Origin of the sequence: Williamsia limnetica (assembly GCF_003217475.1) — a bacterium.
Lineage (GTDB): Bacteria > Actinomycetota > Actinomycetes > Mycobacteriales > Mycobacteriaceae > Williamsia > Williamsia limnetica.
This window is the reverse complement of the sequence record NZ_QJSP01000023.1, coordinates 1-56414: the sequence shown is the minus strand read 5'-3', so window position 1 is coordinate 56414 and position 56414 is coordinate 1. Positions and strand designations below refer to the sequence as shown.

Genomic DNA, 56414 nt, shown 5'->3' with positions numbered 1-56414 from the left:
GCGGTGTGACCCGAGCCCAGGTTGTCGACCATCACCACAGCCTCGACCGTGGGGCAATGCTCCAGGGCGGCGACCAGTTCGTTCGCCATCGGGACCGTACGTCCGCGCCGGACGGTGCCATCGGCCACGATCACCGCCTTCACCTCGGCATCATTGAGTCGAGACGCGATGGCGGGCGCGGCGAAGCCGGAGAACAACGGCACCAGGATGGCACCGATACCGGCGATTGCATAGCAGGCCACGACGGCTTCGGGAATCATCGGCAGGTAGATGCCGACAGCGTCACCCGGTCCGATGCCGAGGGCGGTCAACCCTGTCGCGGCGTGTGCAACCTGTTCTGCCAGCTCGGCGTAGGTGAAGGTGCGGACCGTTCCGTCTTCCGATTCGTGGACAACGGCGGTCTGATCGGCACCGTCGGCCAACCAGCGAGTGATACACGCATCGACCACGTTGAACGTGCCACCGGGGAACCAGTCGGGGAACTCGAGCCCGTTGGACGAATCGAGTACACCCCGGTAGGGCGTCGCGAACGGCACCTCGAGATCGGCAACGACTGCGTCCCAGTACCACTCGATGTCTGCAGTCGACCGTGCGCGGAGTTCATCGATCGACTCGACTCCGTGACGACGCGCCAGGCGCAACACGTTTGCGTTGTCGATGTACTCCGCAGTGGGATTCCAGACGTAGGTGCTCATTGCACGCCTTCCTCAGCTCCTGGGCATGCCGAGCACGCGCTCGGCGACGATGTTTCGTTGAATGAAGGTCGATCCGCCGGCGATCGCCGTACCACGGGCCTGATACGCCAACCGGAGCCAGCGCTGCTGCACAGCGTCGCCCTCCCCCGGTCCATCGTCGGCGGACAGGCCGAATTGACCACCCATATCGCTCAACTCGAGACCGAAGTCGGCGATCTCTTCGACCAACGGGCAGAAGTAGAGTTTGCCGATCGAGGTGACGGGGCCGGGCGGTGCGCCGGCTGCGGCACCGGTGATGACGCGCTGACCGATGAGGTAGTGCGTCAGAGCCCGCCCGTACAGATCCGCCAATCGCTGCCTGATCACGGGATCCTCGGCCAGCGGTGCGCCGTCCTCGTTGTCCGCGGCCTTCACCATGTCCGCAAGATCGGCCACCGCACGCGTGGTGTTGACTCGACCGGTGGCGATACCCACGCGTTCGAATGCCAACGTGCCCATGGCAACACGCCAACCGCCGTCGACCTCGCCCACCACCGCATCGTCCGGGACGAACACGTCGTCGAGGAACACCTCGTTGAATTCGGCCTCACCCAGCATGTGCTCGAGGGGGCGGACGGTGACACCGTCGGCATCCATCGGCAACAGGAAGTAGGTGATTCCCTTGTGCCGGTCACCGCCGCCAGTTCGCGCCAAAAGAATTGCATGCGATGCTATTTGAGCTCTAGATGTCCAGATCTTCTGTCCCTGGACATTCCAGCCGCCATCGACTTTCGTGGCCTTGGTCCGCAACGAGGCCAGGTCAGATCCCGATTCCGGTTCGGAGAACAACTGGCACCAGATCTCTTCGCCGCGCAAAATCGGTTCGAGATACCGCCTCTTCTGGGCATCATCTCCGAACGCGACAATCGTCGGTCCGGCGAAGTCTTCACCGATGATGTTCAGGCGCTCCGGCGCCCCACCGCGATCGAGCTCTTCGTTGAAGATCGCCCGGATCTTGGCGTCTGCGCCCCCTCCGCCGTACTCCTTTGGCCAGGACAGGCCCGCAAATCCCGCGGCGAAGAGTTTCTGCTGCCAGTCGTTCCAGAACTCACGCTTGTCTTCCAGGCGCCCGGGTTCCGGCCACGCCAGCGTCGGCAAGACCTCTGACAGCCAACCGCGTACCTTTGCCCGGAACTGCGCCTCTTCCGTTGAGTCGCTCAGATCCATCGCAACCTCCCAAGTGATTTCGGCTCAACGCTACAATAGGTCAGACCAAAAAACCAGGAGGGTTCGCATGTTCGTTCACGAGGGTCACGACGCACCTTCACCAGGCACGGTCGTCGACCGAGTCGAGTTCGATGTCGAGCGCGGAAAGATCGGTGAGTTCGCCGTGGCCACCTACGCCGGCGACCAGATCCATCGCGATGTCGACGTGGCCACCGCCGCGGGATTCGACGACGTACTCGCCACGGCAACTCACGTCGTCGTCGCCGGGCACCACCGCAATCAAAGGGAGTTCGTCGCCGCACTCGGTCTTGCCATCGAACGCGTGGTCGTCGGATCAGTCGAGTGGGAGTACGCCAGGCCGTTGGTCGCGGGTGACCACCTGATCGGGACACGGCGCATCCTCGACAACACTGTGAGACAGGGGAAGCGGGGAGGTTCGATGCGCCTGGTCACCCTGCAGACCGATTGGCTCGATTCCAGCGATCAACTCGCCGTGACACAGCGAGAAGTCTTGATCGAGAGGGGGCTGTGATGACACGCCGACCCGTCGATCTGGAGGTCGGGCAGAGCCTCGACCCGCGAACGGTAGGTCCGATCACGCAGACGGACATAGTCCGTTTCGCGGGCGCCGGGGGTGACTTCAATCCGCTTCACCACGACGGTGCCTACGCCCGGGAGTCGGGATTACCGGGCGTGATCTCGATGGGTCAAATGCAGGCCGGGATGCTCGCGGCGTGGGTGTCGGACCTGTTCCACGTCGAGCACGTCCTCGCGTTTTCCGTCAGGTTCGCCGCTCCACTGCTCATCGGCGACATCCTCGTCCTCTCTGGAACGGTCGACAACATCGTCGGGGCCGGGCCGGAAGCAGTCGCGGACCTCGCACTTTCGGGCGCTCGCGCTGATCAGGCCATCATCACCGGGCGCGCCCGGGTTCGGATCACCACGGCGTCCAGAGCCTGACAGCGGTCACGTCGTGCGAGTGGTGACCGTGGCGAGCGCACACGTTTTGCCGTGCACGTTCTCCGCGGCCACTCGGACGAGTTGCAGCGTCCGGCCGGAATGCACGACCTCGGCTCGGAAGGTCACGGCCTCCCCTGCGTCACACGGCCGCAGGAATGCCACATCGATACTGGAAAGCTCCAAGCGGGGGCCGGCCTCGAGCGCCTGCATCGCGGCCATCTCGACAACGCAGACCAGCACCCCACCATGAACGCTTCCTTTTGTGTTGGCGATCATGTCCGACGGGGGCAACTCCAGTGTTCGACTGCGATCATCGTGGTGGGCCGACCCGGCGACACCGAGGATCTCCCGGAGGGGACGATCGTCTGTCGTCCCGGCCGGGATCACCGTGGACGGCCGGACAACGGGCCGATCGGTGGCCACAAGATGTGAGCGCTGAGTCGCAACGACGAGGACCTCCCCCTTTTCGTTCGTGACCCGGCCGGTCGTCCATCCACCGCCCACATCACGTCTGAGCAGCTCACCGCGAGCGCGCAGAGTGCTGCCATCGGTGGGCGGATCGGAGAGAAAGTCCAGATGCATACCGAGACTGACCGGCCATCGACCATCTTCAGCACCGGCCGCGACCACATACCCGGTGACATCGTCGAAGACGACCGCCAGGGCGGCGCGCCCGACACGGTCACCGTCTCGAAGCCACGGCCCACTGGCCATCTCGAGTTCGCCCGTGTGCGGTCCGAGGTCGAGCGCAGTGATCCCGAACAGAGTTTCCGCCCCGGCTGGAACGAACAGATCCTTCGTTGCTGTCATCCTGCTTACGCCGACGCCACGTGTCGACGCGATCCGGCCACCGACGCCGCGGCGGTTTTGCGCAGCACGTGCTTCTGGATCTTGCCGGTCGCGGTCATCGGCAACTGGTCGACTACCTCGACGCGTTCCGGTGTCTTCTGCACTGCTACACCACGTTCGGTGAGGTAGACACGCAATTGGTCGACATCTGGGGCCGAATGGCCGTCCCTGGCGACCACGAAGCAGCAGACCCTTTCCCCGAGACGCTCATCAGGCATCCCGACAACCGCGAGGGCTGAGAGATCGGGGTGCGCAGCCAACTTGTCTTCCACCTCGCGCACACTGATGTTCATGCCGCCGCGGATGATGATGTCCTTGGTCCGGCCGGTCACTCGTACGAACCCGTCCTCATCCATGACCCCGAGGTCGCCTGACCGCGAATATCCCTCATGCGTATAGAGTTCGGCGGTCTCGGCGGGCCTGTTGAGGTACTCGATCATGTGCGAGGGGCCATGGTAGGCGATGTCTCCCTCGCTGCCGCGTGGCAACTCGACACCATCGGGATCGACCACTTTGACCGCCGTCCCGGGCAGCGCGCTTCCGTCGGAGGTGATGGCACGCCTCGGTTCATCGGTGGTCGTACATGTTGTGGTGGTGAGATTTTCACTACGCCCATAGAGACTGAGAATACTCGCCGACGGGAGCTTGGCATTCGCGTTCTCGACCACCGCGGCCGGGATCGGTGATCCCGCACAGACCCAGGCACGTAGTGACGACAGATCGGCGGCCGGGTTCGCGTCCGACGCTGCCATCAGCATCTGCAGGAACGTGGTCGCGGTGACCGACATGGTGCAGCCGTACTGCTCGATGTCGGCAAGTGCCCTGCTGGGCTCCCAATCGGCCATGATGTGCGAGGCAGCGCCACTGAGGAGCGGTATGAGCACGCTCGTGACCAGCCCTGTCGTGTGCGTGATCGGCGACGGCCCGAACTGCACATCGCTCTCGTTGTGGTCGAATGCCAGCATCAGACCCCGTGCACCCGCGGCGTACGTGTTGAAGGTGTGCAGACAGCCCTTCGGACGCGATGTCGTCCCGGAGGTGTACACCACCACGAACGGATCATCCGGATGGGTCCGAACGTCGAGTAGATCGTCGATGTCGTCGAGATCGGCTGAAACCAAGAGTTTTTCGAAGATGTCGATCGACCGACCCGCTATCGACTCACGTTCGTCCCCCTCGGACCGGACCACAACGATGAACTCGAGTACGGGATTGTCGGCCCGGATGCCCTCGTACATCGACGCATAGTCGAACCCCTTGAAGCGCGTCGCTGTGATCGCCATCTTGATCTGCGCATCACGCACCACATGACCGACCTCGTCGGCCCGGTAGATCGGCATGATCGGCACCGTGACCGCCCCGATCCGGGCCAGAGCGGCCGCGGCGATCACAAATTCCGCCCAGTTCGGGAGCTGCACCGCCACTCGATCCCCGGATCGCAGACCTTTTTGACGCAGGCCGAGTGCGAGGCGTTGGGACTGCGCGAACAGTTCGTGATACGTCACCGACGAGACACCATCGGTGACGAAGACTTTGTCCGGGACTGCCGTCGCCCGACCCCTGATCAGGTCGGTGAAGTTCTCTTCTGTCCACTGGCCGGTCGTGTAGTAGTGATCGACCTCGCTGGTGGTGTACCGACCCAGATTGCGTGCGTTGGTCATCCGCTCATTCCCTTATTCGATTACGGCAATGCTCCAGTCCATATGTCTGAAGATTAGAATGGTCGGACCTATTAATCAACCATTCTCGCTATTTTCTGCACTCCGGCCGAAGTGGCACGCGGCGCCACCCGAGCACCCGACGACTCACCGACCAGTACGAATGGGGCGAACCTCCCCCGAAAGACGTAACCGGTAGGCCAGCAGGGGTAACTTTTTTGGTCTGACCCAATTAATGGTTCGGGTCTCGTATCGTGATGAGTGACGCTGTTCACATCAGCCAGACGGGGCCTGTCACCGGAGCCCGCGACTGCGAAGGAGAACCATGACCACCATCGATTACCGCGAACTCTTCATCGACGGCGCCTGGCAACGCCCGGCGACAAGTGACCTCATCGAGGTGAGGTCACCTACCTCGGAAGCAACCATCGGCTCGGTGCCGGCGGCGTCGACTGCCGACATAGACCGGGCGGTCGGCGCTGCGCGGCGTGCTTTCGACGACCCTAAAGGTTGGGCCACCTGGCATCCGAAGCAGCGCGCCGAGGTCCTCGAGCGATTTGCCACCGAGCTCGAGAACCGGGCGGGCGAAACCGCGCGCCGCGTCACCATTCAGAACGGAATGCCGATCTGGTTGGCCGAGCAGTTCGAGGGCGGTTTCCCCCCGATCCTGCTGCGCTACTTCGCCACGATGATGCTCGATGCGCCCGAGATCGACGAACGAGCCGGAATGCTCGGCGGCACCGCGCTGGTCACCCGTCAGCCCATCGGTGTCGTTGCGGCGGTGGTTCCCTGGAACGTTCCGCAGGCGATCTCGTTTCTGAAGTTGGCCCCCGCGCTCGCCGCCGGCTGCACCGTTGTCATCAAGCCGGCGGAGGAGACTGTCCTCGACGCCTTCCTGATGGCCGAGGCCTCTGCCGCCGCCGGACTACCTGCCGGGGTCCTTAACGTCGTTCCGGGTGGCCGGGAGATCGGCGCATACCTCGTCGAACATCCTGCCATCGACAAGGTGTCGTTCACCGGGTCCACTGCCGCCGGACGCACGATCGCCGAGACCTGCGGCCGACTCCTTCGACCGGTCACCCTCGAACTCGGCGGCAAATCGGCAGCGATTCTGCTCGATGACGTCGACCTCGATGCCTCGATGGAGTCCCTGTTCGCCGTGACGTTGCTGAACAACGGACAGATCTGCTGGCTGAACACCCGGGTGTTGGCTCCGCAATCGCGGTACGGAGAGGTCGTCGACGCCATCACCGCGCTGGCTTCGTCGCTAAAGGTGGGCGACCCGTTGGAGCCGACCACTCAAATCGGCCCACTCGTGTCGGCTCGACAGCGCGAACGGGTTGAAGGGTATATCGCCAAGGGCAAGAGCGAGGGCGCCCGTTTGACCACCGGCGGCAAGCGGCCCGCAGGCACCGATACGGGCTGGTTCGTCGAACCGACGGTGTTCGCCGACCTCGACAACAACGCGACGATCGCACGGGAAGAGATATTCGGGCCCGTCTTGACGGTCATCCCCTTCAGCGACGAGAACGACGCCCTCCGTATCGCGAACGACAGCGAATACGGTCTCGGCGGCTCTGTCTGGTCGGCGGACGTCAGCCGCGCCGCCGCGGTCGCCGCCCGAGTCAAGTCCGGAACCGTTGGTGTCAACCACTATACGAACGACCCGGTCGCGCCGTTCGGTGGCATCAAGAGCAGCGGGATGGGGCGCGAACTCGGCCCCGAGGGGCTGCATGCATTCCAGCATCTGCACACGGTCTATCTACCCCCGGCGGGTTGATCATCGCTGATAGAGTGTGGCGTGGGTCACATATGACTATGAAAGCGAACCGATACCGTGCCGAGGCTGAATCGAATGGATGAGTCGCTCTCCGGGCTCCGCGAGTTCGTGACCGATCTGCGAACCGCGGACCTCGATGATTTCGCCGACACCGTCGCCAGGGGCGTCTGTGAACAGCTGGGCTTCTCGAAGTCGATGTTCTCCTGGGTCAGAGGATCGACGTGGGCGCCCGACTGCGTCTACGTCACGCCCGGACTCGGCGACCCATTCGACCAGCTTGTCCGAGCGGTCGACGGGTCGCCGGTCCCGCTCTTGCGGGCGCCGCGCGAGGCCGACCTGGTTCGATACCGTCGGCCTTATCTGCTCGGTCGTAAGCATTTCCACGTCGAGGCTTATCGCCCACTCATCGACCTGTCCGACCCGGCCGGGTACGCGGCCGCGCCGATCGTCATGGGTGACCGGACAGTTGCGATACTCCACATCGATCACCACGACGACGGGGTCGACGAAGAGGATCTCGGCCTCTTGTCGATTGCCACCCGGCTCTGCGGATCCGCCTACTCCACTCTGGTCGCCCGCAGGCGACTCGACGATCAACGGTCTGCACTCGCGGAGATGTTCGATGCAGCGTTGGCGCCCTCCGCGAAGGGACATTCGTTCTTCGCCGGCGATGCCCAATCCACCGGCGTCGGGCCCGCCCCCGATCGCGACGAACACCGCAACCGGTCGCTCACCGAACGAGAAGACACGGTACTTCGACTCGTCGCGTCGGGCGCCTCCAACAAGGCGATCGCCGGGCAGTTGTTCATCACCGAGGCGACCGTCAAGTCCCATGTACGCCGGATCTTTCGCAAGCTGCGGATCGACACCCGGGCACAGGCCGCCGTCTATTACCGCGCGCAGTCCCCCGGCTCCGCAGTTCCGGCGTGAGCCAACGCGTCTCCGCCGCACGGGTGGCGGCGGCGATCGACGCACTGACATCATCGACAACGCTGGGCGGCCTGGCACAGGCGTTGTGCGAGCGGGCCGCCGAGGTCACGAACATCGACGAGGCTGTCCTGGTCGAGCGGTCCGGCGGTGTCGATCGCCAGATCTGCCGGCACCCCACGAATCAGAGTGCCTCCCCGATGAGCACGGGCGTCACGACCTCGGCCGAAGCACTGTTGTCGAGCCGGCAACTCACAGATCTCGTGACAACGGTCGAGATCTCGACGACCGGTCCCGATGTGCGCTTGTTGATTCCCGGATCACTTGACCCCGAGCAGCACGACGTTGTCCTCCTGCTCGCCGACGTCGCATCGATCGTCATCGACAGGTTGCGGGCAGAGACCGACCTCGCCGGCCAGTCAGCTCGGATGCAATCGCTGACAGACCGCATGCATGCTCTACAACAGACTTTGTCCGGACCGCTCGAGTCGAGTCCGGACTCGAACACCTCGGGTTTCGCATTGGCTGCGGGCCTTCTCACGGACCGAGAGCGGGACATTCTCGAAACACTGCTCAGCGGCGCGTCCAATGCGGAAATTGCCGTCGAGTACACCCTGTCGATCGAAACGGTCAAAACGCACGTGAAGCACATCCTGCGCAAGATGGGTGCCAGCAACCGAGCCGAACTGATCGCCCGGTCAGGCTGACGTCCGCCTGTCACACGTCGGAATCGAGGACTTCGACATGGATTTCGTCGGCGTCGCCGCCGACGATCAGCTGACACGACAACCGCGACTCCGGTGTCGCCCCTTCCAAGAACTCCACCAGTTCGGCCTCCTCGTCCGTCGGCGGATCGAACAGAGCATTCGCCGTCGAACTCAGTAGCACATGACATGTTGCGCAAGAACAGCTTCCGCCACATTCCGCGACGATTCCAGGAAGATTGTTGCGAACCGAACCGTCCATGACACTCTGTCCAACGGGTACCTCAACCGATTGCGAACTGCCGTCGGGCAGGTGATAGATCACTGTCGCCATGCTCGTTCCTTTCCACCGGCGGCCGCCGCGGCGGGCCGCTCGGATTACTGGTTGTCGAATGTTGGAGCGTCAGAACACCGAATATGGCCATGATGCACTCGATTTCACGTATCCGGTATCACCACCGCCCCAACATCCCTCTCGCGAACACAGATTCACACCGCAGGGTGATGTGAGTCACCACCGGCGGCGGTCACACTGGGCGGAAGCAGCCTCGCACTCGAACCCAGGAGACCTGACATGACCTCGACGGTGAAGTCCCCGGTGGACGCCATCCTTCCTGAAAGCATTGCCCGCCAAGTCGTTCTGCCTGAAGGGCACAGCGATGACGACAAACTCTTCGAGGCCTACCGGTGGTTACGCGAAAACAATCCTCTAGGGCTCGCCGTTGTCGACGGATACGATCCGGTGTACCTCGTCAGCAAGCACGCAGACATCATGGAGATCGAGAGACAACCGCACATCTTCACCAACGCCGGCGGTGACGACAAGGGCTTGTTCAATCCCATACTTGCCAACTCGGCCGGAGATGAGTTCACGAAGTCCATCAACAACGGCAGCCTACGGATTCTCGAGACCCTGACCTATCTCGATCCGCCCGAGCACACCGTGGTCAAGGACATCGCGGCAGACTGGTTCCGTCCGAACAACCTCAAGCAGTGGGAAGACCGGATCCGGCTCCTGGCAGCAGAATCGGTCGATCTCCTCCTCCACACCGACGGCCACATCGACTTCGTCAAAGATTTTGCGCTGCAATACCCACTGCACGTCATCATGAGCTTGCTGGGTGTTCCGGTCGAAGACGAGCCCCGAATGATGACGCTGACACAGGAGTTCTTCGGCACCGCCGATCCGGACTCCGCCCGAGTTGACGTCGAACCACTCACACCCGACGCCGCTGCCAAACAGTGGGTGGCCACCATCGGGGATTTCTACACCTACTTCGACAAGCTGCTCGTGGACCGTCGCACACACCCCACCGACGATCTTGCATCGGTCATCGCGGGGGCAAAGGACGAAAGCGGCGAGTACTTCGCGAAGGAAGTCGCGTACGGGTATTTCATCGCGATCGCGACCGCCGGCCACGACACGACCTCATCGACGATGGCGGGCGCCATCCACGCGCTGTCGCATGATCCGGAATTACTGCAGCGCATCAAGAGTGACCTGTCGCTGGTGCCCAACCTCATCAACGAGTCCCTTCGATGGGCCTCCCCGGTCAAGCACTTCCTGCGCACCGCCCTCGAGCCCTACACGCTCCGAGGACGGGAGATCAAACGCGGGGATCGCTTCATGCTGCTCTATCAGTCGGGCAACCGCGACACCGATGTCTTCACCGACCCCGACGTGTTCGACATCGACCGTCGCCCCAACAAGCACATCGCCTTCGGCTATGGGCCGCACATGTGCATAGGACAGCACCTGGCGAAGATCGAGCTCAGGATCATGTTCGAGACGCTGCTCCCCCATCTGGAGTCGATCGCGGTGACCGGTGGCCCTCGGTTCATCCAGACGAATTTCGTCGGTGGGCTCAAGAACTTGCCCGTGCAGCTGCAGTTCACCGGCAAATGACATCCACAGAAGAACCGGTGGTCATCGTGGGAGCCGGCCACGGTGGATCCTCTCTCTGCGCGATGCTCCGCCAGGTCGGCTATGCAGGCCAGGTCACGGTAATCGGAGGCGAACCCCACCTCCCGTATCACCGGCCGCCGCTGTCGAAGAAGTTCGCCGGACCGGAGGTCCGGCAGCTGATACGTCCACCAGAGTTCTATCCGGACAACGCGATCGACATCCGAACAGGTGTCCACGCAACCGTGGTTCATCGCCAGACCCGCGAAGTGGAGCTCGACGACGGCATCCGACTTCCATACGGTCACCTGATACTCGCCACCGGCGCACGGCCCCGTGCCCTGCCGGTCGAGGGCTGGGAGGCGGACAACGTATTGACCCTTCGAACTCTCGACGATGCACACATTCTCGGGAGAACGCTGACGGCCGGCGCTCGACTTGCCGTAATCGGCGGGGGTTATGTCGGAATGGAGGTCGCCGCAGTCGCTCGGACACGAGGCGTCGATGTCACCGTGATCGAGCGAGAAGATCGAATCCTGGCTCGTGTCGCGAGCCGGGACCTCTCACACCGGTTGACCGAGTACCACAAGGCCCACGGGACCACGGTCATGGTCGGCGCCGACGTCGCCTCCATCGACGTCGCCGGCGGTAGTGCCAGAGGTGTGCGACTTCACGACGGCCGGGTCGTCGACTGCGATCTCGTCCTGGTGGGGATCGGGGCCATTCCCGACGACTCGTTGGCGGTGGCGGCCGGGATCAGCTGCCGCAACGGCATCATCGTCGACCGCGACGGCCGGACGAGTGACCCACAGATCTTCGCGATCGGAGATGTGGCGTTGCGGCCCTTGGCCGGCCGGACTGCTCTCATACGCCTGGAATCCATTCCGAACGCCACAGACCTGGCCAAGAGAACGACAGCAGCCATCGTCGGCAATGCCGCTCCGAAGGAGGAGGTTCCGTGGTTTTGGTCCGATCAGTTCGACCTGAAGCTGAAAATTGCCGGCCTGACCGAACCCGACGTCGAAATCGTCGTCAGGGACGGCAAGACGCCCGGATCCTTTGCCCTGTTCCACGTCCGGCCGGACCACACCATCGCTGCAGTCGAAGCCGCGAACGCACCCGCCGCGTTCATGGCGGGCAAGCAACTGATCGAACAGGGAACGACGATTGCCATCGACAAGCTGACCGACCCCGCCACCTCACTCCGCGACGTCGCCACGGAACGTCCCGTCGCGGTCTGAATCGTCACACCCGTAGATTTCACCGAGGAGTCACCATGAAAGCAACAGCCGCCCTGCTCACAGAAATCGGTAGCGACTTCACGTTCGCCGACATCGACATCGAGGTGCCACGCGCCGGCGAAGTCGCGGTCCAGATAGCCGCGGCAGGCCTCTGCCACACCGATCTCGCCGCCCGTGACGGTGTTCTACCGATCGGTTTCCCCGGCGTCGTCGGGCACGAGGGAGCAGGCACCGTGCTCGCTGTCGGCGAGGGTGTCACGAAAGTAGCTGTCGGCGATCGCGTCTGCCTGACCTTCAACAGCTGCGGCACCTGCGTGACGTGCAGAAACGGACGTCAGTCGTATTGCGAGAACTTCAACGAGCGAAACTACGGCGGGGTGCGAGAAGACGGCAGCAGTCCCCTCACCCAGAACGGAGAGCCGGTGTCGGGCATGTTCTTCGGCCAGTCCTCCTTCGCCACCATCGCGCTGGCCAACGAGCGGAACGTCGTGAAGATCATCGCCGATGTACCGTTCGAGATGCTCGCCCCACTGGGATGCGGGGTCCAGACCGGCGTCGGCGCGGTCACGCGTTCCCTCAAAGCGGCCAAGGGATCGGCCATCGCGATCACGGGCGCCGGCTCGGTCGGCCTGTCAGCGGTCGTCGGTGCCGTTCTGCAGGAGTGCGCCACGATCATCGTCATCGAACCGAACGGACAGCGCCGCGCGTTGGCGCTGGAACTGGGCGCGACGCATGCCGTCGACCCCGCTGCCGGTGACACGACGGCACACATCCGGGAGATCGTCGCCCGCGGCGTGGACTACGTGGTCGACACCACCGGTATCCCGGCGGTGGTCGAAAGTCTCATCGCAGCGACCGCAGTGTGTGGAACGGTCGGGTTGATCGGTGTCCCGTCCGATCCGGCCGGAACCATCGGCCTGAACATCATTGCGGCTCTGACCATCGGCCTGACAGTAAAAGGCATCATCGAAGGCGACAGTGTCCCGGACGAGTTCATCCCGGAATTGGTCGATTTGTACCAGGCCGGTCGCCTGCCCTTGGACAAACTCGTCACAACATTTCCTCGCGCCGACATCAACGCTGCGGTCAAAGCCCAGCACGCCGGTGACGTGGTCAAACCGGTGCTGGTGTTCTAGCGAGAGATATTGCCGGCCCCTATTGACATCTACGGTGGCGACCCGGCGTAAGCCGGCAACGGGGGTTCGTGAGACACCCATCCTGCGGGATCCGCGAGACCCGTTGCCAACGACGTCAGGGTCATCACGGATGAGGTGACGCCGGCGGGATCGATGTGTGGCATAAAGGTCTCGGAGCATGCGCTGTTACCGATCCGGGCGGGGTCTGCCGGTCCGCCGTGAGTCAGTGCGTCCATCACCAATCGGTAGGTGACCCCGTCGACGAGAAGTGTCCCGTGTTCCACCGGTCGGCCCGGACACAGATTCTGGACCGTCACATTGCTTGCCCCGGCGAGTCGACTCGCTCCCGGCTTTGGGAAGACGACGGTATCGAACGCCGATCCGATGGAGGTGACGGACACACCGGGCGGCAGTGCTCGATTGTCGAAAGCCTTGTGCAACTCCGAGTTCATGCGCAGCTGCCACGCGATGGGAGCACACTGACCGGGCACACACAGCGCGTCTGCAAGGGCGGTGCCGTTCATCGGTCCGGCAAGGCTGACCGCGTCGTCGGTCACCTCGGCGACCGAAGGATAGAACTTCATCACCCAGGCGATGATGAGTCCTGCCTCACTGTGCCCGACGATCGCGATCTTGCGACCCGATTGCCGGTAGGCCACCTGGGCCGCGAACGCCGTGTGGTCCGCCGATTCCGCGAATTCCGCGAGCGCCCGCTCCGGCAGATCGACTGTGCAAGTCCCGAATCCTTCTGCGTGCAGCGCCTTTTGATAGTTCCAAGACTAGACCTCGGCAGAAGTTCGCTGTCCCGTGTGTGGCGCCCTCCTCAGATCTCCTCAGATAAAGACACCATGTTCAATTTAGGGCATCACAACTGACTTTGGCAATGGCCTGTCAGCCGGCCGGGCTCGACACCTGTGGCCGCCAACCAGACTTGCGATCGCAGTATGTAATCAACTGCTCGACATCGTGCCCCGTCGCCAGGGAGGGATCGGATCGAAGGAGACCGGCGACCCGGGCATGGAACACCGTCGGGAGCACACCGAAGGTCGGGAGAATGTCCTCGTCGCCACCGCCGAATGGGGCCCACTTGACGACAAACCGCACCATCTCGAACGCGGCGTTGCCGTTGATGTACTGCCGTGACGCTTGTTTCGACATCTGCCCACCTAGATCCGATATCGGCCGACCTGTTTTGTCGACTATCCGATCAGCTGAGTATGCTGCGAGCGCAGCCAGCGAACCATCCCCCATTGGAGGGAGTGCCGCTCAGGGCACCGCGACGTCGACTCAGCCGGCGACGAGCGCGAGAACTCTCTGTGCCTGCTTCAGGTGGGGCAGATCGAGCATCTTGCCGTCAAGCGCCACCGTCCCCACGTCACCGGCGAACGCCTCGACGACCCGCTGGGCGAACTCGACCTCGTCGGCCGACGGGGTGAACGCAGCGTTGATCGTCTCCACCTGGCCTGGATGGATCGCGATCCGACCACTGAAACCCTCGGCCCTGGCCCGACGGGAGGATTCCGCTAGCCCGTCGTCGTCGCGGATATCGACATACAGTGTCTCGACTGCCTCAACGTCGGCGGCGCGAGCGCCCATCAACATCAACGACCGAACCAGTTGATAGGTGACTGCCCAGCCACCGTCCGGCCCGAGGTTCGTCGATGCGCCGAGGGCCGCACTCAAATCCTCTGCACCCCAAGTGAGCCCGTACAACCTGGCGATGTCGGCGTCGGCAAAATCGCCCAACCGGAAGGGCGCCCTCGCCGTCTCGGTGGCTACCGGCAACACCGCGACGCTCCCCGGAGTCATACCGCTCGCCGTCTCGAGCGCTTCGAGATAATGGTGCACCCGCACGACGTCGAGCGGCCCGTTGACCTTTGGGATCATGATGCCGGCGGGTTTCGCCGAGACGACGGCAGCCAGATCGGCCAGCGCATGGTCGGTGTCGATCGGATTCATCCGCACCCACAATTGGGACGTGTCCGGGCGCCCACCGTGCTCGGTGATGAACGCCGAAACCAATTCTCGAGCCACCGGCTTCCGGTTCTCGCTGACTGCGTCCTCGAGGTCGAGGATCAGCGCATCTGCGGAGGACTCGACAACTTTGCCCAGCTTCTTCTCGCTGTCGCCCGGAACGAAAAGAAATGACCGAATCGGCGTGGTCACTGCGGCTTCTTCCGCTGCAGACCTGCGCGTTTACACGAGCCGACGACCTCGTCGTGCTGGTTGTACGCCTTGTGCAGAAACACCACGATCCCCTGATAGGGACGAGATTTCGACTCCCGCAGTTCCAGCACTTCGGTGGTCACGTGAACGGTGTCGCCGTGGAAAAGTGGGTTGGGAAATCTGACCTCGTCCCAGCCCAGGTTTGCCACGGCCGTTCCCAGGGTGGTGTCCCCGACCGAGATGCCGACCATAAGTCCGAGCGTGAAAGCACTGTTCACGATCCGCTGCCCGAAATCGGTCCCCTTCATGTACTCCTCATCGAGGTGCAACTGAGCCGGGTTATGGGTCATCGCCGAGAACAACACGTTGTCGGTTTCGGTCACGGTACGTCGAATCGCGTGTTCGAAAGTCTGACCTACCGTCAATTCATCAAACCAGAGCCCTGCCATGGGGCACATCCTCTCTCGAACGTCCGTGATGTCTGCAGGCGATGAGACACCGCCGGCCGGTCCTACACACTCAACACTAAATGGTTCTACCAAATAACCGCAACGTCCGGTCAGGGCGGCCGACTGCAGCAGAGGCGCCGCCTCACGCCTCGTCGAGATGGCCGAGCATGTCCGAGATCTGCCGGTTGGCCGCGGTCAGGCCATCGGCCATCCGCTCCAGTTGCGGATTCATTCGGTCCGTCGGGCCGGCAATCGAGATGCCGGCCATGAGATGGGATTCGGCGAAGAGCCCGATCGCGATGGCCGTCAATCCAGCTGCCGTTTCTCCGCGGTTGTAGGCGAACCCGGTAGCACGGACAGTGGCCAGTTCGTTGTCCATCGTCACGCGTTCTTCTGCGTCGAGAATGTGTGATGTCAGGTAGCTTTCGCGCTCGGCGACGGATCGATAAGCAAGATAGAGTTTCATGATCGACGACGGTCGTGGCTGACTCTTGCGGACCCGCGGTGGCGAGAATCTCACCGGCTGTGCGGATTCCACGAAGTACTGGTATGCGACCGCTTCACCGACACGGGTACCGAGCAACACCGTCTCGTCGAAATCCATTGCCAGCTTCTCGATCACGGGCTTGGCCAACTCGATGACCGATGTCGACGAAGCCGCTGCCAAGCCATTGATCGAGGGGCCGATATGGTATGTCGACCTGCTGCGGAACAAATACCCGGAGTGCTCGAGAGTCCGCACTATTCCGTGTACCGACGACTTCGGGGCGTCCAGAGCCCGGCTCAGCTGCGTGAGCGTCATCCCGCTCTGTTCAGCGGCGACGAGTTCGAGGATGGAGACGACTCTGGAGACCGTCCGGTTGTCCATGGGTGCGGTGCCACCTGCTTTCGACTCACTCCTCACGATTGGTGTGATCCACCCTACTGAGTGTCCTGGTGAGCACTCGCCGTGTGCAACTCGACGTCGAGAAATGCCCTGGCACGTTCGGTCTTGGGCTTGGTGAAGAACTCTGCGGGTGTGCCCGTCTCGCAGACCGATCCATCAGCGAGAAAGACCACCTGGTCGGCGACGTCACGGGCAAACCGCATCTCATGCGTGACGATCACCAGAGTCATCCCCTGCTCAGAAAGAGTCTTGATGATCTTCAGGACGCCGGAGACCAGTTCAGGATCCAGGGCTGACGTCGGTTCGTCGAACAGCATCACCTCCGGTTCGACCATCAATGCCCGGGCGATCGCCACCCGCTGTTGCTGGCCACCCGAGAGCTCACCGGGGTAGGCATCTCGCTTGTCCGGCAGACCGATCAGATCCAGCAGTCGATCAATGCTGTCACTGCGCTCCCGCCGGGAGCCGATGCCCGCGTAGTGGGCACCCAGATCAAGGTTCTGCGCAACCGTCATGTGCGGGAAGAGATTGAACTGCTGGAAAACCATTCCGATCTTCCGGCGTTGCCGACTCTGCTCACGCGATCCGAGCGGAACCAGTTCGGTGACACCGCGACGCTCGACCAAACGGTTACCGATCACATCGGAGCCGAGTCGGACGTAGCCTGAATTGGCATTCACGAGACCGTTCATCACCCGTAGGAGCGTGCTCTTGCCAGACCCTGATGGGCCGAGCAAACAACTGACCGTTCCGTCTTCGACGGTCAAACTCACATCTTTGAGAATTGGTGTGCCGGAATATGTTTTGTTCACTCTGACGACCTCGAGTGTGCTCATGACTCAAACTGCCCTTCTGGTCGAGCGTCCGAGACGCTTTTCGATGAAGTACTGGCCCACCGACGCGATGCTGGTGACCAGCAAGAACCACACAGAGGCGACGATGAGGAGTTCGATCGTGCGCTGATTGTTGTTGCTGATGTTCTGCGCCTCCGTCAACAGATCACCGACCGCCAGGACCGAGACCAGGGAGGTCAGTTTTATCAACGTGATGAATTGGCTGGTGTACGGAGGGATCACGATACGAACTGCCTGTGGCAGAACAACCTTCCGCTGCATCTGCCACCAGGTCAGGCCCAGAGCATTACTCGCCTCGTATTGGCCGCGACCGATCGCGGTGATCCCGGAACGGAAGATCTCCGCGTTGTACGCACCGTCGTGAAGGGCCAGCGCGATGAGCGCCGCCGCGAAACTGCTGATCAGGGAGTTCGTGTCCGCATCCAGCACGGTGACATCTGTCAGCGGGATGCGGATGGTGATACTCGGTATGAAGAGAGCGATGTTACCCAGGATGAGGATCTGGACAATAGTCGGAACGCTCCGGAAGACCCAGGTGTACACCCAGCAGATCGTCCTGAACACCGGTTTGGAGCTCAGTCGGCCGTAGGCCACCACAATCCCGATGATCGTCGCGAGCACCTCGGCCGAGATGGCCAGGACAAGCGTGAGCAGCAGGCCGTGCAAGATGTTCGAGTTGAACATGTAGTGGCCGACAACGCCGTAGTCGAGGTTCTTGTTGTTCGCGACACCGATTGCCGCCACCACGACCAAGACCAGTGCAAGCAATCCCCAGAGCCAGTGGGAGATCGGTTTTGTCCTCCGCACCGGTATCGCTTCGGGGGCGCTCTTGTCCATCGACACGGGCTGGTCCATCGATACCGAGCTCATTTTGTTTCTCCGTTCAACACAGGCTTGTCGATCTTGAGCGACTCAAAGCTCCACCGACGAAGTATTTCCAAGTAGGTGCCGTCGGCGACCATCTTGTCGAACGCTGCCTTGTAGGCGTTCGTCAGCTCCGGATCATCAAGGGGAAGGCCGAATCCGGTGATTCGCTCTCCGAATTGACTTTCGAGTCGAACCTCGTAGACATCGCCCTTGTCGCGTTCGTAGAGAGCGACCGGCGTCGGCTCGATGAAGCCATCGACGCGTCGGGCGCGAACCGCGGTGAGTCCGGCGACCAAGGTCGGATAGCCCTCGACGGTCGGCTTCGTTAGCCCGGCTTCGGCACAGATCTCGCCGATCTGCTCGCCTGCCTGTGCATCCGGCTTGGATCCTGCGGTGATGGCAAAGGCCAGCCCGCAGGCGTCGAGGGGTTCTTCGATTTCGGGGCCACCGGACCGCAGGGTCAGCACGCTGGTCGCGGTCCGGTATAGCGAGATGACGTTGATGGCCTTCAGATTTTCCGGAGTCGGGCTGAATTGCGCTGCGGCGACGTCGATCTTTCGCGACAACAGTGCGGGCGGCAGTCCGGCGTATGGGAGTTGCAGCCACTCGACGCGGAGGCCGAGAATGGCCGACGCGGTGGAGACGAAGTCGACCGTCAACCCCGTGGGTTCGCCCGTGTCACCGGTGCGAAAGTACAACGGCTGACTGGACAGTGGGCTACCCGCGGTCACCGCACCCCGCTCACGGATGTCGTCGGGCAACAGTTCGGCCAGCGCCGGGTCGGCTGCGGGTACAGCCAGCGGAGCCAGGTCTTTGAGTATGAGTCCGCCGTTGTCGGTGGTGCATCCGGCGACGACCACGACCGTCAGCAGTAGTGCACACAATCCCCGGATCATGCGATCGCTCCGGACGCTCGCATCTCAGATATCTCAGACTCAGTGAAACCCACCTCGGCCAACACGCGTTCGGTGTGCTCACCCAACCCGGGAATGGGCCCGTAGGACCACTCCTTGCCCCGCTCGACGATCACCTGTTTGAGAGTTTTCACCGGCCCGGCCGGGGAGTCCGTCTCGACCCACCGATCGCGCGCGATGAACTGCGGATGGTCAGCCACCTCGAGAGAATTGTTGATCTTGGCCCAGGCGATTTCTGCATTGTCCAAAAGCCCACTGAGACAAGCTGAGTCGCGACTGGAGAAGAACTCACCCACGATGGCGTCCACGCCGACGCGATTCTTCGTCCGAGCCACGTTTGTCGCATAGTCGGGATGGTCTGCCAGTTCGGATCGTCCGAGCACTTGGGACGTGAATCTGGCCCATTCCCGATCGTTCTGAATTCCCAACATCAGTGGACCGTCGGATGCCAGGTACGCCCCGTAGGGGACTGCGAAAGGGTGAGCCATTCCGTAGCGGTCGGTCGGTTCGCCGGTGTACTGCGACTTGTAGATGTGGTTGGCGAATGCGTCGGTCATGGAATCGAGCATGGCGACGTCGAAGGTCGCGCCTTCACCGGTTCGTTCGCGCTGGTACAGACCGGTGAGGGTCGCAGCGAACATGTACATGCCCGAAGACACGTCCGCTGCGGAGAAACCGGGTTTGGCCATCTCAGTCGCCGAACCGGTCGCGGCCGTTATTCCGGATTCAGCCTGGATCAAAGCGTCGTAGGCGCGTTTGCCCGAATCCGGCCCGGACGTTCCGTAACCGGTGTTCGACACCGTCACCAGGCGGGGGTACTGCGAGCGCAGCTCATCGCTGGGAAAACCCAGCCGGTCCAGCGCGCCCGGTCCCAGATTCTGCAGCAGCACGTCCGCGCGTCGCAGCAGCTCATCGAGGAGTCGTCTCCCCGGAACAGATCGCAGGTCGATGGCGACGGACTCCTTGCTTCTACTCGTCCACATGAAAACGCTGGACAGGATTCCGTTGATCGCCCGGTCGTAGTCGCGCCCGAAGTCGCCACCGTCGACACGTTCAATCTTGATGACCCGGGCGCCCAGATCGGCGAGTTGACGCGAAGCAAAGGGGGCCGCCACCGCGTGTTCCAACGCGATCACAGTGATTCCGGCCAGTGGTGATGAATCTGTAGGCATTGCGCCTCCGTTGTTCATATATACGAACTTGACGATCAATTCGTTCCTATTTCAGGACCCAAAGTATCGCGTGAATCACACTCCGTCAAGCAGTTGGTCCACGTCATACCACTGTTTTCAGGCGCTGATTTGGATGTTTTGACGACCGCTCTCGCGTCGGAACGGAGGCTTCCGCGGCGTGGCGGGCACGGCGGCGACCCCAACTCCCGGTGCGACGGCAGCAGCGAGTTGGCCGCAGGTCAGTAAGCATCCCATCTGCGCTAATTGGATTTAGCGCAGAAGGCTCACTCGACTCTGTGCGAGCGGCGCGAGTTGCGTCCTGATCGCCAGTCGGGCCGCGGCGACAGTAGACCCTCAGATCGCGATTCCGCTCGTTGACTTCGACAGGCCCAATGCTCCTCTGCGACTCGGCCCGAAACAACGTCAATCGATGCTGCACTCCGGAGAAGCCGCGGGGCTTGTCTGGCAACGAGGCCTCAGATCCGCGCCCCGCACCCTCGGCAAGTCCGCGGCGCGACGGATGGAAACCGTCAGCGAAGACCGCCGAGACCAGCCCATCGCGGCCGAGCCGATGTCCCAGAGGCGACACCGACTGCCGCGATCACTCAACGCTTTGAGGCTGATTTGAGGGCAAAGTGTTGAGTTGAGGCAAAACAGATCAAAATAAATACGGCCCGGACCGCACATGTGTGCAGGTCCAGGCCGTATTTCTGTGCGCCCGAAGGGATTCGAACCCCTAACCTCCTGATCCGTAGTCAGGTGCTCTATCCGTTGAGCTACGGGCGCGTGCTTTTTAAATTTTCGTCAGGCTGGTGCTCTGGCGGAGGCGAGAGGATTTGAACCTCCGGTCTCGTTTTAGCGAGACAACTCATTAGCAGTGAGTCCCATTCGGCCGCTCTGGCACGCCTCCTGGTGGAGTCCTTTCGAACTGCCGAAGCAAAACAGTACACAGCAGATACCGGCCGGAGCAAACCGGCTTGTCGGGGGCGTTTTGGTGTCGCCTAGATTGGATCAGGTGACTCCGCACATTCGCCCCGATCTCGCCGACGTCCCCGCGTACGTCCCCGGTAAGAACATCCCCGGCGCGCTGAAGCTCGCGAGCAACGAGACGACTTTTGGCCCGCTGCCGAGCGTCGCGACGGCGATCGCCGAAGCGGCCGCCGGAATCAACCGTTACCCCGACAACGGCGCTGTCGAGCTGACGGGCGAGCTGGCCAAACACCTCGACGTCGCGCCGGAGAACGTCCAGACCGGGTGCGGGTCGGTCACGCTGTGTCAGAACCTGATCACCATCGCGACCCGGCCCGGCGACGAGGTTCTCTTCGCGTGGCGCTCGTTCGAGACCTATCCCCTGGCGACCTGGGTGGCCGGCGCAAACCCTGTTCAGGTGCCGTTGACCGACGGTCGCGTCCACGACCTACCCGCGATGGCCGACGCCATCACCGACCGCACCCGACTGATCTTCGTCTGCAATCCGAACAACCCCACGGGCACAGTGGTCGATGCCGACGCCCTGGAAGCCTTTCTCGCGCGAGTTCCTTCCGATGTGCTGGTCGCCCTCGACGAGGCCTACATCGAGTATCTGCGGCCCTCTCAGGCGCAGCGGTTCGATGCCATCGAGCTCACCCGGCGGTACCCCAACCTGGTCGTCCTGAGAACGTTCTCCAAGGCGTACGGACTCGCCGGGCTGCGAGTGGGTTACGCGGTCGCAGATCCGGCGGTGACCAACGCCCTGTTGAAGGTCCACGTCCCGTTCAGCGTCAACTCGTTGGCCCAGGCCGCGGCGATCGCCAGCCTGCATGCCGCGCCTGAACTCCTGGCCCGCACCGACGCGATCGCGACCGAGCGCCAGCGCGTCACCGGACGACTGCGGGAGGCCGGGTACTCGGTGCCACCGAGTCAGGCCAACTTCGTCTGGCTCGATCTCGGCGAGGACGCGATCGCATTCGCCCGCGATGCCACCGAGGCCGGCGTCATCATCCGGCCATTCGCCGGCGAGGGTGTCCGGGTCACGGTCACCGAGGCACACGAGAACAACACGTTCCTCGACTTCGCCGAGGCACGCGCCGCCCGCTAGAGCCCGCGAGCGAGAACCGGATACATCACCTCGAGGTCCTCCGCCCAGTACGGCCAGGCGTGGGTGCCGATACGTCGGAAGTGCTCGAAGGGTTGCAGCCCGTCGGCCCGCATGAGGTCGGCGAACTCCTCAGAGCATTCCCGCGCCCCGATTTCGAGCACCGAACCCGTCGCGATCTTCTCGAGGCGGCTGCGGCCGGGGTCGAGGCGGGTCTTCTGATCCAGCGGCCCGGGCACACCTGACCCTGCACCGATGAAGATGTTCTTGCCACGTAGGGCGTCGAGCCGGCGCGCCGGATCGTGGTCGACCCATCCCGCCGAACCCCAGCTACCCCACATATTGGCCGCGTCGCCGCCATCCCTGGCGACGACCGCCCGGATCTGCGCCTCGTTCTGCACCCCCGTGGTGAGTGGACAGCCACTCACCGATCCAACACCCGTGTAGCGGTCCGGGTTGCGGGTCGCGAGCGTGTAGGCAGCCTGCCCACCCATCGACAACCCAGCGATCGCGTTGTTCCCATTGCCGTTGTAGAGCTTGTCGATGAGCGGAGGCAGTTCGACGGTCAGGAAGGTCTCCCACTGCGGGCGGCCGAAGGCCGGGTCGACGCGCTCCCAATCGGTGTAGAACGCACCCTGGCCGGCGGGCAGCACGACGTTGACGTCCTTGTCAGAGAAATATCCCTCCGCGCCGGCCTCGTTGATCCAGTCACTGATTCCGGTTTTACGTCCGCCTCCATCGAGGAGATACAGGCTGCCGCGCGGCTGCGACGTTCGCGGGAACAGCACCGTGATCCGGACCTGGTGGCCCATCGCGGGTGACTTGATCGACAGGTCGTGACGCTGCGGACCGACGACGTCGACCCGCTCCACCGACGCCGCTGCCGGACCTGCCGCCACCACGCCGGGCCAACCCGCCAGCGACACGGCCACGGCCGCCGCAATGAGACCCAGCCGACGGCCGATGCCTACTTTTCGTCCCACTCGGATGTCCTCGCTCTCGCAGGCGGCTCATCGCGAAACCTACAGAGCGGAGCGTGCTGGCACTAGAGCCCGCGAGCGAGAACCGGGTACATCGCCTTGAGGTCTTGAGCCCAGTACGGCCACGCGTGGGTGCCGATGAGGCGGAAGTTCTCGGTCGCGTCGACTCCGTGGGCCCGCATCACGAGGGCGAACTCCACCGAGCATCTGTAGGCCCCGATCTCGAGGGCGGCGCCGGCAGCGATCGTCTGCTCACGGCTCATGCCGTCGTCGAGTTCGGTCGTCTGGTCCAGCGGTCCGGGGATGCCTGAACCAGCGGAGATGTAGAGGTTTTTGCCCCGGAGCGCGTCGAGCCGCTTCGACGGGTCATGGGCGGCCCAGCCCGGCGACCCGAACGGACCCCACATGTTGGTCGCGTCGCCGCCGTCCTTCGCCATCGTCGTCCGTACGTAGCCCTCGTTGGCCAAGCCGGTCACGGGAGGACACCCGCTCAGTGATCCTGCCCCTGTGTAGAGCCCAGGGTGCCGCGAGGCCAACGCGTACGCGGCCTGGCCGCCCATCGACAACCCCGCGATCGCATTGTTGCCGTTGCCGTTGAACGTGGAGTTGATCAGCGGCGGCAGTTCCTTTGTCAGGAACGTCTCCCACTGTGGTTTGCCGACCGCCGCGTCACGCTTTTGCCAGTCGGTATAGAACGCGCCCTTGCCCGACGGCAGGACCACGGTGACGTCCTTGTCGGCGAAGTAACTCTCCGCGCCACCCTTGGTGATCCAGTCGCTGACCTTATCCTCGGCTCCGGCCCCGTCCAGGAGGTAGAGGGTGCCACGCGAATAGCTCAGGTCGGCGGGGGTGAGCACGCTGATCTGGACCTTGCCGCCCATCGCGGGCGACGAGACGATCAGATCGTGTCGCTGCGGCGACACCTCGGTGGTCTTCTCGATCTGCGCCACCCGAGGCGTGGGTTCGGCGAGGGCTACGCCCGCACCTGACACGAGCAGTGCGCCGCATGCGGCGAACGTGCCGAGAACCCGGAACACGCCTGAGGAACGCCGCATCAAATAAACTCCTGGGATTGTGGGACGAGTAGAACGCGAAGGCTACCGACGGCAGTGACCGGAGGGAAAGTCCTCTTACCCAACTCACAGACGACGTCGGGCTCGTGTGGAACTGCAGCCACGTCGCCCGAGACACAAACGCCCAGGCCACGGAGCTGATCACGGGGCTGCCCGCACGACCATCCGCCAACGACCATGGAGAATGCGGCATATGCAAAACGAGACAAACGCTCCCGCCCGTCCTTTCGCGTTTGTCGCGCAGGTGCCGGTGCGATGGTCGGATATGGACGCCTTCGGCCACATCAACCACGCCCGCATGATCACTCTGATGGAAGAGGCACGGGTGGCCTGGCTCATCAGCGCGGGCGAGCAATACGCACCACTGATCAAGAGCGCCATGATCGTGACCGTGGAGGTCAGATACCAGGCTCAGCTGCGTCACGTGGACAGCCCGTTGTCGATCAGCATGTGGATCAAAGGATTTCGTTCCGTGGACTTCACGATCGGATACGAGATCCGCAGCGTCGACGCCCAACCCGACAGCAAGCCTGCCTGTGTGGCGAGCACCCAGATGGCAGTGGTCGACATCGAGAAGCAGCGCCTGCGCCGACTCACCGACCTGGAGAAGAGTTACCTGCAGCAATGGCGGCGAGACTGAGCGTGCGGGCAGATCAGCCCTCGACTTCTTTACGCAACTGCGGCGTACCGCGGGCCGGAGCCGGTGCAGGCGGATGGTCGACCGGCTCACCGAGAATACCCGTGACGTTGCCCTGCAGAATGTTTCGGTAGTCCCGTAGCTGAGAGCGCCCGGCTCCGAGTTGCTCACCCAGCCGGCGGGTGTTCTCGGCGGACATCTCACGCTCCCCCGACCTCGCGATCAGCTGGTCGATACGGAGATCGATCGTGCCGGCGTAGTTCACCTGGTCGAGGACCTGCAGCTCGTGCGCAGCGGCGGCAACGGCGTCGGCGACGTCCCACAACGCACCGACCCGTTCGATCAGCTGTGACCACACGGGCCGCAATTCGGCCTCCCGCGAGCGCAACTGCTCGGCGAGGCGCGCATCTGACTCGGCGACGATGCGGACCCGGTCCAACTCGATTCGGACGGTGCGCAGGTTGATGACGTCGGCCGCGATCTCGGCCAGTTCGGCGTGCACGTTGATCTGCGATCGCTGCACTGCGAAGTGGTCGCTGCGCCAGGCCGCAGAACGGACGATGCGGTCGTAGGCGTTGCCTGCGATGTAGAGCATCGTCTCGTAGCCATCGACGAACTTTGCGGTCGAACCACTCTCGTCGTCGGAGCCGTCGATGATCGCTGCCTTGTCCGCGACCCACTGGCCGGCGCGCGAACGCCCGTCCGACAGCTGCCCGAGAACCCCGGCCGCCGTGCTCGCCGCCATCGCACCTGCGCGACGCAGGTAGTTGTTGTCGAGACTGTTCGGCGCGGGGGTGAACAACAATCCGTTGAACAGGCGCTCCCGTTCGCTGATGTCGAGGTGCAGTCCTTCGCGGCGTTCGCGGCGGATACCTCGAACCGATCCGGCGAAGACCGGTTTGGACGCGGTCACCAGGTTGCGGGCACTGTCGCGGCGACGCCCGAGGGCCACGACCCGCGACTTCACGACGATGGCTGCGACCCTGGGCAACCGCGGATTGCGCAGCTGGTCCTCGAGCTGTGCGATCTCGCGCTGGAGCCTGCGGAGCTCACCGAATCCGCCGATGGCGGGAACGGCCAGACCTGCGGTGGCGCGCCGGACCAGGACCGCGCGGGCTTGGTCGGAGAGGAAGCCGGACGCGATCAGGATGGCGGCCGGGTCCGAGAGATCTGGGTGCTTACCCGGCATCCTCGCCCGATCACACCACCCGCGGATCTGCGCGGCGCCGCCGCCGGCGGTGGATGCAGAGTGCTGGGCCATGGGGTCCTCCGAAAATGGGGCTTTCATCCAGTATTACCGGACAGCGGCGACCGAGGCCTTTTTCCGATGCCACAGCGGTGCCGTGACGCGGTGCAGCGCCCATGCGACCGGCGTCGACAACACTGTCGTGACGATGAACACCCCCACCACTGAACCGGTGAAGATCGGGTAATCGAGCAGGTCCATGACGAGTTCCATGACGATGACGTGCACCAGGAAGAACTCGTACGAGATCTCCCCGAACCACACCACCACCGGCCGGGACATCGCCCTGTCCCACCAGTTGCCCGCCGGCCCGATGGCGAGCGGCGCGACGAGGCAGAAACCGATCACCAGGTAGAGCACCGATTTGATGATGGTCGCCGACACGGTGTTCGGCGTGATCGTCGGCTCCCCCGCCAACGAGGTGCACGAGATCTGGAAGGCGATGATCGCCACCAGGATGGACAACAACGGGTGCCAGGCGTGCACGAGTTGCGCGAGGATCGCCAACAACATGCCGCCTGCGAACCAGGCCAGGAATGCCGGTGCCCACAGCCGGGCCGTGACGTCGATCCCGTCGACCTCGTGGGTGAGGATCGCCCACGCCGGAGTGATCAGCATCAGTACCGACACCGCCGCGATCATGAGTCCCGGCCGCCACCGCCCGCGGCACAGCACCCGGCAGATCAACCACGCGAACACCGGGAGCAGCAGGTAGAAGACGACCTCGGTCGCGAGGGACCACATCTGGGTGAGTCCCGAGTGCAGGTGACCGAACCCGTAGATCTGGGTGAGTGTGAGATTGCGCAGCAAACCCTCGACGCCGTGACCGAGGGTCGAGGTGTCCTCGCGCCAGAGGAAGGTCAGGTAGACGCCGAGGACAGTCAGCCAGTAGGCCGGCAGAATACGTCGTGCGCGATGCCAGAAGTACCGCTGCACATCAGGTTTCGGACCGCCCTCACGCTGGGCGCGTACCCACGGCGAGAACAGCAGGAAGCCGGACAGCACAAAGAAGATCGCGACCCCGACCTCGAGCCGCGCGAAGAACCATCCCTCGAAATCGTCGGTGTACTTGCCGGTCCAGAATCCGGCGTGCGTCGCGCAGACCAGCAACATCGCCAGCGCGCGAATTCCCGTGAGGGAGTCAGTACGCCCGGGAGCATCGATCGGCGGGCCGGACGTCATCGTCGGGTCAGCCGCCCGAAAGGGCTGCAGCCACCCGCTCCAGGGCGGCGACGCGGGAACCTTTGACCAGCAGGGCGTCTCCGGCTCGTACATCGGACAACGCGGCAATCGCTTCGTCCACATCCGCGACGTGCACCGCATCGGGACCGTAGTCGGCCGTGCCGACCGCGATCACCTCGATCCCGAGTGCCCGGGCCCGGGCCGTGACGGCGAGGTGCTCGTCGGGCGCGGACGCGCCGAGCTCGGCCATCACACCCAGCACGGCGATCCGGCGATCGGCCGCGAGTGCGGCGAGCGAGTCGAGCGCAGCCGCCATCGACGTCGGGTTGGCGTTGTAGGCGTCGTTGAGAATGAGGACATCACCGGCGGTCCGGGTCAGTTCCATACGCAGTCCGGAGATGGAGGCACCGGACAGACCTGCCGCGATCGCTTCGACGCCGACTCCGATGCCGCCGGCCGCAGCAGCCGCGGCCAGGGCGTTGGACACCTGGTGCTCGCCGCGGGCGGCGAGATTCACCTCCGCCGAACCCCACGGGGTGCGCAACGTGAACCCGGCCCGCAGTTCGTCGTCCATGCGGACGTTCTCCGCCCGCACATCGGCATCGGCGGAGAGCCCGAACCGCAGCACCCGGGCGCTGGTCCGCGACGCCATGGCGGCGACCACGGGATGGTCCGCATTGAGCACTGCGATGCCGTCGTGGGGTAAAGCCTCGATCAGTTCGCCTTTGGCCCGCGCCACCGACTCGAGATCACCGAACAACTCGAGGTGCACACCTTCGACCCTGGTCACGATGCCGACCGTCGGGCGGGCGATGTCGCACAGCAGCGCGATGTGTCCCACGCCCCGCGCGCCCATCTCGACGACGACCGCCTCGGTGTCGTCCGCCGCACCCAGCAGGGTCAGTGGCAGACCGAGTTCGTTGTTGAAGGATCGTTCGTTGGCGGCGGTCTTCAACGTGGTGGCGAGAACACCGGCCAGCAGATCTTTGGTGGAGGTCTTGCCGACCGATCCGGTGACGCCGACGACCGGCCCGCTCAAGCGGTTGCGCGCGGCCCGCCCCAGGTCGGCGAGGGCGAGGGCGGTGTCGGGCACCTCGATCGCGGCCACCTCATCACTGCGATCGATACCGTCGCGATCGGTCAGGAACGCCGAGGCGCCCTTGTCCAGCGCGGTGGGGATGAAGTCGTGGCCGTCGCGCTCGGCGACGATCGGTACGAACAGCTGCCCCGGCCGGACGCTGCGCGAGTCGATGCTCGCACCGTCGATCTCCAGGTCCGGTCCGGCCAGAGAGCCGCCGGTTGCCGCTGCCACGTCGCTCGCCTTGAATCGCACGCGTCGACGCTACCGTCCGTCACCCGTCTGGGCACACCCCGAACCTCTCCACGACGACCGCGGGGGCTCTGTGAGAGTCAGTGGGTATCGTGTCGGCCATGTCAGAACCCGCAAGTGATGGCCGTCTGCGGCTCCTGGTCCTCTTCGGTGGCGCGTCCGCCGAACACGATGTGTCGTGCGTTACCGCTGCTCACGTGCTCGCGGCAGCAGACCGGACCAAATACGACCTGATCCCCGTCGGCATCACCAGGGACGGTACGTGGATCCGCAACGACAAGGCGATCGCCGCCCTTGCCGAGGCGACACCTGCGCTACCCGATGCTCTCGAACCCGCTGGTACGGAAGTGGAGCCTCTGCTGGAAATCGCCGGCACCGACAACCGACCCACGGTCGTGTTGCCTCTTCTGCACGGGCCACACGGGGAGGACGGAACCGTCCAGGGGATGCTCGAGCTGGCCGGAGTCCCCTACGTGGGCAGCGGCGTGCTCTCGTCAGCCCTGTGTATGGACAAGGCGATGACCAAAGTCGTTGCCGCCCAGGCCAGGATTCCTCAATGTCGATGGATCGAGTTCCGCGCCGGCACCGGCGAGAGGGCTCAGCTCGTCGAGCGCACCATCGCCGAGCTCGGATTGCCCGTCTTCGTCAAGCCGGCCAATCTCGGTTCATCCGTGGGCATTTCCAAGGCGCATGACGCAGCCGAACTCGCCGAGGCCATCGATCTCGCCCTGCGTTACGACGAAGTCCTCGTGATCGAGGAAGCGGTCACCGCACGCGAGATCGAGGTCGCGGTGCTCGGCAACCTGACCCCAGAAGCCTCCGTCGCCGGCGAGATCCGGCCGGGGTCGGACTTCTACGATTACGCGGACAAGTACGTCAACGGTGCTGCAGCACTGGTGATACCGGCCGATCTGCCCCCCGAGGACTCGGATCGGGTGCGAGAACTCGCCGCCGCCACTTTCAGTACGCTGCGCTGCTCGGGCATGGCTCGAGTCGATTTCTTCTACGAAGAAGGCGGACGCGGCTGGCTCCTCAACGAGGTCAACACGATTCCCGGATTCACTCCGGCATCGATGTACCCCAAACTGTGGGAAGCATCCGGACTGAGCTACCCCGCACTCATCGACCGCCTCGTCGAACTGGCCTCGCAGCGCCACGAGATCCGGTCAGGCTTCTCGGTCGACCACTGAGATCTCAGCGGCTCCCGACCAGGGTGGCGAAGGCGACGATGTTGTCGTCGTAGCTGTCGGCGCTCTCGTCGAACGCCCCTCCGCAGGTGATCAGCCGCAGCCCGGGATAGTCGAGACTGCCGTAGATCAGGTCTGTCGGGAATTCGGCTTTGGCGAACGCCGAGACCCGGGTGACCTCGAATTGTGCGACCGTGCCGTCCTGCCGGGTGACCGAGATCGCGGCACCCTCTTCGACGTTCCGGAGATCGAAGAAGACGCCTGGCTCACCGTCCCAATCCACGTGTCCCGCAATCACTGCGGGGCCGTCTTCACCGGGGGTCGGGGCGCCCGTGTACCAACCGGCGGGAAAGCCGCCGGGCGGCACCTGCATGGCGCCGGTCTGATCGAGCCCGAGGCCCATCAACTTCGAATCCACCCCTATGGAGGGAATTTCGATGCGGGTGGGCGTGGATTTGACCAGTCCGGCGGGGCCGGTTGCTACGCGCTGCACCGAGTCGGCTGTCGGGGCGGGACTCTGCGACGTCAGAGCCGATGTCGGCGAGTTTGCGGAGAACTGGTCGCCGCCGCCACAGCCGGTGAGCACCAAAGCCATCGAAGCGAGAAATGCGCAGAGCACCAACAGTTGCCTGCGTCCCCGCCGCCCGGTATGGGCGACGGGGACCTGCAGCGATGTCACTACGCCGACGTCGAGACGGCGAAGTCCAGTTGGCGAGCCCACGCGGCGACGAGGCTCGTGCTGCCGTCACCGGTGTCGACCGATCCGCGCGGAACGTTCGGAACCTGGTTGCCCGGGGACGGAGCTTGCGGCGTGGTGATCGGGCCTTCCTTGCCACCCCCCTGACCTTGCGGTCCCTCTTCGCCCGGCGAACCCGGCTGTCCTGGGGTGCCCGGCTGTTCCGGGGTACCTGGCTGCCCTGGGGTGCCCGGCCCGCCCGGTGTTCCCGGTTGACCCGGTGTTCCCGGTTGACCCGGTCCTCCTGGCCCTCCCGGCTGACCCGGGAGTCCCGGGATGCTGGGCAGTCCCGGAATACTGGGCAGTCCCGGGATCACCGGAACCGGCGGCGTCACGACAGTCGGAACCGTCGTCGAGGTGGTGGGCGGAGTCGTGGTGGGCGGAGTCGTGGTGGTCGGCTCCGTCGTCGTCGTGGGAACGGTCGTCGTTGTCGTCGGCCCCGTCACACACGCCGACCGGCTGATCGTGTTGGTGTCGAGGGTGAGACCCGCCCCGAGCGAGATCAGTCGACCATCGATGACCGCGCGCGTCTGTGCCGCGATCAAGGCCTGGGCAAACAGATTGCCGACAAAGACCGAATCCGTCCCGAGGGTTGCCTCGGTGCCCACCTGCCAGAAGACGTTGCACGCTTGCGCGCCGTTGATCATCGACACCCTGCTACCGGATGCGGTGATCAGGGTCGAGGTGCCGGCCTGGAAGACGAAGACCTTGTTGGGATCGCCCTCGGCGTCAAGGGTGAGAGTTCCGGTTATCTGAAAACTCGTAGCGTTGTTGTAGACACCCGATTTCAGTGTCAATCCGCCCAGTTCGGTGGGCTGCGCCTGCTTCGGCTCTTGGCCGGCAAGATTGGTGTACGCGGCCCGCGCATCGTTCTGCGCGAGCAGAGGCACCGGGCCGGCGGAGTACCGCTCACCGCTGTAGCCGATGCCGCCGTCGATTGCGGTACCCGGCGACGTCCCGATGTCGCCGGTGACCGTGGTGGCACCGGTGTTCGTGATGGACGCCGCTGCGAGCACTCCAAAGCTGCTCGCTGTGGCCAAGCCCGGATCGAGGGGCTCTGCAGCCGCAATGCCATTTCCCATCGCTGCGCCCGCGACACACACTGCGAGGACAGATGCGGCCGAGATCGCCTGCATGCCACGTCTTCGGCGGTTGAAATCAGAAAGTAGTTGGAATTGCAGGGCTCGTCGCATGTAGCAACCACGCCAATCTTGTGCTCAGCAGATCAATGATTGCGCCGTCGATCGGCCAGTCACCGTTCACGTCCATCCGAGCAAACTGAGGAGCCCCCGCGAGCCTGAATCGCCTGGACTGTAAAGACATTTCCCAGGCTTGGAAAATCAACTGTCGTTACAGGCCGCTGATTCGAATTGAACGCTTAAAAATATCAAAAGTCAACGATTTAAATATCGCGCGCCAACTCCCAGGCATCAGCAATGCACGAAAATATGTACATCGAGAGGCACTGAGCTGCACTGACCCGCCTTGACGTCCCGGTATGGCGAATCTCCATGTCGTCGTAGCTTTCATGGCCTGACGCCATGCGACCACCGACGCAAGACCTGTGGACAGCTCCGATGGCACGATGGGACAGTGACCGAAAACGTGCAGGGCCGCATCTGGCGACATGGTGAATTGCAAGACGGTTTCAACCTCGGCATGGTCTCCGATTGCATCGACGACAAAGACCTCCTGATATGGGCGGACCTGGTCAATCCCAGCCACGAAGCCCTATCGCAACTCGCCACCGAACTCGACCTGAACACGTTTGCGGTAGAGGATGCACTCGCAGCAGCTGAACGGGTGAAGGCGACGTCCTATCCGACCCATAAGTTCATCACGGTGTACGCGGTCGATATGGATCCCGATGCCGGCGAATCACAGCGCGGCGACGCGATCCAGACCCACCGGATCTCCATGTTCATCAAACACAATGCACTGATCACCGTTCGCCTGTCCGACGAGTTCGACATGAACCAGGTGCTCGAGCGCTGGGACCAGATGGGCGGGCAGCAACACGGGGTGGGCGCCCTGACCCACGGGTTGCTCGACGTGGTGGTCGACGGCCATTTCGATGCCGTGCAAAAGCTCGACGACAGTATCGAGGACCTGGAAAACCTGCTCTTCGACGACAGACGCAGGGGCAGTGAACTCCAGCAGCGCACCTATCAACTCCGCAAAGACCTGGTGTCGCTCCGGCGGGTGGTGATGCCGATGCGCGAGGTGGTGTCGATGATTCAGCGCAGCCGACTCGAGAACAAGGCACCCAGCGAGCTCGACCCGAACTTCACCGACCTCTATGACCACGTCCTACGAGCCACCGAATGGACCGAATCGCTACGCGACATGATCACGTCGCTGTTCGAGACGAACCTGTCCCTCCAGGACGCCCGGCTGAACACCGTGATGAAAAAGCTCACCGGCTGGGCGGCGATCATTGCGGTTCCCACGGCCGTCACCGGCTTCTACGGCCAGAATGTCCCGTTTCCGGGGTTCGATCACAGTGGCGGTTTCATCACCAGCTCCATCATCATCGCGCTGACGGTCACCACGCTGTATGTCGTCTTCAAACGTCGAGACTGGCTATGACCGATCGTCGTCACGCGCCGGCTGCCGCGGTCCTCACCCGGTCGGCCTCGCGCTGCGCAGCCGAGTTGGCAACCCCTGCACGGGAGCCCGCGAGCTTTCCGGCGATGTGATCGGCCACCGTCACGGGTGGGTATTTGCTACCGGCCCCCACACACGAGGGCAGCGTAGTGATAATCGCATCGATGTTGCCGTCGTGGAAGTAGGCAGCAGACCTGCGGCGCTTGATGCTCCCGTCGACAATCGGAGGCTTCACCCTGTGCACGGTCGACATCCACCGCTCGTTCGTCCACCGAGCCATCAGATCTCCGAGATTCACCAGCAGCGCCCCATCCACCGGCGATACGTCGTTCCAGCTGCCGTCATGCCCGAGCACCTGCAGGCCGGCGACCTGATCGGCCCAGAGCACCGTGACGATGCCGTAGTCGGTGTGAGGGCCCATGCCGGTCAGCTCGCCGTCGATCTCGATCTCGCCGGGCGGCAAGGCGTAATTGTTCATCCTGAGCACGTCGAGCGAATGGTCGGTGAAGCTCTCGAAGAAGTGGGGGCCTAGCTCGAGTGCATCCGCAAAGATCCGCGTGAGCGTGCGAGCCACCCTGGCTGCCTCCGCGAAGTACGCGGACACTCCTTGCTCGAAGCCAGAAACTTCTGCCGGCCAGAGGTTTTCAGCGTAGTCGTCCGCCGGCAGCGTGTACTCGGGATGGGCTGAGGCCTCGACGCCGACGTTGAATGCCTCGAAGAAATCGTTCATCCGGTTCGCCGATTCGATACCCAGGCTCAGGGACAAAGACTCGGTCTTCGGTGGGGCATACCCCCGGTTGATCCTTGGCGGGGTCCGATAGGCCTTCTTCGTCTCCAGCGGTAGCGCGAAGAAGGCGTCCATGGCTGCAGTGAACCCGTCCAGAACGTCAACGCCGATCCCATGTCCCAGGATCTGGATGAAACCGACGTCGGAGCAAGCAGAATCGATCTTGGCCGCGACCTCCGCGCGGGCCACATCACCACCGTCTCCGACGTAGGGCGAAATGTCCACTATGGGAACGGCGAACGATGAGGTTGGCATATCCGAACTCCTCGCGAGACGCGTGTCGACATCGAGTCAGTTGTGGACGCGTTCCGCTGCAGAGCCACCCTAAGTCACGCAGGCGGCGCTTGCATCTCGACCACAGGGCCGCCGATCACCGAGCGCACCTCGTTTCCGACCGCACGCACGGCGAGGTTCGCGCCCGGGAGCACATTGACCAACTGAAAGAACCCGTGCATCTGGCCGTCGAAGATGGTCATGGTCACCGGAACTCCCGATTCGGCCAGCGCGACGGCGTACGCTTGCCCCTCGTCGCGCAGCACATCGTGCTCGGCAAGGAGCACCAGCGCCCGCGGCGTTCCGGTCGGATCTCCTTGCAACGGTGAGGCATCCGGATTGGCCCTGGTGGCAGGATCGGGCGCGTACTGATCCCAGAACCACATCATCAGGTCGCGGTCCAGCAGTAGTTTGTTCGCCGGATCGAGATAGCTTGCGGTGTCGAAGTGATGGTCGGTCACCGGGTAGCAGAGAACCTGCAGGACCATCGCGGGTCCGCCTTCGGCGACAGCGCGTTGGGCGACCACGGCTGCGAGGTTGCCACCCGCGCTGTCGCCCGCAACGATCAAGGGTTCCGTCGGCCAACTCGCCGCAGTCCAATTGGTGACATCCCAGGCGTCACGGACGGCTGTGGGATAGACGTGCTCCGGAGCAAGGCGATAATCCGGCAGCACCACTACGCAATTGGTTTCGGCAGCGAGCGTTCTGGCCAGGGTGTCGTAATGCGCGATCGAACCGATGACCCACCCTCCGCCGTGAAAGTAGACGATGACGCCGCGGCTGTTCTCGGACGGGCTGAATACATGTACGGGAATCCGATACCCGTCGTCGGCGGCGATGGTGTCCTCTCGCACAGCGTGCAGATCGGGACCACCGCCGCTCAGAGCGGCCAGCGCGCCGCCCACGGCGCGGGCCTGCACCGGGGAGAGCTGATGGATGGGCGGGCCGGCATCCTTGGCCAACTCGGCCAGCACGCCATGGTCGCGTCGTCGAGTGCCATCGCTCGACGATACCCACAGCAGGTGTAGAACGCCGCTGTCCTGGGTAAACCCGCAGTGACCAGTAGCGGATGCACATCGAAGGAGCAGCCTTGACCACGTCTTCCACCGGCACGAAGCGGCGCGGCTGAGCGCGATGAGGACTGCCTACTACGCGCAGATGTCGGAGCTGAACGCTCTTCTCGCGCGTATGTGCGAACTCTCCGGGACAGCGATGGAACGCTCCACGGAGGCGCTGCTCACCGCGAATCTGGCTGTCGCCGAGCACGTCATCAGCGATCACGAACACATCAGGGCCATGTCTGCGATGGCTGAAGAACGGGCGTTCGGGCTGCTGGCCCGCCAGGCACCCGTCGCCGGCGATCTTCGGTCCATCGTGACGACATTTCAAGTGGTGGCAGACATCGACCGGATGGGCGCCCTCGCCCTGCACGTGGCCAAGGTCGCGCGCCGCAGGCATCCGATGCGCGCGCTGCCTCCGGAGGTCGAGTCGTCGTTCGCCGACATGGGCGCGGTGGCGGTCACCATGGCCCGCACCGCGGGTGCAGCCCTGGCGAGCCAGAACGTGGATGACGCGCGTCGGCTTCAGGTGGATGACGATCGTATGGACGAGCTGCACCAGCACCTGTTCACGGTGCTGACCGACCGGACGTGGCACCACGGGATCGGCGCCGGAGTCGATGTGACGCTACTGGGCCGCTATTACGAACGGTTCGCTGATCACGCGGTCCTCATCGGCCGCCGCGTGGTGTTCCAGGCGACCGGCCTTCCACCGGACCGCACTGCTGATTCCCCGCCTCAATCGCTCTCTGGGTGATCTCGTGCCACGAGTTGTAGGGCCAGCTCTTTGACCGGGGTGTTGGACTCCTGCGACAGCTTTCGCAGCAGTTCGAACGCAGCGATGCTGTCGATGTCGAAACGTTCCATGATCATGCCCTTTGCCTGCCCGATCACATCACGGCTGGCGAGTGCGCTGTTGAAGTTCTCCTTCTCGCGTGCGCGTTGCAGGACCAGCGCAGCATGCGTCGCGTAGACCCTGCCGACCTCTTCGGCCTCGGCGGAGAACGCATTGTCGTGTTCAGAGAAGAGATTCAGAGCCCCGAGGGTGCTGTCGCTGCTGTAGAGCTCGAAACTCATGCTCGACCGCACTGACGTCCGGGCAACGGTCTCGGCAACAAACGCAGGCCAGCGCGGCTCGTCGGTGAAGTCGTTGAGTCGCACGATGTCGTGTTCCCACGCCGCCTCCAGGCACGGGCCCTCGCCGACACGCGTCTGTATGGCATCGAGTTGCTCGACGACAGGATCTGTGACGGCCACCGATTCTGTCGTCTTCTTGCGTTTGTCGACCATGAGGATGCCCGCGAACTGGGCGCCGTCGACATAATCGACGGCTCCCGCGGTGATCGATGCGAGGGTCGCGTCCAGATCACTGCTCTTCAACGAATCATGCATCTCACGAACAAGATTCGCGATGGTCAGATGAATGCCATTGCTGCTGCCTTCAATCACACCGTCGCCTTTCGCCGTCCTGATAGAGCCTTTATGCGGTGGCGCGGCCCTCATGCTCCGGCAGTTCCGGAGCGGTCATCTCGGCCAGTGCCGCGTCCATCGTCGCGTACAACGCCAAGCTGCGGTCCAGACCGACCAATTTGATCGGTCGCGACGTCGACGGGCCATCGGCCACGACTGCGAACCGCCGTGCCTTGCCGACCGCGTCCTGCGCCTGCACGAGCGCGGACATACCGACGGAGGACAGGAAATCGGTGTAGGTGAGATCGATGATCAAACCCGCAGGTTGCGCCGACAGCGCATCCTCAACCGATGTCGTCAGTTGCGGGACGGTCAGCAGATCGATACTGCCGCACACCGTGAGGACGGAGATGTCCCCATGACCCACCGTTGCGATGGTCAGGCCGTCGCCGGAGAGATCTGCGGTATCGGTGACCGGACTTGGTTTTCCTGTATTCGGCGCCATAAAAGACCCCTCACTTCGTCGGTGCAAAAGCACTTCAGCAACACTGTGCCAGCGCGCGGGCGCGGCTTCGTCTAAACCGACTCCTCCATACTGTCACACGGCTATGACAAGCGACACCGAAGAGCGCGGCGAACCGGCCCCATCCGGCGACCCGAACTGTGCCGATGTGTGCGAAGACCTTGAACCGCGGTGATAACTCACTTAACCTCTTTGGTACGTGTTCTCGGCGAGTTCACCTCACCGCAAGCGCGCGTTCGCTCAAGCAACGAGCACCCAATCCTTGACTGCCGCACGGCTTCTGTGTCGGTTGGTCGTTCGTATGCGACCAGCCGGCCCCCAGATACCGCGGGATGTTCGCGGCACAACCGGGTCACCCCGAGGAGTCGCCATGTCCGATGGCTACACACCATCTGCCGGTCAGCGAAGTAACGACGATCTGCCGGCCGAGGCGGTGCGCATGCTGGACTTCGCCCGTCGCTGGGCACCGTTCGGTGGCGCAGACGCAGAAGACATCTTCATGGGCTTCGGCATCTCGTCGCGACGGTTCTTCCTGCGGATCCAGCGCCTGATCACCCAGCACCCCGCCGCGGTGCCGAATCCGGCGGTCCGGGACGAGCTCGCCGCGGTCTGCGCGGACCGACTGGACCACCCGGACCCAACCGGCCGTCCGGCGCCACAGGCGTTCGTCACCTGAGAGTTGTTTCGGGCGCATTCTGTTCGGGCACGCTGCGACAATGAGTATCGAAGACGGCCCCGGTGACACCTTGAACCCGAGTGAGAGCCTCGACCCCGACGAACGGCTCGTCGGAGCGGACGATGACGTGCCAGATCCGCCGGAGGACTGGAGTGAGGCCGACAGCTTCGGCACGACACCGCGCGAAGAACGCGAAGGCGAGTCACTCGATGCCAAAGTCGCCGAGGAAGAGCCCGAAATACCCCTGGAGGACCAGCCCGAGGTGCCTGTCGCTGTCGCGCCCGACGACGAACTGTCCGAAGAACTCGTCGACCGGGTCGTCGACGATCCCGGACCTGACGTCGACTGACCTCTCGCCGGCGCGTTGAGCTCGCCGGTGCGATGACGACCTCGGCGGCAGACCTCGGTCGTCAGTGCACCGCGCGGGCGTCGCGTGGCGTCAACAGCCAGACTCCCACAGCACTGATCGTTAGCAGGACTCCGCCTGCCAGCCCGAACGCAGTGAACGAGTCGGTGAACGAGACACGAGCGAGTACGGCCAAGGGATCTCCTGCGGGTCCGGCGAGGGCGGCAACCTCTAGGGCTCCGGCCAGTGATTCTCGTGCTGCGGCGACTGCCTCCGTGGGCAGCCCGGCGGCAGCCAGATCGGCGGCAGGTAGCTCACTGCGATAGGCGGCCGCGGCGACACTGCCGAGTATCGCAACACCCAGTGCACTGCCCAGCTCGAAGCTGGACTCGTCGACGGCGGCGGCACTGCCCGACTTCTCCGGCGGTGCGCCATTCATGATCGCTGCCGACGCAACGGCGAGCGCGCCCATCCCCAGTCCGACTGCCGAGAGCGCCGCCGCGACCCACAGGTAGGTCAACGGCGCGGGTGCCGCGAACAGCAGGAAGAAGCCGCCGGCGCTGCTCAACAAGCCGAGAGCCAGCACCGACCGCACGCCGATGCGCGCGGCGAGCGGTGGAGCGAGCAGCGAGCCGACCAGTCCGAACCCGGCGGCCGGCAGCAAAGCCACGCCGGCGATCAGAGGCGAGTACCCCTGCACCAATTGCAGCCACTGGGCGCCAAGCAGCATCATCGCGGCCAATCCGATGCTGGTGGTCAGCGCGGTCACGGTGCCGGCAGTGAAGGTCCGGCCCCGGAAGAGTCGAACCTCGAGCAGCGGATCCTCTCGCCGCAGGCAGTGCCAGATGAACCAGGTGATGAGGACAACCGCTGCCACCAGCGTCAATACCGCGGTCGTAGATATCCCGTGCTTTCCGAACTCCTTGATGGAGTACATCAGTGCGACCATCCCCGCGATGGAGGTGATCGTCCCCACCGCGTCCAGTCGTGGTGGCCTGGCAGAACGGCTGTTCGGCAACAAGAACACTGCGGCGACGATGGCCACGACCATCACCGGGACGTTCACCAGAAACGCGGAGTGCCAGCTGAACGCCTCGAGCAGAGCACCTCCGACAATGGGCCCCAGCGCTGCACCCACGGCGGCCATGGCGCCCCAGACGCCGAGCGCGGTGGCCCTCTCCCGCGGATCCGGAAACAGATGCCTGATCAGCGACAACGTCGACGGCATGATCATCGCTCCGCCCACGCCGAGCAAGACGCGAACGGCGATGACCTGACCGGAAGTGTCCGCGAACACCACCGCCGCCGAGGCGACGCCGAACACCACGAACCCCGCGATCAGCATGCTGCGTCTGCCCCACCGATCGCCGAGCGAACTGGTCGTGACCAGCAGACCCGCGACGACGAGGGCATACACGTCCACGATCCAGAGCAACTCGGTACTGCTCGGCCGCAGGTCGGCTGCCATCGAGGGCAACGCCACGTTCAGGATCGTCATGTCCATGACGACCATCAGCAGGCTGCCGGCGAGCACCGCGAGTCCTGCCCAGCGCCGCGGATCAGCTTCGAGCTCTGACTCGTCCACGGCCTCCCGGCCACCGATGTCACTGCTCATGTGAACGCGCTCCTTGGAGAAAGGTGGTGATGACGAGGTCGTCGATACCGCGCAAGGCCACATCACCTGCACGGATGGCCTCGCGCGCGGCGATCAGCACGCCGTACGCGCTGTGGGCATGCCAGCGCGGCGGCACATCGCGGCGCAGCAACCCGACGTCTTGCGCACGGGCGAAGAAGGCGGCTTCGATGTCGATGAGTTTCTCGGTGCGCGAGGCCATCGACGGGATCTGCTCGACGATGGTGTCGGTGAGGAGAAACGCGAACGTGTGCCCGTCTGTGACGTACCGGCGCAGCAACGCGACCATCATCGACTCGACAGCGTCGCGACTGCGGGCCGCCGACCCTTGCCACCGATCCGCGCCGACGATTCCTGCTTCTTCTTGGGCCTGTGCCCAGGCCGTGAGTCCCCGTTCGGCGAGCTCCTCGATCAACTTGCCGCGAGAGGCGAAGTGTCGGTGCAGGGTGGCCCGAGACATACCCATTGCCTCTGCGAGTTCGGCCATGGATGACGCCGGGTTCTGATTGAGCTGCACCAACGCTGCGTCGAGTACGTCGTCGCGACCATTCATGCGACAGGCATGTTTCGTTTGAGACTCACTTGTCTCAAGTTAGACGACCATGCCTCAATGGGCAAGGCCTGGCTCAGGCGTAGTCCCAGAACTGCAGCCATCGCACGGAGGCGAAAATCGCCAGCGTGACGGCATAGAGGACTACGACGACCACGGCACCGACGATCGACACCTTCACCGAGGAGCCGCGTTCTGGATCGAGCCAGAACGAGAAGATCGACGTGGCCGCCGGCATCAACACATACGTCAGCAGTGACACCGACAAAATCTGACTCATCCACATCGACAACCAGGGCTCGGCGCCCCAGTCGTCGAAGGACGGTCCGATGAAGCGGGACAGGATCATCACGGTCGGGTAGAGCACCAGCAGCACCATCATCCCGACCTTCCATTCGGGCGTGGATGCGGATTTTCCGTCGGTGACCCGAACAATCGAGCCAAAGCTGTTGGTCTCGAACGGCTCCGAGAACTCCTGCTCGAGGTTGGGGCGCAACTCACCGAGCACTTCCGCGCGATCCGGTGATTCGCGCCAGCCGGCCAACAATCTGTCGTTGCGGAACTTGACGACCGCGGTCCACTCTTCGACACCGGGTTCGGCCAGGCGCGGACCGACGAGAACGGAGTACTCGAAACCTGGTGTCCCTGCACTGAGGTCCATCAGCTTGCGCTGGGACTCGGTGAAGCCGGCGAGATTCGCCGGCTCCACTCGGTGCACGAAGATTCCCACCCCGCTCGGCGGTTCTGAGCCTTCCACGGTCACGAGGTCACTGAACTCACGTCGAACACCTTGGCGGGCTCCCGACGCGAGGAGCGCAGACCAGGCCGGCGAATCGAGCCAGTTCTGCAACGCATCCTCGCCGTCGAACGTGAGCGAGACCGCCTGCTGCCGGTGCTCGGCAGCCGCGACGTGCAGGTGACCGGGCGCAGCCGCCGCCGTCGTCTGAACCTCCTCCACCCACGCAGCGAAGTCGGCCTGCGGTGCAGGATGAAAGGCAACCAGAACAGTTGCCTCGTCATGCCTTTCGGACTTCGCGGTCACCATGGTCGAGCCCTGTTTTGTCGCGGCACCACTGGTCGAGCTTCGTCTCCGGCGTTCAGTCCTCGATCTTGCGGCCCTGGACGTACACCGAGGTGATGGCGTCCTCACGCAACTGCATGAGCAGCGCGAACAGGATCTGATCACGGGCCATGTCCGCATCGTCGGCGCGGGCGCCATGGGTGACGGCGTTGTTCAATGCCGGCCACTGCTCGGGATCGATCACGATGAAATCGGCTTCCTTGCCGGTATCGAAGTTGCCGAAGCGGTTTTCCTGATCAAGGGCGCGGGCGCCGGCGAGGGTGGAGACGAACAGCATCTCCGCCGGATGCATCGACACCCCGGCGTCGCCGGGCTCGGTGATGTGCTGCTTGAACGCATCATTTGCGACCCGCGAGATGAGCCACTCGTCGCCGCCGCCGTGATCGGTACCCAGCGAGATGTTGACGCCCGACGCCACGGTTCGCAGCCACGGCATGGTGCCCGAACCGAGGAACAGCTGAGAGACCGGGCAGTGCGAGATCGAGGTGCCCGTCTCGGCCATGCGGGCGAGTTCGCCGTCCTGGCAGTGCACGGAATGCGCCATGATCGTGCGCGGCCCGAGCAGGGATTCACCACCGACCTTGGAGCCGGGCAAGAACTTGCCGTCGTAGGTGTCGAGGTACGAATTGACCTGGTAGTCGGCCTTGGTCGCATCGACCTCGCCGGTACCGGGACGGTTGTTCTCATTGAGGTGCGTGTGGACGTACACGCCTTTGGACCGCAGATCCTTGTACAACTCACCCAGGGCCACGAACGTTGTCGGTGTGACCGACAGCGAGAAACGCGGCACCAACGCGACGTGCAGCAGCGCTGTGCCGACGTCGCCGGTGTCGGCGGCATGCCACTTGTCCACCTCCGCAGCGGTCAGCTCGATGGCCTTCTCTTCGCTCGTGATCAACGGGTCAGCTGAACCCGGCCCGCGCGTCTGGATACCGCGTCCGCTGACGAGCCGCAGCCCGCGTCGCTTGGTCTCCTCGAACAGCGCGTCCTGCGCATGCGGGAACGCCGATCCGAAGACCATCGCGGCGGTCGTCCCGGCCCGTACCCGCTGATTGGTGAACTCCACCGCAGCCATCGACCCGAAATCCGGGTCACCGAACTTCGACTCGGACGGGAAGATGCAGCGCTCCAACCATTCCAGTAGCTGGCCACCACCGTAGGAGTCGCCTGCGTAGGTCTGAGGGAAGTGGATGTGGGTGTCGACGAACCCGGGGAGGATGAACCCAGGGCGATAGTCGACGACCGAGGAGTGCTCGTGTTCGGTTGGGAGTTGGGAGAACTCACCACACCAGGCGACCACGCCGTTCTCGTCGACCACAAGTGCGCCGTCCTCGACGAAAACGAGCGCCTCGTGGGCCGCGGTCACTTTCGGTGAGCCGGAAATATGGAAAATCTGACCGCGGTAGACATGTTTCACGCAATAACTTAATCACCCCGCCGCGATTCATGTGCAGTGAATCGCATGAAGAACGGATCGGCGCGGTGCGGTGTCAGGCGGAGACGCCCATCGAGGCAGCAAGCGTGGGCCACGCCTTGCGCATGTCCTGTTCCCAGTACGACCACGAATGGCTGCCCGGCTCCTCGAGATCAGTGACTGCGGGAATGCCCAATTCCGTCAACCGGGCCGCTATCTGACGGGTGCACAGCCCCGTCGCAACCTCGATCCCGCCGCCCAGGACGATCTGGTCGGCGAGGTCGTAGGGCTGGTCACCGTTGAGCCGCACGTTGTCGTTGTTGTCGAACTTGCCGGGCAGACCCGTACGACTGGAAAGATAAATCGTCTTGCCGCGCAATTTGTCTGCGTTCAAGTACATGTCGTGCTCTGCCCACAGTGGATTGTCGCGCTCGCCCCACATGTTCGCCAGCTTGCCCTTGCCGCGGGTCTCCACCACCAGTTTCATGTACTGATACCCGATCTCGTCGGTGGTGCGAGCGCATCCGCTGAACGATGCGACCCCTTGGTACAGGTCACCGCTCGCTGCGGCGAGAAAGAGCGACGACGAGGCGCTCATGGACATACCCATGATCGAGTTCACACCGGAGGTGCCGAGTTCGGCGTCGATCACCGGAGGCAGTTCTTCGGTCAGGAACGTCTCCCACTTGTTGCGGCCCAATTCGGGGTCGTCGGCGATCCAGTCCGCGTAGTAGCTGAAGTTGCCGCCACGCGGCGAGACGACGTTGACCTGCTTGTCGGCGAAGAAGTCGACGATATCGGTGGCTTCGAACCAACCGGAGTCCTTGAGAATTCCTTGGCCGGCGCCGTTCAACGCATACAGCGTCGGGGCCGGAACGCTGCGGTCCGCGGGTACCAGAACGTCGAGCGCCTCCACCGAATCCATGGCGGGCGAGTACACGTTGATCACCCAGTGCTGGTCGGTCAGCTTGTCGATGCTGGTGACGTGCGCGGTGTCGGGGTCGGCGGTCGCGACTCCGACGCCGTAGGTGGTGGTGATCAGTCCGAGCAGGGTGACCAAGGTCAACACTCGAAGAGTCCTGGTGATGCGCATCGAGAGGGTACTGCCTTCCGCGTGAGTCCTGGCAGCGCCTGGGCACTGCGGCTCCCCCCGCCAGAGCAATCTAGTCGACGCCCGCACCGCCCGCTTGCCGGGCCTGACAAGGTCACAGGCGTAACGTCCGGGGCTGATGAATTCCCGGGGATCAGATCGGAAGGTCGGTTACAACCATGAACATTGCGACAACGGCGGGACACCAGAACGTCTCCATGCTGGGTATCGGCGCCTATCGACCACAACGCGTCGTCAGCAACGCCGAGGTGTGCGAGGTACTCGACTCTTCCGACGAATGGATCTTCGAGCGCAGCGGGATCCGTAGCCGTCGCTGGATCAGCGGCGACGAGACAGCGCGTTCGATGGCGGTGGCGGCCGGCGAGCGGGCCATCAAGAACAGCGGCATCGATCGTGAACGGATCGGTGCCATCATCCTCGCCACCGGTAGCTGGAAGACCAAGATCCCGCACGGCGGACCCGTGGTCGCCTTGGACCTCGGGATCAACGGGATCCCCGCGTTCGACGTGGCATCGGGCTGCGGCGGCTTCGGATATGGCCTCGGGTTGGCGACCGACATGATCCGCGCAGGCTCGGCCGAGTACGTCTTGGTCGTCGGGGTCGAGACGATGTCGGTGGTGATGGAGCCGACCGACCGCAACACCGCCTTCATCTTCGGCGACGGCGCGGGCGCCGTGGTCGTCGGCCCCAGCGAGGAGAACGGTATCTCCCCGACCGTCTGGGGCAGCGACGGCGAGAACAGTGACGCGATTTCCCAGAACTACGACATCCCGCAGTACATGGACCGCGCCGAGGCCTTTCAGAGCAAAGACCCCGAGAGCGAACCCGTCGGACGCATGGTGGTGGAGATGCAGGGCACCCGCGTGTTCCGCTGGGCCGCAATCACTTTGCCGAAGGCGTTGTCAAGCGTCATCGAACGCTCCGGGGTGTCCAAAGACGATATCGAGGTGTTCATCCCCCACCAGGCCAATGCCCGCATCAACACTCTGATGAAGGCCAATCTCGGCCTGGCCGAGGATGTTCCGGTCGCCAACGACATCGAGACCACCGGCAACACGTCGGCCGCTTCCATTCCGTTGGCCATCGAGGAGATGCTGGTCTCGGGTAAGGCCAAGGGCGGGCAGACCGCGCTACTGCTCGGTTTCGGCGCGGGACTGAGCTACGCCGGCCAGGTTGTCACGCTTCCGCCTGCACCCGTCGAAGCCAGCTTCTAGTCCCGATTTTGGTGGGTTCTGGCGAGCATTCGCCCAGGTCGGCGTCGCCAGAATCCACCACTTCGGGCGCTTATCGTCGCTTGCGTGAACGTGGCCGGTCGGCAGGAGGTGCCGACTTCGCGGCGGCCGCTTCGGTGCGAACCTCGACCTGCGTGGCGCGCTCGGCTTCGAGCCAGTCGGGCATCTCGGACAGGAGTGCGTTGATCTGCTCGGTGGTGAGCGCCTCGGTGATCCCGTGACGCACCAGCGCGCCCTTCGAGATGCCGAGTTTCATCGCCACCAGGTTCTTCGGGTGGGGTCCGTTGATGCGCAGATCACGCAGCCAACTCGGCGGATCCGCTTGCATGGCTTCGAGTTCGGCACGGGTGATGACGCCCTCCTGGAACTCGGCGGGCGTCGCCGGCAGGTACACGTCCAACTTCTTGGCGGCGGTGGCCGGCTTCATCGACTGCGAACTCATACACCGAGACTATCGGCCGGTAGCCTGTGGACGTGACCGCGCCTGACAATGCCTCCTCGTTTCGGCTGGCGTTTGTGCCCGGCGTGACACCCAGCAAGTGGGTACGGACCTGGAGCGAACGCCTCCCGAAGGTACGGCTTGAACTCGTCCCGATCGATGTCGCGGCCTGCGCCGATGCCCTGCGCGACGGACGGGTACAGATGGCGATCACCCGGCTGCCTGACGCGGTGAGTCACCGCGACCCGGGGCCGCACCACACCATCGAACTCTATGAGGAAACGACGGTCGTGGTCGTGCCGAAAGACCACGTCATCACCGCGGTCGACGAAATCGGGCTTGCCGATCTGGCGGACGAACAACTCCTGTGGCCACTCGACATCCCGCTGGTGGTCGGGCAGAAGCCGGGAACCGCCGTGGAACATCGACCGGAAACAACCACCGATGCAATCGAACTCGTCGCAGCGGGTACCGGCCTCCTGCTGGTCCCCCAGTCACTGGCCCGACTGCACCATCGCAAAGATCTTGCCTATTGCCCGGTGACCGATGCACCGACCGGATCGGTGGGCCTACTGTGGCCGGCCCCGACCTCTGAGCTCGCCGACGAATTCATCGGGATCGTGCGCGGACGTAAGGCGACGTCATCGCGGGGTCAGTCCGAACCTGCCCCAAAACGGTCGGCCAAAGAGAAGGCAGCCGCCAAGCGCGCATCCAGAGAAGCCGCTGGAAAGACCCCCGGCAAGGGTCCACGCAAGCCAAGACGGTAACCCCCGCCCTCCGATAATGGGTCGTTCTGGCGAGCAAAAGGCCAGGTGGGCACCGCCACAACGACCCAATTCCGGGCATTCGGGCTACTTCAGCAGTGTGTGCACCGAGACGATCTGGCCGTCCTTGACGATCGCGATGTCGATGCCGCTCGCGACCGGAGGCTCTCCCTCGGGCCCGAACGTCCACGCAAGGTGACCGAGATCCTGCGTCTGTAGCACTGGTCCATCCGTGGAGAAGACGAAACCTGGTGCGCCGTCGAGTAGTTCTTTCGCCTTCGCGGTCAGCGCCTCGCGTCCCGTGGCCACGCCCTCGGGGTCGGCGAAAGTGACATCCTCAGAGTAGATTTCGACAGCTTTCGCCTCGCGTTTGCTGTCATCTCTTTCCCCGAACACCTTGAGCAGGTTGGCTTCCATCAGTTCGGCGATCGTGTACGGCACGAGGTCTCCTCCGGTATTACGTGACAAGTCACCTAAATGTGCCCGCGCCGACTGCACCTGTCAACCGCTCCCGATCACGGGTGATCCACAGGCCTCGGCAGAGTGCCATTCTCGATCACCGTGTCGTATATCTTTTCCATTGTGTCACTGAGCCTTTCGAGTTCATCTGTGTCCATATCCTCGAAGAACAATGAGCGGACCAATCCGACGTGGCCTGGCGATGCATCCCGCAGCGCCCTCCAACCCTGTTCCGTCAGCGACACCTCGGTGACCCGTCGGTCTTGCTCCGATCTACTCATCTCGACGAGGCCACGAGCGGCCATCCTTTTCGCGTGATGGGACGTCCGGCTGCGCTCCCAACCGATCCGCGTCGATAAGGCGGAAACGCTCATCCGGCCACCGGCATCGCTGGTCAGCGCGACCAGGACGTCGAAATCGGCGAGTGAGATCCCACTGTCGGCCTGCAATTGCCGGTTCATCTCGTAGCGCAGTCTGAGCTGGAGCTTCATATACGCGAACCAGGCCCTCTTCTCCGGTGAGGAGAGCAGCGCAAACGGCGACTCCGGCGGGACGTCGAACTCAGATGACATGTCACGCATCTTCCCAGATAGTGGGTCCTCCGGCGAACAAAACACCAGGTGAAGGCCGCCGAAACAACCGCCTTCGGAGTTGAAAGCATCCAGCAGATGGCTGGTGTCGCGCCTGCGGAACTATGGCTCGCGGGGGGCCTTGACCCCGATGACCATCGCAATCGCGATGACTCCAACCAGTTCGGCCCGATACATCACGGGGATCAGGGGAGCGAGTAGTCCGCCCACGGGCCATAGCACCCACCCGAGCGTCATCTCGCGATCACCCTGGAAGCCGTCGACAAGGGCGAACGCGCCGTCGACGAACGACAGGGCCCAGCCAACACACATCAACAACGAAATCAGAGCCAGCGCGCCGACACGCCACCGCGGAGCGACTTTGGCCAACTCCCACAACGCTCTACCCATACGCACACCTTAGCTGACTCAAACTTATGGTTCGCTAGGGTGTATCTTCGCGGTCGGGACTCTTCCCATCGCTCGCAATCTTAGCGCCGTCACCGGCCCACGCTTAGCAGGAAGAAGTACTTTTAACGCATTGAGGCACCTGCTCGCCACTTAGCCTTTGCTACGCACTTTCGCCAAAAGACGAAGCCCGCTTGCACGCCGCGGCAAGCGGCGGTGTCATACCTGCCGACATCGATGGTCTCGATACGACCGGAACGAGCAAACCGCGGTCATGAGCATCGTCCTTCTCACTGTCGCCCTGGCATACCTCGTGCTCGGAACATTCATTCCCGGTCTGGTGCGAGCACCGTTTGATCCGGCTCGGTAGCCTCGACCGTGCTCAGCGCCCACACCGTCACGTAGGCGAGCCCGAAGAAAGCCAACTACTGCCCACCCCGCGACGGATCCAGCTTCCCGGTTTGTTCGGCGGTGGACCAGCAGCATCGACACGACACCGAGCATGATTCCGGTCCAGGCCGCGAAGCCGTATTGCAGGACGTGGCGCCACAATTCGTACCCCTCTCGCAAATGGACAAGATCGGTGATCAGGTACGGCGCGTTCGGCAAGAACGCCAGCCACCCAACGCCCAGGACTGCGAGCAACCACCGGCTACGAACAATGCTGAACCCAAGCGCGAACAGCAACGGGATCCAGGCGAGAAAAAGGTTCCAAATCAGAAACTTCGACGGGTAGTTGCTCGGATCATGCGGGTCCGTAATGCCCAGGGCCACAGTGAGACCTGTTGTAGCCAACAACGCCAGAATCAACACTGTCACGTGAATACTCGGCATGTCTACTGCGATCGCCGCTCGGCCGCGACCACGCGGGGCATCATTCAACGTGAAGGCTTCCTGGCCGGGGCGGCGACGATCAACCATCCTCGTTCACTTTGTCCTCGCTTGCGGCCCGGATCTCGGTGAGCAACCGGGCCACTTCCTCGTCGGCGGCGCTCTCCCCGCGGACCACCCACAGGGCCGCAGCAATGTCATCCTCGGACAGCTCGGTGCCGGTCTCCATCACCTCGCCGGCATTCACTCCGGCCACGATGCGCCGCTCTCGCGGAGTGAGCGGTTCGCCAGCTGCTGCCGATCCCATCAGACCTTTCCCTGACACCTATGACTGTCACGCTCCGAGCCACTCGGAAAGTGCACAGGTTTCACCACAGACACTATTCGGTGACTACGACTCAACTCCCGCTGCTGCGACCTACCGCAAGGAGCCTTGAGTTGTTCGCCCGTACTCGGCGACCCGCGAACACTCTTCGTTGGAGAACAACAGCTCGGTCGAACACTCCGTCTCACCCCGGTGTTCAGTGCCCTGGGCGACGACGTTCCGCAGGTCGTCCGCTGTCTGCTTGGCCAGCTCTCTGCCGCCGGACCGACGAACCACGTATAGGGTCCCCCGGCACGATCGGTATCGACGACCCTCACGATGTACACGCTGCTGCAGTAGATACCGGCGCTCGCGCAGGGATACACCCCGTCACTTGCGACGAGACTTTTGCTCGCCGAGCGCGTCTTGGTACCCAGACAGTCCCGTTAGCAGTCCGGTCGAGGCGAGGTCGGCAGTGCGGGCGCCGCGTTCGGGACGGTGACCGCTGGTGGCAGGGCTGCAGTGCCCCACCAGTTGTGGCGCGCCGTGACCGGTATTGGGGACAGGTCGGCGGGCCCACGCAAGCCTGGTGTGAAGCAGTTGCCGCCGGCGCTGCCCAGCGGGCCGCCACCGAAGTCGAGGGTGGCCTCGCCGATCGTTCCGTGGTTGGCGGTCGCGATCGGCGCTTGGGTGGTGTTGATGACGGTGGTGTTCTCGAGTCGGCCCTGCAGGGCGGTCAGTGCGCCCACGTTGATGATGTTGATGCCGTGTGCGGCGGTGCCGTCGATGACGCTGTTGCGGACGTCGAAACTCATCCGCGCCGTCGATGGCTCCGGTCCTTCGGGGACGTAGCTGATCACCCCGAGCCCATCAGCCGAGCATCCCCGCAGGGTCGTGTTCCGCACGATGAGGTCAGTGGTGGCGCCGCGGCCGAAACCGGTTGCCACCAAGCATGTCCCGAGGTTCGCCGGCACGACTGGGTTGAGGACCGCGCCAGGGAATTCTGAGTGGGCGCCGGTGACGTGGTCGAGGGTGAGGCTATGGCGGGCGGCGTCGGGACTGAGGTTGTAGCTTTCGATGACGTCCCCGGTGACGTCGGTGAAGGTGCTGTTGGTGACCGTGACGTCGCTGGTCGGCGACCCTGTGGTGGTGACGTACTCCAAACCGTTCGCTGAGAAATTACCGTCCCCGCGAGCGAACGTGTTGTCATGCACGTCAACACTTATGTGCGAGTCACCGAGAGGGTTGATGAACACCCCTTCGCTGTCTGCGAGCTTGTTGAGCGGGCTGCGCGCCGGGTCGGCGATGTCTCGCTGGGTATTGCCGCGCAGGGTCGCGGTCAGCGACGAGGTGTCGTTGCTCTGCAATCCCATTGCCAGCACCGACAATTTCGCCAGTCCGACATTGATATTCGACAGATCGTTGCCCGTGAGATCGGCGGTGACAGTGGCGGTACCGAAGGTACGTACATCGATCCCGTCACCGCAGGCCGTGTCGTGAACACTGTTGTCCTCGACGGTCACAGCACCGGCGGCGCGGTGGTAATCGAGCATGACCGCTGCCCACCCGTTGTTGAGGACGACAAAGTTCGGGAGCTTGGGGATCGCCTCCCGGAGCGCGATGGAGGCAGGGATCTGGAACGGGCCGATGATGAATCCGTCGTGGCAGAGCCGGTTGCTGCCGGAGATGTCGTTGCCCGCGATGGTGACGCCGGTGGCATCGTTGCCGTAGATCGCCGATCGGTTGGTGCCTTCTATGACCAGGTTGCGGACCTCGGTACCGGGGGCAAGAGTGACCGCGTCCCCGGTGGAGCCGAGTAGCGCAGTGTTGGTCAGCCGCGGCCGCGGGCTATTCGGATCGGCGCCGACGACCGGAGCCCCGCCACCGATCAACCGCTGCCCCTGCTTCAACAGGATCCCGCCATCGAGAGGTGACCGTGCGGGATCGACCACAATCGTGTCGTCTGGCCCCGATGCTTTCTGGACTGCGGCGAGCGAGGCGAACGGGCTGCGCTCCGAACCGTCGCCGCCACCGCTCGCCCCGGCACGCACATGCCAGGTGGTGGGCTCCGCGCCCTGGGGCGCTGCTACAGCTGACGTCGGGACAGCCAGTGCTGCAACGATTGTCACGACGGCGGCTGCAAGAATGTTCGTTCTCATTGCTCGCCTGTCCTACTTCTTGGTGGTGTTGAGGTAGACGGACATGACCGCGACGCTGGGGGCGGCGATGTCGAGGCGTCCGTCGCGGTTGAAGTCGGCCAGCACCGGTGTTTGGGCGAGCGGCGGTCCGGGCAGTTCGGCGACTTGCTTGGGCTGATCGGTGCCATTGCCCAGGTAGATCCGCATGGGGCTCAGCAGCTCGAGAACGCGGCTGGCCACAAAGTCCTCGCGGCCGTCGCCGTTGAGGTCGCCGGCGGCACCGGCGACCGGGCCCACGCCGAGGTATCGGTTGCTCGAGGGCAGCAATCCTGTGCTGAAGCCGCCTTTGCCGTCGGCGAGCGCGCTGGTCAGCGAGAAGCTGAATGACCCGAGGGACAGCATGTCGTCGTAGGGGTCGTCGTTGAGTTTGACGGCCGTGACGTCTTCGGGGATCAGCCCGGTCAGCAACACCGTCCCGGACACGGTGAACCGGCCGTCGCCTTGGCCTTTGAGTGCGATGACCGTTCCCAGCGCCGAATCGAGGACGTAGAAGTCCTGGTTGGCATCACCGTCGAAATCAGCGGGTGTGGTAGTTCCGATTACGGTCGACGGCATGGGGCTGATCGGGCCGCCGTAGAAGTGCCCGCGCCCGTCGTTGAGTAACGTCCGCATGGAGAAGTAGCCCGCCGAGACCACGTCGAGGTCGCCGTCGTTGTCGACGTCGGACAGCACACCTTGCACCTGTCCAGCCGTGAGCAGTGGGTACAGATCCGGCGGGCCGAAGGTGCCATCCCCGTGGCCGAACTGCACAAAGATGTTGAACGGTCCCGTGGCCATGATGTCTTGATTGCCGTCACCGTTGAGATCGCCGGCCGCCACCGCCGCCGCGCTCGGGGCACCCACGATAATCCGCGGCAACCCGAACCGCCCCTGGCCGTCGTTGACGAACAGGTTCAGACCGATATCAACACCGAAATCCCGGGCCTCCAACAGATCCGGTGCCCCGTCGTTGGTGAAATCCGCAGCGATCGTATTGACCGCCGCGAAACCCGGCCCCGCAATATCGAGACCAGGAATGATCTGCGGCGCGGCAAACGTCGGCGTCACAGAAGACGGTGTGTCGGCAGAGACCGCGGCTGGCAGCGCCGACAGAGCCAGGGCGGAAGCAAGCAAGACGGTTGCGGAGCGAGTGGCAGTGCGATGCATCGGTAAATCCCCCTAGAACGACGTCCCGCAGACTCCCCTGGGTCGCGCCGTCAGATTCGTGACATTGACCACGAGACAAGTACGTGGTGGTACGTGACTCTAACCTAGGCACGCATCTATGCCAATAGGCACCGCGTCTACGCACTACAAAAGCGGTATCACGTGACTTTGCGCCTTCCGACGCACCCGAACGCGCAGGACACCGCCGTGCGGTCTGCGCCGTCGCTATATGACCGCGACGGCGGCCAGCGCTTACGCTTGGCGTTCGGGGGGCGAGTGTCCTATCACCGAGCTACGGCAGCGAAAGGTGGGTCCGGTGAGTGTCACAGCAAGCGGTACTGATGCCATTCCCTGCGTGGTGGACGGGGTCTTCTTCACCCGACCGCCGCGTCTGCCACGCGGTCCGCACCGCCTCGCGCGGGCGGCGATCACACTGGCCCAGCGGGAGCGGTTTTTGATCGCGTTCACCGAATTACTCGCCGCACGCGGTTATTACAACGTCACTATCAGCGACATCGCGACGCGGTCGGGCACCTCCAAGACCGCCTTCTACGGGTGCTTTCCCTCCCTGGAAGAGTGCGCGGAGGCAGCATACGACCGTTTCGTGGAGGTGCTGTTGCACGGGATGTCCGGCTACAGCGACACCCCTATCGGAGAGCGTGGCGTCGAAGTCACCATCATGTCGTACCTGTCCATGCTCGAGCGTGACCTTGTTGTGGCCCGGGCCTTTCAACTGGAACTCAACAACGAAGGCCGGCTCGGACGGACAAAACGCCGAACAGCCCTGGTCAAGTTCGCTGAACTCGTCCGCGCCGAACACCAAGGAATGGCCCGCCGCGATGACACCATGGCCAGCACCCTGCCCCTCGATGCCTACCTCGCCATCGTCTACGCCGTCCGCCAATTCGCCTCCGACGCCCTCGACGAGACTGCCCATCCCGACCTCTCCGGCATAGCGAGCCGATTGGGACCATGGATCACAGCTTCACTGCGCGGCTAACTGCCCACTCCCTCGAAGCGCGAGCCCTCGAATAGGTGCACGCCGACTGTAACAATCCGAACACCCCGCTCGGACATAGTCTTTGGGCTTTATTGTGGGCAATCCGGCAGGCACGCCCTACGCAACGAATCTGCATGCTCACCGCGCACGCGTAGCTTCCCGCCGTTCCTACGGCGCACAGATAGATTCATAGGCTCACAGAGCCTTCCTCTTGCGCTGCGCCGCGAGCAATGCCATAGTCGTCACAAAGTGATGACAGAATCCGTTAAAGAAGTATCGGCGTCCGGTGAGGGTGAAACGCAGGAACCGCGCTACCGCCGGTGTCAGAATCATGGCTGGCTCTGGCGATCCTCGCGTCGACATCGACCCTGACACTTCGCAGCGAGAACCGCGTAACCGAGTGATACACGATCACCCTTCGTTGAAAAGTGATAACGCAGTCCGCCCGGCACCCGGTAGGTCAGCGGGTCGAGCCCGTCCCCACCGTTCAGCAGCAAGGAACAGTACGCATGACCGGGATCATCGCGGTCGCTGCGATAGCGGTGTGCACGTCGGTGCCGGTGGGATCCTCACCGGGCCGGCGATCTCCTACACCGAGGCCGACGAACCCCGCGGGCGGACGTGTCTCATCACCTTGCGGTGAGATCGACGCCGAGCAACCGCTCTCGTACGACGCCAATCAGCGAGGAAACCATGAAACGAAAGCCGACAGCAGCGGCACCCGATCCTGTACGTGAGCTCCCGGATCCGCAGTCCTTCGCGGTCGGCGACCGAGTCACCATTACCGTCGGCGACCATGCCGTTGCGGTCGGCGTGATTGTTGATGATTACGGCACTATCCCCGACATCTCGATCGACCTCGGCGACGGTGACCATTTGCGCCCTCGGCGCTTTGCCATTCACCTCGAGGACGGCTCCCTGATATTCCGGGATCCATCAGGCCTGGCCGCCGAAGAGGCCGGGCAGCGGTGACGCCGTCACCGCGCGGGGATCGCTTAACCGATGCCCAGCGCCCGCTCCATACACCCAGGATCTGTGCGTGCTGACGTTCATGGTGAGTCTGGATCTGACCGCGCCGACTGTCCACTACGAACCGCTACACACCTACCTACGCTCTCACACGAATTGGTGCCGCCCACTAAGCCATACGTGGGTCATCGCTACCACACTGCAGCACAACGAAATAATGGCCGGAATTGCTGCCCTGATAGCCGAGGGCGACAAAGTCCTGATCATGGCGACCAGCTCACCCACGGCCCTGCTGCACCCGGACGCTGAGTCACTCACGGACTGGATCACCACCCGCCTGTACCCACGCGCCGCTGTCACCGAGACAGACCGAGTGCATTCGATTTCTCACTTTCCACTGCGTCGCATCGACTCTCACCACAACCCATCTAATTGAGGAGCCACCATGGACACAACGAACAACACATACGCGTTGGCACACACGATCCGAGGTGAGGGACCTACTCTGGTGCTACTCCACGGGCTGGTGCACCGGCAACACGCTTGGGACAGCGTCATCGACGAACTTGCACGCCACCGCCGCGTCATCACCGTTGACCTCCCCGGACACGGCGCATCCCCAGATCTGCCCCTGCACACCATCGATCTGGGCCCGTGGATTCTCGACAAACTCGAAGAGTTCCTTACACAGATCGCCCAGCCAGGAGAACTGCCGCACGTCGCCGGCAACTCCCTCGGCGGCTACTTCGCACTCGAACTCGCCGCCCGCGGCACAGTAGCCTCCGCCACCGCACTCTCGCCCGCCGGATTCTTCCGCGGCGCATGGGACCAACATCGGGCACTGCTGACCTTCCGGGCGCTCCGCGCAGCATCGCGCCTCATTCAGCCTGCAGCCCCGGCCATCATGCGCTCCACGATCGGGCGCACACTGGCCAATGGTGTCTTCTATGCCCGCCCATGGCGGGTACCTGCCGCGACAGCGACCATCGATGCCCAGAGCATCGTCCACAACACCGCCATCGACGCTGCCGGTCACTCCGCGCCGCACTTCACCGCACCCCCCGATAACACCGTCCCTATCACTGTCGCATGGGGACGCCGAGACCTCGTACTCCCGGTCTACCAAGCGAAACTGGTCACCCAGACGTTCCCACACGCACAGGTCAGCACCCACCCCAGACTCGGGCACGTACCCATGACCGACAACCCCGAACTCATCACAGCGATCCTGCTCGCCGGATCCAAAGGCCCAGCCCAAGTCCATCCACACACAGCTCTCGGCGCCTGACAACGACCGCCCGACAAGGAAACGAAAGGAACGCTTCTTCAATGCGCAAACTCATCGCTTCAGCCGCCCTCAGCTGTGCCGTAGCCGCAGGAATCATCGCCGGCGCCCCACTGGCAGCCGCCAGCCCTCCCGGACCAAGCCCGGCCTGCACCCTCTCGGGCTATTACCCCCTGATCGCCGGCTACTACCAGATCGATCCGTCGGGCCACTCCACAGATCCCACTCTCGTCGCTATCCGCAGCGGTATCGACACCCTCGGCAAGACCTTCTGCAACGTCCGATAGTAGGTACTTGATGGAGCTGGCCACCGACCTCGCCAGCTCCATCAAACCTAGAAAATCTAGCCTGGATGAAATACCCGCGGGGGGTGTCCCTATGGGTTTAGTCAAGCGGCAGCTGTTGCCGGTTGCCGGTAAGGCTCGTTGTTCTTGATCATGGCGTAGAGAACGTCGCAACGGCGTCTGGCCAGGCAGATCAGCGCGGCGTTGTGCTTCTTTCCTTCGGCCCGTTTGCGGTCGTAGTAGGT

General features: G+C 63.6%; 58 protein-coding genes, 2 tRNA genes and 2 pseudogenes (1 of these 62 running past the window's edge). 21 read left to right on the top strand and 41 right to left on the bottom strand.

Annotation, left to right across the window (positions count from 1 at the left end; all coding sequences use genetic code 11):
• Together DFR67_RS27085 and DFR67_RS27080 are read right to left on the bottom strand one after the other, a co-directional pair.
• A protein-coding gene (locus DFR67_RS27085; protein ID WP_110472560.1) for an AMP-binding protein crosses the window boundary here: on the bottom strand, positions 1–695 show its beginning. Its footprint begins 1258 nt before the window's first position; only the first 695 of its 1953 coding nucleotides appear in the window; the start codon lies at positions 693–695; the stop codon falls past the left edge of the window.
• Positions 696–707: 12 nt separating this feature from the next.
• Positions 708–1901: an acyl-CoA dehydrogenase family protein gene (locus tag DFR67_RS27080; RefSeq protein ID WP_110472559.1), complete on the bottom strand. Its 1194-nt coding sequence runs from the start codon at positions 1899–1901 to the stop codon at positions 708–710.
• 67 nt (positions 1902–1968) lie between these two features.
• Here DFR67_RS27080 and DFR67_RS27075 point away from each other — a divergent pair, with 67 nt between their 5' ends.
• The gene (locus tag DFR67_RS27075) at positions 1969–2433 is read left to right on the top strand and encodes an FAS1-like dehydratase domain-containing protein (protein ID WP_110472558.1); all 465 of its coding nucleotides are present in this window, start codon (positions 1969–1971) and stop codon (positions 2431–2433) included.
• On the top strand, positions 2433–2861 hold the full coding sequence (locus DFR67_RS27070) for a MaoC family dehydratase (protein WP_110472557.1): 429 nt from the start codon (positions 2433–2435) through the stop codon (positions 2859–2861). The genes DFR67_RS27075 and DFR67_RS27070 overlap by 1 nt, the downstream gene beginning before the upstream one ends.
• 6 nt (positions 2862–2867) lie before the next feature.
• Here the strand turns inward: DFR67_RS27070 and DFR67_RS27065 are convergent, their stop codons facing one another.
• Both DFR67_RS27065 and DFR67_RS27060 read right to left on the bottom strand, forming a co-directional pair.
• Positions 2868–3671 (bottom strand): PaaI family thioesterase, encoded by an 804-nt coding sequence (locus DFR67_RS27065; protein WP_110472556.1) that lies wholly within the window; start codon positions 3669–3671, stop codon positions 2868–2870.
• A 5-nt stretch (positions 3672–3676) separates the two neighbouring features.
• Positions 3677–5371: an AMP-binding protein gene (locus DFR67_RS27060; RefSeq protein WP_110472555.1), complete on the bottom strand. Its 1695-nt coding sequence runs from the start codon at positions 5369–5371 to the stop codon at positions 3677–3679.
• A 322-nt stretch (positions 5372–5693) separates the two neighbouring features.
• On the opposite strand from DFR67_RS27060, the gene DFR67_RS27055 reads away from it, so the two are divergent.
• The 3 genes from DFR67_RS27055 to DFR67_RS27045 all read left to right on the top strand — a co-directional run bounded on the left by DFR67_RS27055 (position 5694) and on the right by DFR67_RS27045 (position 8782).
• Complete coding sequence (locus DFR67_RS27055; RefSeq protein WP_110472554.1) at positions 5694–7148, top strand: aldehyde dehydrogenase; 1455 nt, start codon at positions 5694–5696, stop codon at positions 7146–7148.
• Positions 7149–7223: 75 nt separating this feature from the next.
• Positions 7224–8078 (top strand): LuxR C-terminal-related transcriptional regulator, encoded by an 855-nt coding sequence (locus DFR67_RS27050; RefSeq protein ID WP_110472553.1) that lies wholly within the window; start codon positions 7224–7226, stop codon positions 8076–8078.
• Complete coding sequence (locus DFR67_RS27045) at positions 8075–8782, top strand: helix-turn-helix transcriptional regulator (RefSeq protein ID WP_245938192.1); 708 nt, start codon at positions 8075–8077, stop codon at positions 8780–8782. Before DFR67_RS27050 ends, DFR67_RS27045 begins: the two co-directional genes overlap by 4 nt.
• A gap of 10 nt (positions 8783–8792) precedes the next feature.
• On the opposite strand, the gene DFR67_RS27040 is transcribed toward DFR67_RS27045, so the two are convergent.
• Positions 8793–9113, bottom strand: coding sequence for a 2Fe-2S iron-sulfur cluster-binding protein (locus tag DFR67_RS27040; protein ID WP_110472552.1), 321 nt, complete (start codon positions 9111–9113; stop codon positions 8793–8795).
• A 240-nt stretch (positions 9114–9353) separates the two neighbouring features.
• On the opposite strand from DFR67_RS27040, the gene DFR67_RS27035 reads away from it, so the two are divergent.
• From DFR67_RS27035 to DFR67_RS27025, 3 genes are read left to right on the top strand one after another with little or no spacing between them, the layout of a single operon-like run.
• The gene (locus DFR67_RS27035; protein WP_110472551.1) at positions 9354–10685 is read left to right on the top strand and encodes a cytochrome P450; all 1332 of its coding nucleotides are present in this window, start codon (positions 9354–9356) and stop codon (positions 10683–10685) included.
• Complete coding sequence (locus DFR67_RS27030; RefSeq protein WP_110472550.1) at positions 10682–11923, top strand: NAD(P)/FAD-dependent oxidoreductase; 1242 nt, start codon at positions 10682–10684, stop codon at positions 11921–11923. The genes DFR67_RS27035 and DFR67_RS27030 overlap by 4 nt, the downstream gene beginning before the upstream one ends.
• A 35-nt stretch (positions 11924–11958) precedes the next feature.
• Complete coding sequence (locus DFR67_RS27025; protein WP_110472549.1) at positions 11959–13059, top strand: NAD(P)-dependent alcohol dehydrogenase; 1101 nt, start codon at positions 11959–11961, stop codon at positions 13057–13059.
• A gap of 29 nt (positions 13060–13088) precedes the next feature.
• Here DFR67_RS27025 and DFR67_RS27020 read toward each other — a convergent pair whose 3' ends face one another.
• The 11 genes from DFR67_RS27020 to DFR67_RS26970 all read right to left on the bottom strand — a co-directional run bounded on the left by DFR67_RS27020 (position 13089) and on the right by DFR67_RS26970 (position 21277).
• Positions 13089–13718, bottom strand: a complete 630-nt coding sequence (locus tag DFR67_RS27020; RefSeq protein WP_110472548.1) for a lipase family protein — start codon at positions 13716–13718, stop codon at positions 13089–13091.
• Positions 13719–13950: 232 nt separating this feature from the next.
• Positions 13951–14217: a hypothetical protein gene (locus DFR67_RS27015; protein WP_110472547.1), complete on the bottom strand. Its 267-nt coding sequence runs from the start codon at positions 14215–14217 to the stop codon at positions 13951–13953.
• A 129-nt stretch (positions 14218–14346) separates the two neighbouring features.
• A complete protein-coding gene (locus tag DFR67_RS27010) occupies positions 14347–15225 on the bottom strand; it encodes an HpcH/HpaI aldolase/citrate lyase family protein (protein ID WP_110472546.1) in 879 nt (292 codons plus the stop codon).
• Entirely contained in the window at positions 15222–15674 is a 453-nt protein-coding gene (locus DFR67_RS27005; RefSeq protein ID WP_110472545.1) for a MaoC family dehydratase, read from the bottom strand. Before DFR67_RS27005 ends, DFR67_RS27010 begins: the two co-directional genes overlap by 4 nt.
• A 142-nt stretch (positions 15675–15816) precedes the next feature.
• A complete protein-coding gene (locus tag DFR67_RS27000; RefSeq protein ID WP_146240551.1) occupies positions 15817–16578 on the bottom strand; it encodes an IclR family transcriptional regulator in 762 nt (253 codons plus the stop codon).
• A gap of 17 nt (positions 16579–16595) precedes the next feature.
• Positions 16596–17372, bottom strand: coding sequence for an amino acid ABC transporter ATP-binding protein (locus DFR67_RS26995; protein ID WP_342766760.1), 777 nt, complete (start codon positions 17370–17372; stop codon positions 16596–16598).
• A 27-nt stretch (positions 17373–17399) separates the two neighbouring features.
• Positions 17400–18284, bottom strand: a complete 885-nt coding sequence (locus tag DFR67_RS26990) for an amino acid ABC transporter permease (RefSeq protein ID WP_110472542.1) — start codon at positions 18282–18284, stop codon at positions 17400–17402.
• Positions 18281–19177, bottom strand: a complete 897-nt coding sequence (locus DFR67_RS26985) for a transporter substrate-binding domain-containing protein (RefSeq protein ID WP_110472541.1) — start codon at positions 19175–19177, stop codon at positions 18281–18283. The genes DFR67_RS26990 and DFR67_RS26985 overlap by 4 nt, the downstream gene beginning before the upstream one ends.
• The gene (locus DFR67_RS26980) at positions 19174–20367 is read right to left on the bottom strand and encodes a CaiB/BaiF CoA transferase family protein (RefSeq protein WP_110472540.1); all 1194 of its coding nucleotides are present in this window, start codon (positions 20365–20367) and stop codon (positions 19174–19176) included. The genes DFR67_RS26985 and DFR67_RS26980 overlap by 4 nt, the downstream gene beginning before the upstream one ends.
• 713 nt (positions 20368–21080) lie before the next feature.
• Positions 21081–21153: transfer RNA gene (locus DFR67_RS26975), tRNA-Arg, on the bottom strand.
• Positions 21154–21185: 32 nt separating this feature from the next.
• Positions 21186–21277, bottom strand: a tRNA-Ser gene (locus tag DFR67_RS26970).
• Positions 21278–21382: 105 nt separating this feature from the next.
• Between DFR67_RS26970 and hisC the strand changes: the two genes are divergently transcribed.
• Positions 21383–22444: a histidinol-phosphate transaminase gene (gene hisC, locus DFR67_RS26965; protein ID WP_110472539.1), complete on the top strand. Its 1062-nt coding sequence runs from the start codon at positions 21383–21385 to the stop codon at positions 22442–22444.
• Here hisC and DFR67_RS26960 read toward each other — a convergent pair.
• A complete protein-coding gene (locus DFR67_RS26960) occupies positions 22441–23424 on the bottom strand; it encodes an alpha/beta hydrolase (protein ID WP_170135290.1) in 984 nt (327 codons plus the stop codon). The genes hisC and DFR67_RS26960 overlap by 4 nt on opposite strands.
• 62 nt (positions 23425–23486) lie before the next feature.
• The gene (locus DFR67_RS26955) at positions 23487–24476 is read right to left on the bottom strand and encodes an alpha/beta hydrolase (protein ID WP_110472538.1); all 990 of its coding nucleotides are present in this window, start codon (positions 24474–24476) and stop codon (positions 23487–23489) included.
• 211 nt (positions 24477–24687) lie between these two features.
• Here DFR67_RS26955 and DFR67_RS26950 point away from each other — a divergent pair, with 211 nt between their 5' ends.
• Complete coding sequence (locus DFR67_RS26950; RefSeq protein WP_110472537.1) at positions 24688–25134, top strand: acyl-CoA thioesterase; 447 nt, start codon at positions 24688–24690, stop codon at positions 25132–25134.
• A gap of 13 nt (positions 25135–25147) precedes the next feature.
• On the opposite strand, the gene DFR67_RS26945 is transcribed toward DFR67_RS26950, so the two are convergent.
• The 3 genes from DFR67_RS26945 to DFR67_RS26935 are packed head-to-tail and all read right to left on the bottom strand — an operon-like array spanning position 25148 to position 28892.
• Positions 25148–26392 (bottom strand): hypothetical protein, encoded by a 1245-nt coding sequence (locus DFR67_RS26945; RefSeq protein WP_245938191.1) that lies wholly within the window; start codon positions 26390–26392, stop codon positions 25148–25150.
• A gap of 33 nt (positions 26393–26425) precedes the next feature.
• Complete coding sequence (locus DFR67_RS26940; protein ID WP_110472536.1) at positions 26426–27559, bottom strand: acyltransferase family protein; 1134 nt, start codon at positions 27557–27559, stop codon at positions 26426–26428.
• Positions 27560–27566: 7 nt separating this feature from the next.
• A complete protein-coding gene (locus DFR67_RS26935; RefSeq protein WP_110472535.1) occupies positions 27567–28892 on the bottom strand; it encodes a UDP-N-acetylmuramoyl-tripeptide--D-alanyl-D-alanine ligase in 1326 nt (441 codons plus the stop codon).
• Between the two features lie 98 nt (positions 28893–28990).
• Here DFR67_RS26935 and DFR67_RS26930 point away from each other — a divergent pair, with 98 nt between their 5' ends.
• Positions 28991–30079 (top strand): D-alanine--D-alanine ligase family protein, encoded by a 1089-nt coding sequence (locus DFR67_RS26930; RefSeq protein WP_110472583.1) that lies wholly within the window; start codon positions 28991–28993, stop codon positions 30077–30079.
• Positions 30080–30083: 4 nt separating this feature from the next.
• Here the strand turns inward: DFR67_RS26930 and DFR67_RS26925 are convergent, their stop codons facing one another.
• Entirely contained in the window at positions 30084–30755 is a 672-nt protein-coding gene (locus DFR67_RS26925; RefSeq protein ID WP_211325170.1) for a class F sortase, read from the bottom strand.
• Entirely contained in the window at positions 30755–31948 is a 1194-nt protein-coding gene (locus tag DFR67_RS26920; RefSeq protein ID WP_158540053.1) for an ice-binding family protein, read from the bottom strand. Before DFR67_RS26920 ends, DFR67_RS26925 begins: the two co-directional genes overlap by 1 nt.
• 457 nt (positions 31949–32405) lie before the next feature.
• On the opposite strand from DFR67_RS26920, the gene DFR67_RS26915 reads away from it, so the two are divergent.
• Positions 32406–33401, top strand: a complete 996-nt coding sequence (locus tag DFR67_RS26915) for a magnesium transporter CorA family protein (protein ID WP_245938190.1) — start codon at positions 32406–32408, stop codon at positions 33399–33401.
• Between the two features lie 10 nt (positions 33402–33411).
• Here the strand turns inward: DFR67_RS26915 and DFR67_RS26910 are convergent, their stop codons facing one another.
• Both DFR67_RS26910 and DFR67_RS26905 read right to left on the bottom strand, forming a co-directional pair.
• Entirely contained in the window at positions 33412–34461 is a 1050-nt protein-coding gene (locus DFR67_RS26910) for an isopenicillin N synthase family dioxygenase (protein WP_110472533.1), read from the bottom strand.
• A 74-nt stretch (positions 34462–34535) separates the two neighbouring features.
• Positions 34536–35453, bottom strand: a complete 918-nt coding sequence (locus DFR67_RS26905; protein WP_245938189.1) for an alpha/beta hydrolase — start codon at positions 35451–35453, stop codon at positions 34536–34538.
• Positions 35454–35613: 160 nt separating this feature from the next.
• Here DFR67_RS26905 and phoU point away from each other — a divergent pair, with 160 nt between their 5' ends.
• A complete protein-coding gene (gene phoU, locus DFR67_RS26900) occupies positions 35614–36294 on the top strand; it encodes a phosphate signaling complex protein PhoU (RefSeq protein ID WP_110472532.1) in 681 nt (226 codons plus the stop codon).
• On the opposite strand, the gene DFR67_RS26895 is transcribed toward phoU, so the two are convergent.
• Both DFR67_RS26895 and DFR67_RS26890 read right to left on the bottom strand, forming a co-directional pair.
• Entirely contained in the window at positions 36276–36986 is a 711-nt protein-coding gene (locus DFR67_RS26895) for a GAF and ANTAR domain-containing protein (protein ID WP_245938188.1), read from the bottom strand. The genes phoU and DFR67_RS26895 overlap by 19 nt on opposite strands.
• A gap of 31 nt (positions 36987–37017) precedes the next feature.
• Positions 37018–37452: an STAS domain-containing protein gene (locus tag DFR67_RS26890; protein WP_110472530.1), complete on the bottom strand. Its 435-nt coding sequence runs from the start codon at positions 37450–37452 to the stop codon at positions 37018–37020.
• A 388-nt stretch (positions 37453–37840) separates the two neighbouring features.
• On the opposite strand from DFR67_RS26890, the gene DFR67_RS26885 reads away from it, so the two are divergent.
• The gene (locus DFR67_RS26885; protein ID WP_158540052.1) at positions 37841–38146 is read left to right on the top strand and encodes a DUF3263 domain-containing protein; all 306 of its coding nucleotides are present in this window, start codon (positions 37841–37843) and stop codon (positions 38144–38146) included.
• 40 nt (positions 38147–38186) lie between these two features.
• Positions 38187–38489, top strand: a pseudogene (locus DFR67_RS26880) (hypothetical protein); the annotation flags it as partial.
• A 67-nt stretch (positions 38490–38556) separates the two neighbouring features.
• Here DFR67_RS26880 and DFR67_RS26875 read toward each other — a convergent pair.
• The 5 genes from DFR67_RS26875 to DFR67_RS26855 all read right to left on the bottom strand — a co-directional run bounded on the left by DFR67_RS26875 (position 38557) and on the right by DFR67_RS26855 (position 44263).
• On the bottom strand, positions 38557–40107 hold the full coding sequence (locus DFR67_RS26875) for an MFS transporter (protein ID WP_110472527.1): 1551 nt from the start codon (positions 40105–40107) through the stop codon (positions 38557–38559).
• On the bottom strand, positions 40097–40678 hold the full coding sequence (locus DFR67_RS26870; RefSeq protein WP_110472526.1) for a TetR/AcrR family transcriptional regulator: 582 nt from the start codon (positions 40676–40678) through the stop codon (positions 40097–40099). Before DFR67_RS26870 ends, DFR67_RS26875 begins: the two co-directional genes overlap by 11 nt.
• A gap of 73 nt (positions 40679–40751) precedes the next feature.
• Positions 40752–41720 carry a putative antibiotic biosynthesis monooxygenase gene (locus tag DFR67_RS26865; RefSeq protein ID WP_110472525.1) on the bottom strand — a complete coding sequence of 323 codons (969 nt, stop codon included), beginning with the start codon at positions 41718–41720 and terminating at the stop codon, positions 40752–40754.
• Positions 41721–41772: 52 nt separating this feature from the next.
• Positions 41773–43173 (bottom strand): guanine deaminase, encoded by a 1401-nt coding sequence (locus tag DFR67_RS26860; protein WP_110472524.1) that lies wholly within the window; start codon positions 43171–43173, stop codon positions 41773–41775.
• Positions 43174–43246: 73 nt separating this feature from the next.
• Positions 43247–44263: an alpha/beta hydrolase gene (locus DFR67_RS26855; protein WP_110472523.1), complete on the bottom strand. Its 1017-nt coding sequence runs from the start codon at positions 44261–44263 to the stop codon at positions 43247–43249.
• Between the two features lie 176 nt (positions 44264–44439).
• Here DFR67_RS26855 and DFR67_RS26850 point away from each other — a divergent pair, with 176 nt between their 5' ends.
• Positions 44440–45495 (top strand): beta-ketoacyl-ACP synthase 3, encoded by a 1056-nt coding sequence (locus DFR67_RS26850; RefSeq protein ID WP_110472522.1) that lies wholly within the window; start codon positions 44440–44442, stop codon positions 45493–45495.
• Between the two features lie 70 nt (positions 45496–45565).
• Here the strand turns inward: DFR67_RS26850 and DFR67_RS26845 are convergent, their stop codons facing one another.
• Complete coding sequence (locus tag DFR67_RS26845) at positions 45566–45940, bottom strand: DUF5997 family protein (RefSeq protein WP_110472580.1); 375 nt, start codon at positions 45938–45940, stop codon at positions 45566–45568.
• Positions 45941–45981: 41 nt separating this feature from the next.
• Between DFR67_RS26845 and DFR67_RS26840 the strand changes: the two genes are divergently transcribed.
• On the top strand, positions 45982–46719 hold the full coding sequence (locus DFR67_RS26840; RefSeq protein ID WP_110472521.1) for a LysR family substrate-binding domain-containing protein: 738 nt from the start codon (positions 45982–45984) through the stop codon (positions 46717–46719).
• An 84-nt stretch (positions 46720–46803) separates the two neighbouring features.
• Here DFR67_RS26840 and DFR67_RS26835 read toward each other — a convergent pair whose 3' ends face one another.
• The 7 genes from DFR67_RS26835 to DFR67_RS26800 all read right to left on the bottom strand — a co-directional run bounded on the left by DFR67_RS26835 (position 46804) and on the right by DFR67_RS26800 (position 52631).
• Complete coding sequence (locus tag DFR67_RS26835; RefSeq protein ID WP_110472520.1) at positions 46804–47157, bottom strand: nuclear transport factor 2 family protein; 354 nt, start codon at positions 47155–47157, stop codon at positions 46804–46806.
• Between the two features lie 74 nt (positions 47158–47231).
• A complete protein-coding gene (locus DFR67_RS26830; RefSeq protein ID WP_110472579.1) occupies positions 47232–47747 on the bottom strand; it encodes a MarR family winged helix-turn-helix transcriptional regulator in 516 nt (171 codons plus the stop codon).
• 120 nt (positions 47748–47867) lie between these two features.
• The gene (locus DFR67_RS26825) at positions 47868–48155 is read right to left on the bottom strand and encodes a hypothetical protein (protein WP_110472519.1); all 288 of its coding nucleotides are present in this window, start codon (positions 48153–48155) and stop codon (positions 47868–47870) included.
• 216 nt (positions 48156–48371) lie between these two features.
• The gene (locus tag DFR67_RS26820; RefSeq protein ID WP_110472518.1) at positions 48372–48986 is read right to left on the bottom strand and encodes a DUF1361 domain-containing protein; all 615 of its coding nucleotides are present in this window, start codon (positions 48984–48986) and stop codon (positions 48372–48374) included.
• Positions 48987–49065: 79 nt separating this feature from the next.
• The gene (locus DFR67_RS26815; RefSeq protein WP_110472517.1) at positions 49066–49290 is read right to left on the bottom strand and encodes a hypothetical protein; all 225 of its coding nucleotides are present in this window, start codon (positions 49288–49290) and stop codon (positions 49066–49068) included.
• A 443-nt stretch (positions 49291–49733) separates the two neighbouring features.
• On the bottom strand, positions 49734–51446 hold the full coding sequence (locus DFR67_RS26805; protein WP_110472515.1) for a right-handed parallel beta-helix repeat-containing protein: 1713 nt from the start codon (positions 51444–51446) through the stop codon (positions 49734–49736).
• Between the two features lie 12 nt (positions 51447–51458).
• On the bottom strand, positions 51459–52631 hold the full coding sequence (locus DFR67_RS26800) for an FG-GAP repeat domain-containing protein (RefSeq protein ID WP_110472514.1): 1173 nt from the start codon (positions 52629–52631) through the stop codon (positions 51459–51461).
• A 316-nt stretch (positions 52632–52947) separates the two neighbouring features.
• Between DFR67_RS26800 and DFR67_RS26795 the strand changes: the two genes are divergently transcribed.
• The 4 genes from DFR67_RS26795 (at position 52948) to DFR67_RS26775 (ending at position 56172) form a co-directional block, all read left to right on the top strand.
• Entirely contained in the window at positions 52948–53631 is a 684-nt protein-coding gene (locus tag DFR67_RS26795) for a TetR/AcrR family transcriptional regulator (protein WP_158540051.1), read from the top strand.
• 693 nt (positions 53632–54324) lie between these two features.
• Positions 54325–54603 (top strand): hypothetical protein, encoded by a 279-nt coding sequence (locus tag DFR67_RS26790; protein WP_110472512.1) that lies wholly within the window; start codon positions 54325–54327, stop codon positions 54601–54603.
• A gap of 442 nt (positions 54604–55045) precedes the next feature.
• Entirely contained in the window at positions 55046–55888 is an 843-nt protein-coding gene (locus DFR67_RS26780) for an alpha/beta fold hydrolase (protein ID WP_110472510.1), read from the top strand.
• Between the two features lie 41 nt (positions 55889–55929).
• A complete protein-coding gene (locus DFR67_RS26775; protein WP_110472509.1) occupies positions 55930–56172 on the top strand; it encodes a hypothetical protein in 243 nt (80 codons plus the stop codon).
• Between the two features lie 101 nt (positions 56173–56273).
• Here DFR67_RS26775 and DFR67_RS26770 read toward each other — a convergent pair.
• Positions 56274–56414 (bottom strand): annotated as a pseudogene (locus DFR67_RS26770) (IS110 family transposase); the annotation flags it as partial.

Bases quoted from the DNA above. Each gene is read 5' to 3' on its own strand.
- DFR67_RS27080 (WP_110472559.1), bottom strand. From the start codon at position 1,901: ATGGATCTGAGCGACTCAACGGAAGAGGCGCAGTTCCGGGCAAAGGTA.
- DFR67_RS27075 (WP_110472558.1), top strand. From the start codon at position 1,969: ATGTTCGTTCACGAGGGTCACGACGCACCTTCACCAGGCACGGTCGTC.
- DFR67_RS27070 (WP_110472557.1), top strand. From the start codon at position 2,433: ATGACACGCCGACCCGTCGATCTGGAGGTCGGGCAGAGCCTCGACCCG.
- DFR67_RS27065 (WP_110472556.1), bottom strand. From the start codon at position 3,671: ATGACAGCAACGAAGGATCTGTTCGTTCCAGCCGGGGCGGAAACTCTG.
- DFR67_RS27060 (WP_110472555.1), bottom strand. From the start codon at position 5,371: ATGACCAACGCACGCAATCTGGGTCGGTACACCACCAGCGAGGTCGAT.
- DFR67_RS27055 (WP_110472554.1), top strand. From the start codon at position 5,694: ATGACCACCATCGATTACCGCGAACTCTTCATCGACGGCGCCTGGCAA.
- DFR67_RS27050 (WP_110472553.1), top strand. From the start codon at position 7,224: ATGGATGAGTCGCTCTCCGGGCTCCGCGAGTTCGTGACCGATCTGCGA.
- DFR67_RS27040 (WP_110472552.1), bottom strand. From the start codon at position 9,113: ATGGCGACAGTGATCTATCACCTGCCCGACGGCAGTTCGCAATCGGTT.
- DFR67_RS27035 (WP_110472551.1), top strand. From the start codon at position 9,354: ATGACCTCGACGGTGAAGTCCCCGGTGGACGCCATCCTTCCTGAAAGC.
- DFR67_RS27030 (WP_110472550.1), top strand. From the start codon at position 10,682: ATGACATCCACAGAAGAACCGGTGGTCATCGTGGGAGCCGGCCACGGT.
- DFR67_RS27025 (WP_110472549.1), top strand. From the start codon at position 11,959: ATGAAAGCAACAGCCGCCCTGCTCACAGAAATCGGTAGCGACTTCACG.
- DFR67_RS27015 (WP_110472547.1), bottom strand. From the start codon at position 14,217: ATGTCGAAACAAGCGTCACGGCAGTACATCAACGGCAACGCCGCGTTC.
- DFR67_RS27005 (WP_110472545.1), bottom strand. From the start codon at position 15,674: ATGGCAGGGCTCTGGTTTGATGAATTGACGGTAGGTCAGACTTTCGAA.
- DFR67_RS26990 (WP_110472542.1), bottom strand. From the start codon at position 18,284: ATGAGCTCGGTATCGATGGACCAGCCCGTGTCGATGGACAAGAGCGCC.
- DFR67_RS26985 (WP_110472541.1), bottom strand. From the start codon at position 19,177: ATGATCCGGGGATTGTGTGCACTACTGCTGACGGTCGTGGTCGTCGCC.
- DFR67_RS26980 (WP_110472540.1), bottom strand. From the start codon at position 20,367: ATGCCTACAGATTCATCACCACTGGCCGGAATCACTGTGATCGCGTTG.
- DFR67_RS26955 (WP_110472538.1), bottom strand. From the start codon at position 24,476: ATGCGGCGTTCCTCAGGCGTGTTCCGGGTTCTCGGCACGTTCGCCGCA.
- DFR67_RS26950 (WP_110472537.1), top strand. From the start codon at position 24,688: ATGCAAAACGAGACAAACGCTCCCGCCCGTCCTTTCGCGTTTGTCGCG.
- DFR67_RS26945 (WP_245938191.1), bottom strand. From the start codon at position 26,392: ATGGCCCAGCACTCTGCATCCACCGCCGGCGGCGGCGCCGCGCAGATC.
- DFR67_RS26940 (WP_110472536.1), bottom strand. From the start codon at position 27,559: ATGACGTCCGGCCCGCCGATCGATGCTCCCGGGCGTACTGACTCCCTC.
- DFR67_RS26930 (WP_110472583.1), top strand. From the start codon at position 28,991: ATGTCAGAACCCGCAAGTGATGGCCGTCTGCGGCTCCTGGTCCTCTTC.
- DFR67_RS26920 (WP_158540053.1), bottom strand. From the start codon at position 31,948: ATGCAGGCGATCTCGGCCGCATCTGTCCTCGCAGTGTGTGTCGCGGGC.
- DFR67_RS26910 (WP_110472533.1), bottom strand. From the start codon at position 34,461: ATGCCAACCTCATCGTTCGCCGTTCCCATAGTGGACATTTCGCCCTAC.
- phoU (WP_110472532.1), top strand. From the start codon at position 35,614: ATGAGGACTGCCTACTACGCGCAGATGTCGGAGCTGAACGCTCTTCTC.
- DFR67_RS26890 (WP_110472530.1), bottom strand. From the start codon at position 37,452: ATGGCGCCGAATACAGGAAAACCAAGTCCGGTCACCGATACCGCAGAT.
- DFR67_RS26885 (WP_158540052.1), top strand. From the start codon at position 37,841: ATGTCCGATGGCTACACACCATCTGCCGGTCAGCGAAGTAACGACGAT.
- DFR67_RS26875 (WP_110472527.1), bottom strand. From the start codon at position 40,107: ATGAGCAGTGACATCGGTGGCCGGGAGGCCGTGGACGAGTCAGAGCTC.
- DFR67_RS26870 (WP_110472526.1), bottom strand. From the start codon at position 40,678: ATGAATGGTCGCGACGACGTACTCGACGCAGCGTTGGTGCAGCTCAAT.
- DFR67_RS26865 (WP_110472525.1), bottom strand. From the start codon at position 41,720: ATGGTGACCGCGAAGTCCGAAAGGCATGACGAGGCAACTGTTCTGGTT.
- DFR67_RS26855 (WP_110472523.1), bottom strand. From the start codon at position 44,263: ATGCGCATCACCAGGACTCTTCGAGTGTTGACCTTGGTCACCCTGCTC.
- DFR67_RS26850 (WP_110472522.1), top strand. From the start codon at position 44,440: ATGAACATTGCGACAACGGCGGGACACCAGAACGTCTCCATGCTGGGT.
- DFR67_RS26845 (WP_110472580.1), bottom strand. From the start codon at position 45,940: ATGAAGCCGGCCACCGCCGCCAAGAAGTTGGACGTGTACCTGCCGGCG.
- DFR67_RS26830 (WP_110472579.1), bottom strand. From the start codon at position 47,747: ATGTCATCTGAGTTCGACGTCCCGCCGGAGTCGCCGTTTGCGCTGCTC.
- DFR67_RS26825 (WP_110472519.1), bottom strand. From the start codon at position 48,155: ATGGGTAGAGCGTTGTGGGAGTTGGCCAAAGTCGCTCCGCGGTGGCGT.
- DFR67_RS26820 (WP_110472518.1), bottom strand. From the start codon at position 48,986: ATGCCGAGTATTCACGTGACAGTGTTGATTCTGGCGTTGTTGGCTACA.
- DFR67_RS26815 (WP_110472517.1), bottom strand. From the start codon at position 49,290: ATGGGATCGGCAGCAGCTGGCGAACCGCTCACTCCGCGAGAGCGGCGC.
- DFR67_RS26805 (WP_110472515.1), bottom strand. From the start codon at position 51,446: ATGAGAACGAACATTCTTGCAGCCGCCGTCGTGACAATCGTTGCAGCA.
- DFR67_RS26800 (WP_110472514.1), bottom strand. From the start codon at position 52,631: ATGCATCGCACTGCCACTCGCTCCGCAACCGTCTTGCTTGCTTCCGCC.
- DFR67_RS26790 (WP_110472512.1), top strand. From the start codon at position 54,325: ATGAAACGAAAGCCGACAGCAGCGGCACCCGATCCTGTACGTGAGCTC.
- DFR67_RS26780 (WP_110472510.1), top strand. From the start codon at position 55,046: ATGGACACAACGAACAACACATACGCGTTGGCACACACGATCCGAGGT.
- DFR67_RS26775 (WP_110472509.1), top strand. From the start codon at position 55,930: ATGCGCAAACTCATCGCTTCAGCCGCCCTCAGCTGTGCCGTAGCCGCA.